The following is a 54,398-nucleotide window of genomic DNA, read 5'->3' on the forward strand; positions in this document are numbered from 1 at the left end:
CGCTGCGCGGCGAGGACGGCTTTCCGCTCACCGGCGACTTCGTGCAGATCTCGCTCGACGATACGGGCTCGGGCATGGCGCCCGACGTGCTCGCGCGCGCGTTCGAGCCGCTGTTCACGACGAAGGCGCAGGGGATGGGAACGGGGCTCGGGCTGCCGCAGGTGTTCGCGTTCTGCGAGCGCTCGGGCGGCCTTGCGACGATCGACAGCGCGGTCGGCGCCGGCACGTCGGTGCGCCTCTACCTGCCGCGCGCCCGCGTCGAGGACATCGTCGCGCGGCCGCAGGCCGCCGCGCACGACACGGGCGCGCTCGCGGGCCTGCACGTGCTGCTGGTCGAAGACAACAGCGAAGTTGCGGCCGGCACCGAAGCGCTGATCACGCTGCTCGGCCACCGCGTCACCTATGCGCCCACCGCCGACGACGCGCTGCGCCTGATCGAGGGTGCGGCCGCGAACGACGCATTCGACCTGGTGATCTCGGATATCCACATGCCGGGCCGCCTGAACGGCATCGATCTCGCCGAAGCGATCGACAAGCGGCCGGGAAAGCTGCCCGTGATCCTGGTCACGGGTTACGCGGAGGAACTCGACCGCACGCGTACCGTCAACGTGCGCGTGCTGTCGAAGCCGTTCGACATCGCGCTGCTCGACGAGATCCTGCTCGGCATCCGCGAAGCGCGCGATGCGCGGCATGCCGGCGCCTGATCCGCGGCACGCGGGCCGGTGCCGGCAGCGGGAAGGGTGCGGCGATCAGGCCGACTTCAGCTCGCGCACCCAGTCGACGTAGCGGTCGACGAAGCCCTGCAGGAACTTGCGCGTGTCCTCGCTGACGATCTGGCCCTGGTCGTCGATGCGCGCCGGGTCATGCTTGATGAACATCTCCGGCTGTCCGAGCATCTTCACGTCGAGATACGCGAGCACGTTGCGCAGGTGCTGCTGCGCGAGCGCGGTGCCGACCGCGCCGGGCGACGTGCCGAGCACCGCGCCCGGCTTGCCGGACCACGAGTTGTGCCCCCACGGACGCGAGCCCCAGTCGAGTGCATTCTTCAGCACACCCGGAATCGAGCGGTTGTACTCGGGCGTGACGAACAGCAGCGCGTCGGCGGCTTCGATCGACTGCTTGAAGCGCTTCGCGACGTCCGGAAATTCCGCGTCGTAGTCCTGGCTGTAAAGCGGCAGTTCGCCGATCTCGACGAATTCGAACGAGAAATCGGCGGGGGCGAGCGAGATCACGGCGTGCGCGAGCGCGCGATTCCAGGAACCGCGACGCAGGCTGCCGACGACGACTGCAACACGATAGGACATGGCATTCTCCTTCCGGTGAGTGAAGAATCGGATCGATTGATTCGGGAAAGGCGATAAAGGTCTGTTTATAGGCAAGCCAGCCCGCGGACCGTCCCACGGGGCCGACCGGCCGACTTTCCACAAGGTTTTCCACAGAAATTGTGGATAACTTGACCGTTAAGGTCTGATGTTACAGATCGCCCGCATCGCGAGTTCGCGGCGCGCGACACAGGGTTCCGGCAAGCATAGCGCAGCGCGCCGGCCGGCTTGATGAATTCGTGACGGAACATGCGTTGCAGCGCGGCGTCGCGCCCAGTAAGCTGCTCGCACCGCGACGCGCGCGCCCGGTGACACACGCGATCGCTTTCATTTCGTAAGGCTCCTGACCCGCCATGCCGTCCGCGTACGACGACCCCGCCTATCTCGCACAACTGCGGCACGACCTGCTGCGCTTCGCGCGGCTCCAGTTGCGCGATGCCGATGCGGCCGAGGATGCCGTGCAGGAAGCGCTGACCGCCGCGTGGTCGCATGCGGGCGAGTTCGCGGGACGGTCCGCACACAAGACCTGGGTGTTCGGGATCCTGCGCAACAAGCTGATCGACATCCTGCGCGTGCGACAGCGGACCGTGAGCCTGTCCGCGCTCGACGCGGAGCTCGATGGCGAATCCGCACTCGACCGCGAGCTGTTCAAGGAAAACGGGCACTGGGACGCGCATACCAAGCCGCGGCCGTGGCCGCGCCCCGAGACGCTATTGCAGCAACAGCAGTTCTGGTCCCTGTTCCAGGTCTGCCTTGATCATCTGCCGGAACACATCGGCCGCGTGTTCATGATGCGCGAATTCCTCGATGTCGAGATCGCCGATATCTGCAGCGAACTGACGTTGACGACGAACCATTGCAGCGTGCTGCTGTATCGGGCGCGCACGCGCCTGCGCACCTGCCTCAGCGAAAAAGGACTGACGACCGAAGATGCTGCCGGGGAAATGTAGGGACGTGACGCGACTGCTGTCGGATGCGCTCGACCGGTCCTTGACGCTGTATGAACGCATGCAGGTGCGCGTGCATCTGCCGGCTTGCAGTGGGTGCAGGGCGTATCGCGGGCAGATTGCGCTGCTGCGGACGGCTGCGCATGCGGCGGCGGGGCGGGGTGCGGCGGATGGGGCGGACAGCGAACGGGATGCGTCGTCGGGAGACGGTCAGGGCTGAGTTGGCGGTGTCGTTCGAGGTCGCGTGTGGCGAGGGCTGCGGGCGCGGTCGTTGTCGACGTCGATGAGTTGCCGCTGGAAGTGACTCGCGACTCGCGGTCATTGAATGCAGTGCTGGTGGCAGCGTCGCGACGAAGATCGATCGGCGGCGGCGGATGGATTCGGCGGATGGATTCGGCGGATGGATTCGGCGGATGGATTCGGCGGATGGATTCGGCGGGGGGATTCGGCGGGGGGATTCGGCGGGTGGATTCGGCGGGTGGATTCGGCGGGTGGATTCGGCGGATGGATTCGGCGGATGGATTCGGCGGATGGATTCGGCGGATGGATTCGGCGGATGGATTCGGCGGATGGATTCGGCGGATGGATTCGGCGGATGGATTCGGCGGATGGATTCGGCGGATGGATTCGGCGGATGGATTCGGCGGATGGATTCGGCGGATGGATTCGGCGGATGGATTCGGCGGATGGATTCGGCGGATGGATTCGGCGGATGGATTCGGCGGATGGATTCGGCGGATGGATTCGGCGGATGGATTCGGCGGATGGATTCGGCGGATGGATTCGGCGGATGGATTCGGCGGATGGATTCGGCGGATGGATTCGGCGGATGGATTCGGCAGATGGATTCGGCAGATGGATTCGGCAGATGGATTCGGCAGATGGATTCGGCAGATGGATTCGGCAGATGGATTCGGCAGATGGATTCGGCAGATGGATTCGGCAGATGGATTCGGCAGATGGATTCGGCACGCTCGACGGTTGGGCGCTGCGGCGGGTGAGGGTCATCACGGTCAGCGACTGCTGCCAGTACGGCCAGGATGATCGGTTGCAGCACGTGAACAAGGCCCGTCGATCCGACGCCCTGATCGCCGCGGCGAGCGGTTGAGGCCATCCTGTTCCGTGACTGCCGGCAGCGCGGTCACCGTGATCGATTTGCAGTACGCGGATTCATTCGGTCGATCCGACACGCTTGTGCCGGATCGATGCGATAAGAAAAATACGCCGAACATCAATTATTCAAAGAGTGCGCGCACCAATTCGGGCGGCCGACCGATGGCTGCCTTGCCTCGATACACGACGATCGGACGCTGCAGCAGAATCGGATGGGCAGCAATCGCTTCGTAGGCCTCCGCATCGGTCAGACTCACGCGGGCAAGATCCAGCACCTTGTACGGCTCCTCTCCATCGCGAAGCATATCGCGCACGGATCGCCCAAGCTGACGACGCAGCGTTTCCAGTTCCTCGACCGTCGGCGGCGTCTTCAGATACTCGACGACATTCACCGGCGTGCCGGTGGTGTTCAGCGTCTCGACCAGTGCGAGCGTCTCACGGGACTTCGAGCAGCGGGGGTTGTGGTAGATCGTGATCATCGTTCAGGCCAGGATGGAAGAGGCCCGTATTGTAGCCAGTCTGGTTGCGCGCGTTTCGGTGGGGTATGGGGGGCGTGCGAAGGGGAAGTTGAAGACTTGGACGACGCGTGGGATGAACCAGTAGTACTGGTAAGTGCACAGCGTGCTGCTGCGTTTATGCGCATAAAGTGCATTGCGCGGGCGATTACCGGGACCGTCTTGGTTGGGAATAGCGCAGGTGCATCACGACGCACCTCTATGGCGGATTGCAGAAAATCAACAGGCCGCCGCCTTGTTTATCCGTCGTTAGGTTTATGCGCATAAAGCCGTCGCTTCCCGAGCGGGAGGGCCACTGATATCACGGTCGATCCGTGCACGACGGGGCCTCGAATATCGGCGGGGCGATACGCCACGGCGCCCGGGTCATCGCTGCAAGGTCGACTGTACGTCGGTCGATGTACGGCCGCTCATGGCTGGCCACCGATTCTCTCTCGGTGGTTTATGCGCATAAACACTGGTGGAACGGCCCGCTCTTCGTCGCAGCACACGACGATATCAGGTCGACCCGAGCGGGGCAGAATGCGTCATCCGGGCGCGGGCGCGAGCGAAGACCCTGCACCGTAAACGCTCGCCGGCGCGGCGGAAGTTTATGCGCACAAACTCCACCGTCACCGAGACAGCGCCCTCGCTCAACAAGCGATAGGGGAGGTCCTGATACATCGCAACGAGCGGCATCTCGAACACGATCCCAAACGGCTGTCGGCGCGAAGCCCCTCCGCTCGTCATCCATGCCTGCGCCTCCATCCTTTCCACCGATCCGACATCCCCAATCCGTTTATGCGCATAAACCCATAGCCTGAATGGCCAATGCGTAGTTGATGAACGACAATTTCATTGAAATATAAATATCGTCCTGTAGAATTCCAACGACCAAAAACAGGAGTGAAAATTGGCCGCGGAAATCATTGCAGTCACTCAACAAAAAGGCGGCGTCGGCAAAAGCACGATTGCCATGCACCTCGGCGCGGCGTTCCATGAAAAAGGGAAGCGCGTCCTCGTCATCGATGCCGACGGTCAAAACACACTGATTCACTGGTCGAGCGCATCCGGTGACAGCGACGCCGGCATCCCTTTCCCTGTCGTCAACCTCGCCGAAGCTGGCGGCCAAATCCATCGCGAGATCAAGAAGTTCATCAACGACTACGACATCATCGTCGTCGATTGTCCGCCGTCGATCACCGAGAAGGTTTCCGGCGTCGTGCTGCTGGCCGCATCGATCGCCGTGATCCCGACTTCGTCGTCACCGGCCGACTACTGGTCGAGCGTCGGGCTGGTCAAACTGATCCAGCAGGCGCAGGTGATGAACGAAGACCTCCGTGCCGTCTTCCTGCTGAACAAGACCGAAGAGAAGCGCATGCTGACCCGCGAACTCAAGCGCGCGCTCGAGGAACTCGGCTTCCCATTATTGAAGACGCAAATCCCGACCCGGGAAGCGTACAAGCAGGCGATGGCGCTCGGTCAGACCGTGCTGCAGATGAACGACCGTGGCGCCAAGCTGGCCGCCGCGGAAATCCGCGCATGTGCCGACGAAATCGTCGCCATGCTGCCCTGACTTTATGCGCATAAAGGAGTCACATGAAACCCTCCCAATTTGCAAAAGGATTCCAAGCGCGCCCGGATATCACGACGAGCGAAAAGCGCACGGCGCTTGACCGGCTGAATGCCATCGACGGTATCGTCAAGTCCGAGACGGCCACGCCGGCCCCGACGAAGTCCGCCAAGAAGGACATCACGCCGCCGTCAGCTCCGGAAGTCCTGCTCGATCCGTCGACCGACGAGTCGCCGCAATATCGCGCGTGGCGCCTCGAGAATCGCTATGCGCCCGGCCAGGTGATCGAACTGCCGCTGAAAGCGATCAAGCATAGTCCGTTCAACCCGCGGCACTTCTATCTGAAATCGTCGATCGCCGAACTCGCGGTCAACCTTGCGAAGCAGGGGCAGCAGCAGGCGATCCACGTGATTCCGGACTACGACAATCCGGGTACGTACTTCGTCAGCGACGGTGGGCGCCGCGTGCGCGCGCTGAAGGAAGCGAACAAGGAGTCGGTGAAGGCGATCGTGATCGACGTGCCGATCGGGATCCAGAGCTACAAGCTCGGCTACGACCTGAACGTGCAACGCGATTCGCAGACGGTGTTCGACAACGCCGTCGTGTGGCGCCGCTTCCTCGACGACAAGCACTTCCAGAGTCAGAAGGAACTGTCCGAACATCTCGGCCTTGACGAGTCGACGGTCGCGGTTGCGCTGTCGATCGGCAAACTGCCGGAAACCGTGATGCAGGAAATGGTTGCGCGCCCCGATCGCTTCGGTTCGAACATGGCGTATCAGGTCGGCCGTTATCACAATGCGCGCGGCACCGAGGCGACACTGCGGCTGATCAACAAGATCGTGTCCGACGATCTCAGCACGCGTCAGGTCTCGGACATCGTCAAAGGCCGCGTCGCAGCGCAGGAGACGCCGAAGCCGGCGGGCCGCCAACGCTATGCGCAGCGTCTCGAGATCAAGCTCGGCGGCAAGTCGGTCGGCGACCTGAAGTCGTATGGCGAAGACCGCATCGAACTGCGCCTGCGCGGCCTCCCGAAGGACAAGCGCGACGCGATCCTCGAGCAGCTCGAGCGGATGCTGTTGTCGGAGTGATGGAGACGGCCGGCAGGACCTGGCGATGCACCGGGCCCGCCGGTTGGGCGGGCGGCCGGCGACGGCCCGTCAGAGGGGCCTGAACGGGCCTCAGGCGGCCCGCGATTGATTCAGGGTGAACGACAGCAGGTCGCCGTCGGTCGGCTCGCCCCAGGTCTTCTGGGCCAGCCAGTCGAAAAACGCCGTCTCGGCCAGCTTCGAATCGAGACCGCGCTTGCGCCAGTCGTCGCGCAGGTGCGAGCCCATCGTCGGCAACACTTCCGACTCGAACGACTCGCGCGCCACTTCGCGCTCCGCGTCGCCCTGCTCCTCGTACAGCACCTTCGCTTCCTTGCGGCGGAACGCCGCGAATTCGCTCAACAGGCGTGCCTTCAGATCGTCGGGCTGAGCCGCGACGACCTTCGCGGCAGGCGTGCCGGAAGGCAACGCGTCGACGGACTCGACCGGCGGCGCATAACCCTTCTTCAGCGCATCCTTGAACAACGCGGGCGCGCTGCGCACCGGCGGCAGCGTCGTGCTGCGCATCCGCTGTTCGGTCATCTGCAGCGCGGCGCGAATCCGGTTTTCCTCGCTGTCCGCGTAAAGCGTCTGCGCTTCCTTGAGCGGAATCCCGAGCTTCACCATCCGGTCGACCAGCGTACTGTCGAACACGTTCGGATGCTCGTCGAGCGCGAGCATCGGCTGCTTGCGCTCGGTCACGCGGAACTGGATCTCCGCGACCCGTCGCCCTTCACGATGCTCGATCAGCTCGACGAAGATGTTGGTGACCGCATTGACCTCGGCGATCGCCGGACGCAGATAATCGCGCTTGAAGTACTTGTACTCACGCTTCGCCTCGTCGCCGGCTTCCGTATCGGGCGTGCCCGACAGGATCGGCCGCCACCATTCCCACGGCTCGCGCATCGTCAGGTGGCTCGGGTTCGTCAGGTAGCGCACGCAGATTTCGTAGAGCGCGAGACCGGCGCTGCTGCGCAGCTGGCTCTGAAACTGCAGGCTGAGGCGCGCGTACTGGACCGGGTCGAGCAGCTTCTTCTTGATCTTCGGTGCGAACGAGAATTCGACCCACACGCGGCGGGTAGCCGGATCCTCGAGAATTTCGGCATCGGCGATCAGCGTCGAGATCCCCCACTTGCGGCCTGGCTTCTGGCTCGACGTTCCCGTGCTCCATTCGACCTGGACCGACACCATGCGGCGCAGGTGTTCCTTCACCAGTGCGGTGTCGTTCGAATCGAAGGCAGAGTTGGCGACGATATCCGACAGCAGCGCGCGGTAGGTATCGCCCGAGTCGTCGGCCTGCTGCGCAACGGCGAGCAGGACGTTGAACAGCTTGCGGGTAAGGAGCGTGATCTTGCCGCTCTTCGGCTGAATTGCGATCGCCTCGACGGCCTTGCGCAATTCGGCTGAGCTGGCACTCACCACATCCACATCGGTTTTCTTGGCGCGCTTCGTGGCCATGCGTCGGGTCGGAGGGAGAAGTTTCACGGAAGGATAGCGCCTGTGGTGATGTGCGTCCAGAACGACATGCTCACCATAGCCGGTGAAGTGCGCGGACAAAACGGCGCTCACCCCAACCTACTCCCGAAAACGCTCACCGGTCCGGATTTACAGCGTTTCGGACGCGTCCAGACGGGTCGCGGGATACGCGGATGCACAGATTTTCGCCTGTGCTCAACACGTGCGGGATTTGCTCCCGTATCGGCTCACCTTTCGATTTGTCGTAATTTTACGACTGCACTTCCGGGCTCCGTCACAGGGGTCGCTACCGGGTGTCGCGACGCGGGGCGAATCGACCCGCACCGGCCTGTATGCATGTACAGGCGCGGTCGACCGGAAGATCGCGTCCCTGTCCGGGATCCGGAAAACCCGCGCCGAAAAGGCGCTCCGTGACGTCGGTCGAAGCCGTTTCACAAGGCCGGGCGCGCATTGTACAGCGCACAGAAACCGTTTGGTCCCGAATATTCTCACCTGACCGGCTCGGATTTCTGTGACCCCGGATACCGACGAATCCCCGACACACGCGGGATCAACCGGCAGGACCTCCCGAAAAACCTCACCTTATAGAAAAAAGCGGCGCTCCAATGGCCGCGGACACCGCTCCCGAAAAACCTCACCGTAACCGCCTCGGTATCAAAAATGTCAATGGCATCCGATACTTATGTGCAGCCGGCGTTCCGCTGTGCCAGGCGATCATCCCCTGAAAAGCCTCACCTTTCCGGCATCCGGGCGTATGCGGCAGTGGTATGTCGACTCCTGAAAAGTCTCACCTGTGCCAAAAAGTGGCACAGCAAAAATCAGATTTCCGCCAGTCCCGGTGGGCTTTTCAGCGAATTCGCGCTGTGACGGGTCCCGAAAATACTCACCTTTGACCAATTTCCGAGCAAATAGCGATCCCGCAAAGGCTCACCTATGAGGCACACGGCGGACTGTGATTGACGCCCTGAAAAAGCTCACCTCAACGTGATCCGGCCAGGAAAACCCGGATTTCACTCCCGAAAAGCCTCACCTTTCGGGCTTCGCAGGGTCCACAGGACGCTTTTGCCGTGCAAAATGGCGGTCGTTTCCCGGAAATCCTCACAGCAAATCGCTGTGGAGTCCCGTGAAACCTCACCTTTCATGAAAACTGCCCAAAAGATGGGCAGAATGAGGGCTCAAAGAAGGTCCCGCAAATTCTCACCTATGTCTGCACAGGCAGAAAACTGTGCGCTCAGGCACCGCGCGGGTTCTGTGGCTGTATAGCCCCGAAAAGCCTCACCTTTGGGAAATCTCGTGTTTCACTGTGATCCCGAATCCGCTCACGACCTTTCCTGCATCGGCTCACGCAGATCCCCGAACCCCATCACTTCAGCTCCCGCAGAACATCACCTTGGTTCCCGTAAAACTTCACCTTGTCGGCCGGAAAGCCTTGCTACATAAGGCTGTGCCGTGGCGTTAACGTTTTTAACTAAGGGTTCAAGGGTGTTTACTTCTAATACTCTCAAGACATCGGTCGTCGAGTTTTCCACAGAGACCCCAAACCCTGAACCCCCACAGGCTGCGATGACGTCCGTCATGTGAAACAAAGGCACTTTTTCGGGGCTTGCTCAAAAATGCTTTTAGTACAATGACTTGGCTCACTTTCTTCGCTTTGTTTCACGGGATTGGCATGCTGCTTCGTCCGGATCGGTCCACAGATCCAATTTCTGTGCACAGCGACGCAAATCCGCCACGCTCGACGAAAACAAGTATCAAAAAATACGTATTTCGTTATGATCGCAACATATCAATGTCTGTGAGTCCGTGCCATGACGCTGGATGAAATGCGTGAAGTCATCCGTGGAGAACTGGAAACGCTGCGCGCGAGCGGCGCACGTCGCCAGGAGTTGTCGCTACATGCCTGCAAGCGTCTGTTCTTCGATCTCGGCATCCGGCCGTCGGCTGCCAATGTCCGCGACCTGACCCAGACCGGCAGTGCCAGTGACATTCCGAAGGACATCGACCATTTCTGGGAGCGGATCCGTTCCGCGTCGAAAGTCCGGCTCGACGGAGCGGCGATTCCGAAAGCGGTCGAGGAAAAGGCCGGTGCATTGCTCGGCGCGCTCTATGAAGAAGCATTGAAGGCGGCCAGGGAAAGCCTCGACATCGACCGCGAACAAGTTCGCGCCGGCGTGACCGACGCGGAACAGCGGTTGCGCGACGCCTCGGTTCGTCAGGAAACGCTCGAAGGCGCGCTGACGCGTAGCGAAACCCGCAACGACCAGCTGCAGGCGCGCGTGACCGAGCTTGAAGTGCAACTGGCCTCGCAATCGACGCACGGTTCGGCAAACGAAGCGACGCTGCTCACCACTGTCGCCCGACTCGAGAAGGAACTGGCCGCGATGGTCAGCCGCGTCGACGCCGAACAGACGCAGAACGCGGCGCTGCGCGACCGCATCGATACGCTGCAAGCCGAATTGCAGCAGCGCACCGAACACTACGCGCAGCAGATCAAGGACGCGGTGGCCGAAGCCGAGCGCCGGGTCAAACCGATGCTGGTCGAACTGGACTCGCTGCGCAGCATGGCGTCAACCTATCAGAGCGGTTTGCGCGACGTGCAGCGCAAGGAATTCGATTTCCTTCAGCAACTGAGTTCGGCCAAGGCCCGCGCGGACCGGCTCGAGGAACAACTGCGCAGCCAGGGCGATGAACTGGAACGCGCGACGCGCGACGTGAATACGCTGCGCGCGAGTCGTGGGATGAATCCGGAGATTGCCGCGCTGATCCGGCGCCTCGCCGATGCGGGTCAACTGGATGCGGACGCGTTTGCCGCGATCGGTACGTCGCTGGACCGCGAAATTCCGCTGCCGAGCCAGTGCCCGCATTGCGACGGCGAACCGGAGCTGTCGCATGGCGACGACGGGTTCGAAGTGTCGTGTCCCGAATGCGAACATGCGTCGGGACCCTGGCCTTCCCGATTCGAAGCGGTCGCGCGTTTTGCACGCGACTGACGCGTCTGCCGGCACAGCGATCGCACAGGTGAGGTGATCCGGGAGGCGTGAGGTGAGGTTTTTCGGGAGCTGTGAAATGGTGAGGCTACGCCGTACAAGGCTGCTCACGGATCATTGTCGCGTGAGCAGCCGGCTCGGCATCAGTGAGTTTCGTCCTGGTCGGACGCGTCACCATTCGCGAGATCATCGCGCCAGTTTTTCCACGCACGGTGCAGGCGGTTCGACGAGATCGGCCGCATGAAGCCGAGCCACTTGCCGACCCGCTCGGGCGGCACGTCGTGTTCGAACAGTTCGGCCGCATAGGTGTTGCGCAGCGTTTGCGGACTCGCGCGCGCGGTGCGTGACGACGTGAGCCCGGCGGATTCGACGATCGCATCGATCGCGCGCAGCATCGTCGCCTTGTGCATCGGCCGTCCGGCGTGCGATGCCGGAAACACGAGTTCGCCGGGAATCTCCTGTCGCTTGCGCTCCACGAGCCACGCTTCGAGCAACGCGATCGCGAACGATGCCAGATGGGTTTCGCGCGCGAAATCGGGATGCGTCGACGGAATCTGCAGCGACGTTCCGCTTGTGTTGATGCAACTAATAGTAAGCGCGCGTGCTTCGCCGGTCTTCACGCCGGCGCCGAGAAACGCAGCGACGAGCGCGCGGTCGCGTCGCTCTTTCCAGTAGGCGGAGCCCGATACGCCGATCGGCGAAAACAGGTAAGCCAGCAATTTCGCGCGTTCGCCCGGCGTCAGGAAACCCGTCGGCTCGTTGTCGCGTGCCTGGCGCCAGTTCGCTTCGCCATCCTGAGCAATGAAGCGGGCGGGGTTGGTGGAGGCGAACTCGGTGCGCCGGATGTGGTCGAGCACGCGCTCGATTAGTCGCAGATAGCGCATTCGCTGCGTTTTCCTGATCGGAAGCTCACCGACGAAGTTCGCGATCGTTGCGGTATCGACCGTGGCCAGGTTTTTCTGGTGTGTACGCAGCCACGCGAGAAAGGCACCCCATTGCGCGCGATAGACGTCGGCTGACGAACGGCGGTAGTCCTGCATGGCAAGCCATGCGTCGAATGCGGTTTCGGGCGAGAGGATCCAGTCGGATGCGCTGCGGTCGAACAGATCCTTTTCTTCCGGGCGTGCCGGGGTGTCGGAGGGCGTAGGAAGGGACATGTTATTTATTCCGTTAGTTGCGTATATGGTAGCCCTTTCCGCAACGTCGCGGGCAGCAGGATGCGGGAGCCGACCGCCGTGTCGGACGGCCCGGGCGTGGCGTCAGTCGCCCCACGCCTTGGACGGACGGTGAACGCGCTCGCGGGGCGCCACTTCCTGCGACCTGGCCGCGGCTTCATACGCGAGGACAGCGAACGAGAACACGGCAGGCAGCGCGTTGGAGCGGCCGAAGTCGATCGGATCGTCTGTTTCGGGAAAGGTCATGTCCGACGGCCGTTCGAACAGTTGACGCATGCCGGCATCGTGCCGGCTGGCAAAGCCGAGATCGGCGAGCGCCTCGGCTTCGATGGCGTGCAGCAGACGCCACGACAGCGGAACGCGCTGACGGATGTAGCGCCCGGCTATATGGCGAACGATCAGCTCGAGGTCGTGCGCGGCAGCCTTGAAGCTAAGCGCGGCCAAATCTTGTTCTTCTGTCATCGCAGGCTCCTGTCGACCGGCGCGGGCGCCTCGGTGCGCTGCCCCGGCCATGCATGGCGGAATGTCCGTATACTGTACAAACATACAGTATTTTCCGCAACTGGCCTTTCGGCCAGCTATCTGCATCGTCAGCGATGAATCACGATCAGTAGTGCGCGTGCCTCGGCCTTGCCGGGGTTGCGGATCGCGTGCGGCGTGTCGGCCGGATAGCGTGCGGTGTCGCCGGCTTTCAGGCGCCGGCTCGCCGCCGCGGCTTCGATTTCCATTGCCCCTTGCAGCACGGTGAGGTGCTCGCGTGTGCCGGGTTCGTGCGCGTTCGACACGAGCGCGCCGCCGCCCGGCAGCGTCAGTTCGTACCACTCGAACTTGCCGGCCAGGTCGATCGGGCCCCATACGCGCAATTGATAGCGACCGTCGTGGCCGGCGAGCGTTGGAATGTCGTGCGGGCCGTCCACGCGGATCGTCTCCGGCGCTTTCGGCTGCGAGAACAGCTCGTCGAGCGTGATGCCGAGCGCATTCGTGAGCCGCCACGCGACCGCGATCGTCGGATTGGCCTTGTCGCGCTCGATCTCGGAGAGCATCGACTTCGATACGCCGGCCGCGCGCGACAGGTCGTCGAGCGTCAGCTTGCGCTCGTTGCGCAGGCGCTGGATCTGCTCGCCGACCCGCGGCGGCGTGACGCCCGGCTGCTGCGGTGCGGCGCCGGCTGGCGTGCGCCGCGACGCGGAGGAACTTGCCATTTGGTTTCCGTTCGCTTAGAGTTGTTCGGTATTTCGAATTCTAGTTCGGAATATCGGATAAATGCGGTCAACCGAACGACCGACTATAACAGTAGCAGGCCGTTGCGCTGTCGCCACGAGTGGCGCGCGGCGGATGGCGAATCCCTGTCAGGAGCTTTGCGATGCGTGATGCCTTTCTCGCCCAGGTGCGCGGGACGCTCGACCAGATCCGCGCGGACGGTTTTTACAAGACCGAGCGCGAGATCGCGAGTCCCCAGGCGGCGGCCGTGCGGCTCGCCGGCGGTGCCGGCGTGCTGAATTTCTGCGCGAACAACTATCTGGGTCTGGCGAACGATCCGCGCCTGATCGCCGCGGCGAAGGCCGGTCTGGACCAGGACGGCTTCGGCATGGCATCGGTGCGCTTCATCTGCGGCACGCAAACCGTGCACAAGCAGCTCGAAAGCGCGCTGGCGTCGTTTCTCGGCACCGAGGACAGCATCCTCTATTCGAGCTGCTTCGATGCGAACGGCGGCCTGTTCGAGACGCTGCTCGACGAGAACGACGCGGTGATCAGCGACGAGCTGAACCACGCGAGCATCATCGACGGCATCCGCCTCTGCAAGGCGAAGCGTTTCCGCTACAAGAACAACGACCTGTCCGATCTCGAGGCGAAGCTGAAGGAAGCCGACGCAGCGGGCGCGCGCCACAAGCTGATCGCGACCGACGGCGTGTTCTCGATGGATGGCATCATCGCCGACCTGAAAGGCATCTGCGACCTCGCCGATCGTTACGGCGCACTCGTGATGGTCGACGACTCGCATGCGGTCGGCTTCATCGGCGCGCATGGCCGCGGCACGCCCGAGCATTGCGGCGTCGATGGTCGCGTCGATATCATCACCGGCACGCTTGGCAAGGCACTGGGCGGCGCATCGGGCGGCTATGTCGCAGCCCGGCGCGAGATCGTCGAATTGCTGCGCCAGCGTTCGCGCCCGTATCTGTTTTCGAACACGCTGACGCCCAGCATCGCCGCGGCATCGCTGAAGGTGCTGGAGCTGCTCGGCAGCGACGAAGGCGCGAAGCTGCGCGAACGCGTGCGCGAGAACGGCGTGCGGTTCCGCGAGCAGATGACCGCCGCGGGCTTTACGCTCGTGCCGGGTGCGCATCCAATCATCCCGGTGATGCTCGGCGACGCGCAGCTCGCGACGAACATGGCCGACAAGTTGCTCGCCGAAGGCGTCTACGTGATCGGCTTCTCGTTCCCCGTCGTGCCGCGCGGTCGCGCGCGCATCCGCACGCAGATGAGTGCCGCGCATACCCCCGAACAGATCGATCAGACGGTCGCCGCGTTCGTGCGCGTCGGCAAGTCGCTCGGTATCGTCTGACGGAGGCGCAACCATGAAAGCACTGGCAAAGCTCGAACGCGGTCCAGGCCTCACGCTCACGCGTGTGAAGCGTCCCGAAGTCGGGCACAACGATGTGCTGATCAAGATCCGCCGCACGGCGATCTGCGGCACCGACATCCATATCTGGAAGTGGGACGACTGGGCGCAGAAGACGATTCCCGTGCCGATGCACGTCGGTCACGAGTACGTCGGCGAGATCGTCGAGATGGGGCAGGAAGTGCGCGGTTTCGCGATCGGCGATCGCGTGTCTGGCGAAGGCCACATCACGTGCGGTTTCTGTCGCAACTGCCGCGCGGGGCGACGGCATCTGTGCCGTAACACCGTCGGCGTCGGCGTGAACCGCGAGGGTGCGTTCGCCGAGTATCTGGCGATTCCCGCGTTCAACGCGTTCAAGATTCCGCCGGAGATTTCCGACGATCTCGCGTCGATCTTCGATCCGTTCGGCAACGCGACGCATACCGCGCTGTCGTTCAATCTCGTCGGCGAGGACGTGCTGATCACCGGCGCGGGCCCGATCGGCGTCATGGCCGTCGCGATCGCCAAGCATGTCGGCGCGCGCAACGTCGTGATCACCGATATCAACGACTACCGGCTCGAACTCGCTCGCAAGATGGGGGCGACGCGTGCGGTCAACGTCGCGCGCGAGTCGTTGCGCGACGTGATGGCCGACCTGCGCATGACGGAAGGCTTCGACGTCGGCCTCGAGATGTCGGGTGTTCCGAGCGCGTTCACGAGCCTGCTCGAGGCGATGAATCACGGCGGCAAGGTCGCGCTGCTCGGCATTCCGCCCGCGCAGACGGCGATCGACTGGAACCAGGTGATCTTCAAGGGGCTCGAGATCAAGGGCATCTACGGCCGCGAGATGTTCGAGACCTGGTACAAGATGGTCGCGATGCTGCAAAGCGGCCTGGATCTATCGCCGATCATCACGCATCGCTTTGCGGCCGACGATTACGAGAAAGGCTTCGCCGCAATGTTGTCCGGTGAAAGCGGCAAGGTGATTCTCGACTGGACGGTCTGAGTGCCGGCGGGGCGGCTCGGCGCGTTTGCCGACTGCTTCGCTCATATCGGCCGGTGCGTGTGTCGGGGCCGATCGGCTTCGACACACGCGTAAGGTGAGGATATTCGGGAGCTGTGCATGCGTGCCGAATGGCGGCCCGATCGCGCTTTCGTGGCGCGCTTGAGCGGGGAATGCAACGGATTACACGCACCTCTCGCTTGCGAAACAAGGGCGATCGCGTTTCGATTTCCCGGAACGCATCGGTGACATGCAATCGCGCATGCACCTCACCTGTCAGGGCGCTCCCACCCCTTCTGTCGCGTTGCCCGGCGTGTGTCTTTCTTCCTGCTCTTCCGTTTTCGCTTGTCGCGTTTAAATAGCAAGCCCTTGCCGCATCATCCGCCCGGCTTTGCTCTGCTTCTGCGGCAGCACACCGCCACGCAGCGCGATTTCAACGTATCTTCGATGCGTGAAGTGATCAATGGCGTGCGAACTCACCCATCGGTCTACCGGTCGACGTCGATAGGTGCGCTGCCTGCTATTTGATCCGCTCACCGTTCAACCGAGCATGCGCAGTTCCGCCCGCGTGCATGCATGCCGCAGGGCAAGCCATGTGCGTCGTTTCATGACGCCGCTCCGGCACGCCGCGCAAATCGGGATCGTGAGCCCGCATCGTGATCGTCGCGACCAGGTGCGCGTTGCCGAGCACGACGCAACACTCGTTGGCGAACACGCATTCGCGCGTCGCCGACGCCGGCTGGTCGCCCCACGGACAGACCGCGGCGCCGAGATGTGCGTACGCGCGATGCAGCAACGCGGTCAGCGATTCATACGAATCGCTGCGCGGATCGAAATGCCGTACGACGAAACGGCCATCGAGCCGTCAGGCATAAGCCGCATGGGTACGCGTGGAGCGTGGGGATTCCGATAGCTGGATGATGTCCTTTCGGCCAGACAGGGTGAGCGAAGTGTAGTGAGTGCCCTGCGTTCGCTTCTAAAAAAATGTCGTCAACGCCACCTGGAATGCGCCGCCCGCTATCTGAGCCGGGCGCTGTTCGGCCCTCCCGTCGACAAGGCCATTTCGCATGGGTGTTGACGAAGGAGAACGATCGTTCTACCGTAAACCCATGAACACACATGATGACCTCTCCGGCGAACCGGCCGTTCGCGACCGGTTGCTCGACGCGGCCGAAGCGCTGATCTACTCGGGCGGCATCCATGCCACGGGTGTCGATGCGATCGTGAAGCGCTCCGGTGCCGCGCGAAAGAGCTTTTATTCGCATTTCGAATCGAAGGAGGCGCTGGTCGTCGCCGCGCTCGAGCGCCGTGACGAACGCTGGATGCGCTGGTTCGTCGATGCAACGCTCGCGTGCGGCAAGTCGCCGCGTGCGCACCTGCTCGGCATGTTCGATGTGCTGCGCGACTGGTTTGCGCAACCCGATTTTCACGGCTGCGCGTTCCTGAACGCATCCGGCGAGATTGCCGACGTCGACGATCCGGTGCGCGTCGTCGCGCGTATGCACAAAGCACGCTTGCTGGCGTTCGTGCGCGAGCGGTTCGACGCGTATGCCGATGACGCCGGGATCGAGCGCCGCGGGCTGGCCCGCCTCGCGCGTCAATGGCTGGTGCTGATCGACGGCGCGATCGGCGTGGCGCTCGTCAGTGGCGATACGATCGCCGCGCGCGATGCGCGCGCAACGGCAGAACTCTTGCTCGATACGATGCCCCGAGCGTCGAAGTAGTACGTCCCCACCGGTTGCGTTCGTGCGCAGCCAGAACCTTGAACAGGAGCATCCCATGTCCGCTTCCCCGGAAGTTCGTCCGCCCGTTCCGCCCTTCACGCTCGACACGGCGCGCCAGAAAGTGCGCGCCGCGGAGGATGCGTGGAACACGCGCGACCCGCGGCGCGTCTCGCTCGCTTATACGCCGCAGAGCCGGTGGCGCAATCGCGCGGAGTTCGTGACGGGCCGTGACGAGATTGTCGGCCTGTTGCAGCGGAAATGGACGCGCGAGCTCGACTACCGGCTGATCAAGGAGCTGTGGGCGTTCGGCGGCAATCGCATCGCGGTGCGATTCGCCTACGAATGGCATGACGACGCCGGCAACTGGTTCCGCTCATACGGAAACGAAAACTGGGAGTTCGACGAAAACGGATTGATGGCGCACCGCCACGCGAGCATCAACGATCTGCCGATTCGCGAAGCGGATCGCCTGTACCACTGGCCGCTCGGCCGCCGTCCGGACGATCATCCCGGCCTGTCCGATCTCGGGCTGTGACGCAGCACAATGACGACACGTGGACGCGCTCGATCGTGCATCGCGCGCGTCGCCTGTGCTCAACGGTGAGGAAATACGGGAGTTGCGTGCTGAGGTGAGTGTTTTCGGGAGAGGGACATTCTGTGCGGGACGGTGTGCTTCTTCACGCCCTGTATCTCACCGATCAATCTTCGCAGGAAACGGCGCGAATGCGCTGACGGACATACCGCATGCATTGGCATGCGCAGGTCTCTCGTCGCTCGCGTGCGAAGCGAACGTGAATCGAACACAACTTCGGCGGCGCATTTGCACGGCCTTGCGTGCCTGTACTGGAGTGGTGAGGTTCAAGCGGTGTGCATCGATGCGGGATGCAACTCACCGTTCGACTTCAACACGATGCCGATCACAGCAATGGATCGACACGTAACCGTGCGTGCCGCCGAACCGTATTGCTCACCGTTCGGAATCGACATTGACATCGAACTCGACACCGACACGCACGCATGCAAGCGTGCGCATCGGCATCAGCAAAGGTGCGTGGCAGTCGGCCGTGTTGCTCACCCTCGAACACGACATCCATCGACCCCCTGACAGCACGCACCCATCACATCGTTCTGTCAGCCGGCGATCCGCGCGGCGATTGCCTCGCCCACTTCCTGCGTCCCCGCTTGGCCACCGAGATCGCGCGTGCGCGGCCCGGTGCGCAGCACGTCCTCGATCGCCGCGACGATCGCGTCGTGCGCTTCGCGTTCGCGGCCTGCGCCGTTACCGAGGAAGTCGAGCATCATCGCCGCCGACCAGATCATTGCAATCGGGTTCGCGATGTACTGGCCCGTGATGTCCGGCGCGGAGCCGTGCACCGGTTCGAACAGCGACGGAAACGTGCGATCCGGGTTGAGGTTTGCCGACGGCGCGATGCCGATCGTGCCCGTGCAGGCCGGACCGAGGTCGGAAAGGATGTCGCCGAACAGGTTCGACGCGACGACGACGTCGAAGCGGTCGGGCTGCAGCACGAAGCGCGCGCACAGGATGTCGATGTGCTGCTTGTCCACGGCGATTTCGGGATAGCGTTCACCCATTTCGGCCGCGCGCGCGTCCCACCACGGCATGCTGATCGCGATGCCGTTGCTCTTCGTCGCGACGGTCAGCCGCTTCGCGCGGCGCTGGGCGAGCTCGAACGCGAACTTCAGCACGCGCTCGGTGCCGTGACGCGTGAAGATCGACTGCTGCATGACCACTTCGCGCTCGGTGCCTTCGAACATCGTGCCGCCGACCGACGAATATTCGCCCTCGGTGTTCTCGCGCACGATCAGGAAGTCGATGTCGCCCGCCTTGCGGCCGGCGAGCGGCGACGGCACGCCGTCGAACAGGCGCGCGGGCCGCAGGTTGATGTACTGGTCGAACTCGCGGCGGAACTTCAGCAGCGAACCCCACAGCGAAATGTGATCGGGCACCGTCGCCGGCCAGCCGACCGCGCCGAACAGGATCGCGTCCATGCCCGACAACTGCGCCTTCCAGTCGTCCGGCATCATCTTGCCGTGCTGCGCGTAGTAGTCGCAGCTCGCCCAGTCGACCTGCTCGAACTGGAAACGGATGCCGAAGCGCGCCGTCACGGCGTCGAGCGCGCGCAGGCCCTCGGGCATCACTTCACGGCCGATGCCGTCACCGGGGATGACGGCAATCTTGTACGTCTTGTCGCTCATGCAAGCCTCCTTGGCTGGTCGAGCCGCCGGCAGCGTGCGCAGCGGAACACGACGCCATTTTATTTATTTCCATTCAGATTAAAATCGTGCGAAAGGTTAATCGACTTTCCACGAATCGTGAACAAATCGCCGAATCTCGACGACCTGCGCGTATTCAGCCTGGTCGTCCGCCTGACGAGCTTCAGCGCGGCCGCCGAGCAGCTCGCGGTCTCGCCCGCGTATGTGAGCAAGCGCATCGCACTGCTCGAGGCGCAGCTCGGCACGCGCCTGCTGCATCGCTCGACGCGCCGCGTGACGGTCACGGAAGCAGGCGAACGCGTGTTCGCGCGTGCGGAGAAGATTCTCGACGACGTCGATCATCTCGTCGAGGACGTGTCGACCACGCGCACGGTGCCGCGCGGCACGCTGCGCATCTCGAGCAGCTTCGGCTTCGGCCGCCATGTCGTTGCGCCGGCGCTGCTCGACTTCTCCGCGCGCTATCCGCAGCTCAACGTGCGGCTCGACCTGTTCGACCGGCTCGTCGACGTTGCCGGCGAAGGCTACGACCTCGACGTGCGCATCGGCGACGAGATCGCCGATCACCTGATCGCGCGCCGCCTGGCCACGAACCATCGCGTGCTGTGCGCGTCGCCGGACTATCTCGCACGGCGCGGCACGCCGCGCACGCTGGCGGATCTCGCGTCGCACGACTGTCTCGCGATCAAGGAGCGCGATCATCCGTTCGGTGTGTGGCGATTGAACCTGCGCGGCGAAACGGTAACGGTGAAAGTCGGCGGCGCGCTGTCGACGAACCACGGCGAGGTGGCCGTGCAATGGGCGCTGGCCGGACGCGGGATCGTGCTGCGTTCGATCTGGGAAGCGGGGCCGCTGATCGAGCGCGGCGAACTCTGTCGCGTGCTGCCGGACGTGACTCAGCCGGCCAACATCTGGGCCGTGTATCCGGAACGCGTCGCGGCTTCGGCGAAGGTGCGCGTGTGCGTCGATTTTCTGGCGGACGCGCTCGCCGGGTTGAATGCCGCGGCAAGCGACGATGCGGGCTGAAATCGGCCAAAGGTGAGCTTTTACGGGGGCATGTGCGGAGCATCGGCAGGCACCCCGTTGACGGCGCGCAACCGCATCGCGAGCGGGCACCGTCCAGCAGGCACCGACGCATCGGCGGGCGCGATACGCCGGGCCGGCCGCCGGCGGTGCCCGCTCGTCGCTTATGCCGCTTACGTCGCCTTCTCCACGCTCACCGCATCGAGCATCAGGTCGAGATTCTGCACGGCCGCGCCGGATGCCCCTTTGCCAAGATTGTCGAGCACGGCGGACAGCAGCACCTGACCGTGATCGGCATTGAAGAACACGCTGAGCTGCAGGTCGTTCGACCCGTTCAGCGCCTGTGGATCGAGATGGGTGATCGCGCGCGCGTCCGCGAGCGGCGTGACCTCGACATGGCGCGCGCCGGCGTAATGGTGCGCGAGACACGCGTGCAGCGACGCACCGGTCACGCCGGCCGGGAGAAGGCGCAGCTCGATCGGCACGGTCAGCACGATGCCCTGCCGATACGCGCCGTAAGCCGGTACGAACAGCGGGCGATGCGCAAGTCCGGCATGGAGCTGGATCTCGGGCACATGCTTGTGCGCGAGCGCGAGGCCGTAGACCTGCAGCGGTTTCGCGCGTGCGGCGCCGTTCGATTCGAAGGCGTCGACGGCCGTGCGCCCGCCGCCCGAGTAACCGGACACCGCATGGATGCTCACCGGGTAATCGCGGGGCAGCAGGCCCGCCTGTAGCAGCGGCCGAAGCAGGCCGATCGCGCCCGTCGGATAGCAGCCCGGATTGGTGACGCGCGGCGCGCGTGCGATTTTCTGCGCATGTCCGTCGACCATCTCGGGAAAACCATAGACCCAGCCCGGTTCGGTGCGATGGGCTGAACTCGCGTCGATCACGCGTACCGCCGGATTCCGGATGAAGCCGACCGCTTCGCGCGCGACGGCATCCGGCAGGCACAGAATCGCGATATCGGCTGCGTTGATCGCATCGGCGCGTCGCGCGGGATCCTTGCGTTCGGTATCCGGGAGCGTGACGAGCCGCAGGTCGGTGCGATCCCGCAGGCGCTCGTGGATCTGCAGTCCGGTCGTACCTTGGTCGCCGTCGATGTAGACAATGGGGAGGCTCATGATGGTCGCGTTCCTCGTTTCGGACTGGGGAAAGCGGTATCGTCCACCGAACGCCTAGAATAGGAAAAGTTGAATTTCCTGATTGCCAGATTCAGTTTTCCTGAACGAGAGGTGGGAATGCGCGAGATCAGCCTGGACCGACTGCGTACGCTGGTCGCGATCGCCGACCAGGGATCCTTCGTGGCCGCCGCGCAACTGCTTCATCTGGCGCCGCCGACCGTCAGTCTTCATGTCGCCGAACTCGAAAGCCGCATCGGCGCGCCGTTGCTGTCGCGCACGCGCGGCAACGTGCAGCCGTCGGCCATCGGGGCCGTGCTGGTGGAGCGGGCGCGCCGTTTGCTGGCTGAAGTCGAGTCGACACTCGACGACGTGGAGCGGCAAGTGCAGGGGCTGACCGGGCGGGTGCGCCTCGGCGCGTCGACCGGGGCGATCGCCCATCTGTTGCCGCAGGCGGTGGCCCGGTTGCGCGAGCGGCATCCGGACATCGATGTCCAGATCGCCGTGCTCACGTCGCACGACACACTGGCGCGCATTGCACAGGGCACGCTCGACGTCGGGCTGGTTGCGTTACCGCAGCCGGCGGTCGCGGGGCTGTCGATCCGCGCGTGGCGGCGCGATCCGGTGCTGGCCTTCCTGCCTGCGGACTGGCAGCTTCCGGCGCGTGTAACGCCGGGCTATCTGGCCGCACGGCCGCTGATTCTCAACGATTCGACCACCCGCCTGTCGCGGCTCACGACGGAATGGTTTGCGCGCGGCGGCCATCGGCCCGAGCCGCGTATCGAACTCAACTACAACGATGCGATCAAGAGTCTGGTCGCCGCGGGTTACGGTGCGACGCTACTGCCGCACGAGGCGGGCGCCTCGCTGCCCGACGCACGCATCGTGATGCGGCCGCTGCGTCCGGCGTTGTGGCGCGAGTTGGGTATTGCCCATCGGGCAGGCCCGGTCGAGCGCTCGACACAGCACGTGCTCGACGCGTTATGGGCGCTCGGCGCGCGATAGGGAACCGTACCGCCGTTCAGAACGCACGCCGCGGCGCCGAATCGACGGGACGCGGCGCAGGCGCCATACCGAATGCTTCGGCATGGCGACCGGTGCGGCCACGTAGGGCATGGCTCATGCCGGCGCGCGGCCGAAGCCCGTTACAGCCGGTTGTCCTTCGCGAGCATCAGCACGCGGGCCCAGCGCTGTGCATCGCGCTTGTCCATCATCGGCAGTTTCCATTCGCCGCGCACGGCGTCGCGCACGCGCACGACCAGATGCCAGCGGCCGTCGATCGGCGCGGCCTCGCAGCCGTCGAGCTGCGACAGCGTATAGCGGCCGTCCGCGCCGTCATGCGACAGCCACAGCAGCCCCTGCGTCGCGGACACGCGCACCTCGCCCCATGCGCGATGGACGATGTGGGTCCAGCCTTGCTCCTTCGTGTTCGGCGCGATGTCGCGGCGGCGTTTGATCCACCACGCGATCAGCGTGATCAGGACCGCGCCGGCGAGTGCGGCGGCCGCGATCGCGACCGGCTGGCCGAACTGCGCGGCGATGACGTGAAACAGGTGAACCGCGCCCCATCCAATGGCGATGAGCGCGAACAGCGCAATGAAAATCGGCATGTCGAATCGGAAAAGAGGACGGGCCGGCGCAGGCAGCGCGCCGGCCCATCGCATACGGCATTACCGGCGGCGGTGAATGTCGTGCGTGACGAAGCCCGCGTCGTTGACGGGCAGCGCGAGGCCGTCCTTGACTGCGAGCGTCTTGCGGATGTCGTCGAGACCCGCGGACCAGTGATCGCGCATCGTCGACAGACCGAACTGATAGTCCTTGTAGTGGTGCTCGTACGCCTTCTGCTGATAGATCAGGTGCTGGATATTGTACTTCTTCCCGCTCGACATCGACTCAGCCTCGACGCACCACGGGTCGTTCTTGCGCTGCTCTTCCGGCACCTGCTCGAGCACGTGGCGCAGCACGTTGCGGTAGCGCTGTTCGCGCTGCAGCGTGTCGGTGACGAAACGCGTGCGGCTCGAGTACTGCACGTCCTTCGTGCGTTCCGCGACGTCGGCCATCGTGCGCGGCAGCGGCCCACGTGCGCTCCACAGATCGACCTGGAACGCGAGCGTGTCGCGGCGCGGACGCGCGCGCAGCACTTCCATCAGCGGCGTGTTCGACACGACGCCGCCGTCCCAGTAGTACTCGCCGTCGATCTCGACGGGCGGGAACGCGGGCGGCAGCGCGCCGGACGCCATGAAGTGCTCGGGCGCGAGGCGGATGCGCGAGTTGTCGAAGTACACGAAGTTGCCGGTGCCGACGTTGACCGCGCCGACCGACACGCGCGTCTCGCCCGAGTTGATCCGGTCGAAATCGCACAGCTTCAGCAGCGTCGCGCGCAGCGCCGACGTGTCGTACCAGCTGATCTTTTCCGGGTGATCGGACACGCCCGGCAGCGGCGGCGGGAAGCGCGGCACGAAGAAGCCCTGTTGGCCCTGCATCATCGCGCTCGCGGCCTGCGATGCGGTGAAGAACGTGCGGATCTGGTCGATGCTGTTGAACAGCGCGAATTCGAACGCGGCCGGCATCGCGGGAAAGAACGCCGGCTGGCAGATCGTTTCCCAGAATTCGCGCAGCCGCTCGACGCGATGTTCGGGTGCATTGCCGGCGATCAGCGCGGTGTTGAGCGCGCCGATCGAGATGCCGGCGATCCAGTCGAGCGGAACGCCCGCTTCGTGCAGCCCTTCGAATACGCCGGCCTGATACGCGCCGAGTGCGCCGCCGCCCTGCAGGACGAGCGCGATCGTTTCGTACGGCAGTGACCGCGCAGCGGCCGGCGCGCCGGCTTCGTGATGCAGGTCCGCCGCATCGACGGCCTGCTTTTCTGTACGCGCGTGCGGTTTCATCAGTTGCTCCGAGAAATCCCGCCGTGGATGGCGGAGACGGATGGCGTGACGTCGACCGACGGTACGCCATCGTGAGTCGTGAGAATAAGGCGGTGGTGCGGGAATCGCCTCCCGTCAGGGAGGCGAAGAAGACATTACTGCATGAACCAGCCGTGGCTGACGATGAACGACTGCCCCGTGAGCGCCGCGCTCGGGAACGCCGACAGGAACAGCACCGTCTGCGCGACGTCCTGCACCGTCGTGAACACGCCATCGACCGTGTTGCCGAGCATCACCTTCTTCACCACTTCCTCTTCGCTGATCCCGAGCTCCTTCGCCTGCTCCGGAATCTGCTTGTCGACCAGCGGCGTGCGCACGAAACCCGGACACACGACGTGCGAGCGCACGTTGTGCTTCGCGCCTTCCTTCGCCAGCACGCGCGCGAGGCCCAGCAACCCGTGCTTGGCCGTCACGTACGCCGACTTCAGCGGCGACGCCTCGTGCGAGTGCACCGAACCCATATAGATCACGACGCCGCCGCGATCGTCCTTGTACATGTGCTTGAGCGCGGCCTTGGTCGTCAGGAACGCGCCGTCGACGTGGATCGCCTGCATCTTCTTCCAGTCGGAGAACGAGTAGTTCTCGATCGGATTGACGATCTGGATGCCTGCGTTCGACACGAGGATGTCGACCGAGCCGAACGTTTCGGCAACCTTGTCGATGCCACTGTTCACGGCTTCCTCGTTCGTCACGTCCATCGCGACGCCGATCGCCTTGCCGCCCGCCTTGTTGATCTCGTCGGCAACCGCATTCGCGCCATCCTGGTTCAGGTCGGCGATCGCGACGGCCGCACCCGCCTTCGCGAGCTCCAGTGCGATTTCCTTGCCGATGCCGCTTGCGGCGCCCGTGACGACTGCGGTCTTGCCATTCAGGTTGCTCATTTCGAATTTCCCGTGGTGAAAGGATTGACAGGAGAAAGGACTGCGGACGTGTTACTGAGCCAGGTAATCGTAGACGACTTCGCCGAGGCCGAGTGTCAAATCCGCGACGATATGGCGGGCTTCGACGATCTCCAGCACCGGCAGGTCGGCTACCGGCGCTAGTGCGTGCGGTGCCAGTTCGAGCGAGGCAGGGCCCGTCCACGCGCCCTTCATCTTGATGTCCTGCATGTAGTAGCGCACCAGTTCGCATACGCGCGCGGTGCCGTCGACGTGCGGGATGATCTTCAGCAGGAAGTTCGGGCCGGCGAGGCGCTTCGTCTGCTCGTCGATGTCGAGTTCCTTGTGCTTGTAGCCCATCGTGCCGGTCGCGACGCGCACCTTGCCGTAGTCGAGCGTGCCCAGGATGTGATCGGTGTTCACGTGCAGCGTGGGCGACGCGAGCTTCTTCGGGAAGCCCCACAGCTCGCGGCCGCCGGCGATCGGCGGGTGATCGTCGAGATACATCGCGAGTGTGTAGCCGCCGGCCTGGCCGTTGTATTCGACGGGGATCACCTGGCCGCTCTCGGTGTAGTCGCCGAAGCCGGTCGAATCGGCCATGCGAATGAATTCGTAATGCACGAGCGGCTCGGTGATCTGCAGCGGCTCGGGGACTATCTCGCGCAGACGGTCCGGATCGGTGCGATACGTGATGATCAGGAACTCACGATCGACGAAACGGTACGGGCCCATCGGGAACGCAGGGCTGGTCAACGGCATCGCAAACGCTTTCGATCGGACATCGCTCGGTTTCATGCGGACTCCTTGTTGTTGATCGCTTCGTGGATGAGTGCTCGTAAGCTCGTAATCCTATGCCTGTGCGTTGCCGTTGTGCGATGCCGCATATGGAATTAATTGTTGCCGATTTCGAATCGTTTGCCGCGTAAATATTGAGGCGACCGGCACAAACGACGTCGACGGCGCCCGGCGGCCCGATGCTCGCACGTGCCGATGACGCCACGATGTGAAAAAGGTGAGCCTTTACAGGACGGGTGGTGAGCTTTTACGGGAGGCAGTCGCGCTGGAATGTGACAATTGTGTGAACTTGTGTTGCAGTGCAGGTTCTAAGTGCGTTCGCGCGCGACGCACGGGGGCGGTTCGGATCACCGTCGCCCCCCGTATTAAGCAACGCTTAAGCGAGTGAGCACTAACATCGTTCGCATCCGACCGGCCTGCCCGGTCCAATCATTAGGCCCCCGGATTCATGCAGAACCTCAATCTCACCCTGTTTTCCGCCATCAATGCCGGCGCTGCACCGCACCCCGGCGTTGCCCACCTCGCGGTCCTCGCCGCCGACTGGCTCGTCTATGCGCTGCCCGTGATGCTGCTGCTGACCTGGATCTTCGGCGAGCGCCCGACGCGGCGACAGGCGATCGAAGCCGGCGTCGGCACGTGCGTGGCGCTCGCGCTCGCGCAGGTGCTCGGGCATTTCTGGTTCTCGCCACGGCCGTTCATGGCCGGCGTCGGCACGCAACTGATCCCGCATGCGCCGGACAGCTCGTTTCCGAGCGATCACATGACGTTCGCGTGGAGTCTCGCGGTCGGCATGATGCTCGCCGGCACCACGCGGCTGACCGGATTCGTGATGGCCGCGATGGCTGTCGCGATTGCCTGGGGTCGTGTGTATGCGGGTGTGCACTGGCCGTTCGACATGGCCGGCGGCGTGCTGGTCGGCACTGCCGGCGCGCTGGCAGTGCACCTGTACGGGCAACGCGTGGTCGAGCTGCTCGAACGGATCGGCGACGTGGTGCACGCGGTGATGATGGGACATGAGCGCACGCCCTGAGCGGGAGAACGACTCGGGTAAAACTTCGGCCGGACGCCGTCAACCAGGCGTCTTGGCCGTTTCGGCCGATCCCGACGTGCCGCCGCCTGCTTCATGCAGTTCAGGCGTTTCGCCTGGGTGCTGGGCGGTGTCGCGTTCGAGAGAACTTTCCTTCAGGATCGCGCACATCGCGACGAACAACGCGAGCGCGACGGCCGCCAGGCCGCAATAGCCGGCGATCTTCAGGTTGCGAAGGAAAGGCGAAGCGTGGCTTTCTTTTGTCATGACCGGGCGCTCCTGGGCGGGCTGCGGTGGCTGTCGTCCGACAGCGGCGTCGCAGACATACATATATACCAGCCACGCCGCCGATGCCAAGCCCGCCGATGCGCGGGCGCCCATTCGCGTCAGTCTTCCAGCGTTTCATGCACGGCCGCCGCGCCGCGCTTCCAGTATGCCGCCGCGCGGATGCGCGATTTGTCCACGCCGCGCTCGCCGGTCAGGTGCAGGCGCACCGCGCGCATCGACTGCGCTTCACCCGCCGCCCAGACGTAGCCGTCGCCGGAGGACGGCAGCGGCAGCTCGCGTACCGCATTGAGCAGCATGTCGCCGTCCGCCGTGTCGGCTTCGGCGCGAAAGCGCCAGATTTCATGCACGTCTGCGCGCGTATCGAATGCGATCTGCGCGGTGCGATCCGCGACTTCCAGCACGACCGCCGCACGCGCGCCGGCCGGCAATTGCCCGAGACGCCGCGCGACCGCCGGCAGCGCCGTATCGTCGCCGATCAGCAGGTGCCAGTCGAAATCGATTGGGACCACGAATGAACCGCGCGGGCCGCCGATGCCGAGCCACTGGCCGACGCGCGCCTGCGCCGCCCACTGCGATGCGGGACCTGGATGGTTCAGCACGAATTCCAGATCGAGTTCGCAGGCGGCGCGGTCGAAGCGACGCGGCGTGAAATCGCGTGCGATCGGCTTCGGTTCGCCTTCGGGAAACTCGGGGCCGTTCGTGCCGAGCGTCGGCATTGCGGGCCGCTCGGTGCCGGGCGGCGGGAAAAACACCTTCACGTGATCGTCGAACGAAGACGATTCGAAATCCGCGAGGTCGGGGCCGCCGAGCGTGACACGCAGCAGATGCGGCGTCACGGCGTGCACGCGCACGACCTGCAGCAGGCGGAACTTGAGGGTATGGCGCACGCGGGTGACGGCGCGTTCGGATGTGTTCTGCATCAATCCGTTCTCCTATGGTTTCGACGGAGCGGCGCGCGTTACGCGCCCGCGCCGCCTTCGATTTCGGCCGTCGCGCGGCGCATGATCGCCGCGATGCGCCGCTGTTCGTCGGCATCGGCGGCGCTCTTGTGGAGCAGCGCCCGCTTCAGCGCGAGGCGGGCTTCGACGAACTCCGGCAGCCAGCCGGGTTGCGCTTCGTCCGGTGCCTCGCTGCCCGCCGATTCGCCGGCGAACGCGCGGCGCATGAATTCCATCTTGCGTGCGAGGTGCGTGAGGCGCGCGAACAAGGTATCGACGCGTTCGCGCTGCGCATCGAGATGCGCGCGGCCGGCGTCGGTCAGCGCATAGCGCTTGCGGTTGCCTTCCGCCTGCGACGCGACGAAGCCGACTTCCTCGAGATACGTGAGCGCCGGGTACACCATGCCGGGGCTCGGGCTGTAGAAACCGCTCGAGCGGGTGTCGAGCGCCTTGATCAGTTCGTAGCCGTGGCTCGGCTGCTCGGCGACCAGCGCAAGCAGCAGCAGCTGGAGATCGTCGGAGCTGAACTGGCGGCCGCGCGGCATGCCGTCGTCGCCGAAATCGCCAAAGCCGCCGCGTCCGCCACGGCCACCGAACGGACCACCGCCGCCAAACGAGTCGTGGCCGCGACGATGGCGGCCGATCGCGTGCCAGAGGCCGGCGAACCAGTCAGGGCCGGCATGCGCACCATGACCGTCGCATCGGGCATGGCCGCGGGAGGGGATGTGTCGCATGATCGTGTCCTGTATGTCGTAAAACATATCTAAAGATATATATCGAAAGATAGGGTGTCAAGGACGATATTTAGGGGAGGATCGTGACGAGCGTAGCCACTCGCCGGCGCAGCTATTGTGAGGAGCGAGGGGCAGCATCTTTGCGAACGCGTCGCAGATCAGGTACAGATGGTTTGCATTCGCCATGGTATTCATCGACGAGATGCAAGACACATCATGGGACCAGGAATCCTTCCTGAACCGCATTTTCGATGGCAAGTCGGTGATGCAGCGGTTCGGAGATATCGACCAGAAAATTCTCCTGGATGGAGGAGAACGCAGACCAACTCACGTTCCCTCGTCAGGGACACGGATGCATCAGCACGAGCAAAAGATTCGGTGACGCAATTGCGCACGCCGTGGGCAGCGTCGGCATGAGTGAGTGGCGAAGCGGTTATCGGGGAAGGTGCGGATGCTTGAAAGCGGGACCGTCGGCATCGGTGACGATCCCCAAAATACGTTCGATATGCAGCGCCGCATCGGCGGCGACACAGGAACGAGTTCGATTGGGGCCCAATCCGCGCTGGCGTTGATGATGGACTACGGCGACGGCAAGACCAGCGCGTTGATCGATCTGCGCGCTCCGTTGCACGCCACGATCGTCATGCTGACGCCGCCGAATGTCGCGTCCCGGCATACGTATCCGCAGACATTCAGTTGGAGCTTCTAGGGAGCGCCAGCAACCACGTTTGAGTCCGGCCGATCGTCCCCCATGTTCCGATGCGCGCCACGATACGCCCCCGGACTACACCCGAACCGCACCTTGAACGCGCGCCCGAAATGCGTGATGTCCGAAAACCCGCACGCGATCGCCAGTTCCAGCAACGTGCGATTGGTGTCGGCCGGATCTTCCAGCGCGCGGCGGCTTGCCTGAAGCCGATATTCCTGAATCAGGCTCTGCGGTGTCCGCTCGGTTGCCGCCAGCGCGCTGTACAGCGTGCGCCGCGACACGTTCAGCGCGCTTGCCAGCTTGTCCGGCGACAAGTCGGGATCGCTGTAGTGGTGCGACAGGTAGATTTCCGCGTTCATGCGCAGGGTAGCGCTGCGCGCATCCGCGCCGGTCAGCGAATCGCTCGCCTCGCGTCGAATCACCGAATCGAGCAGCATCAGCGTCGACTGCTCGAAGCCGAACAGGCTTTCCGGGTCATTCGGCACCTGCCCATCCATCAGGTAATGGATCGATTGAAGGGCCAATTGTGCATTGCCGACGGTCCTGCGCACCTGCACGCCCGCGCGCTCCACGAACCAGCGCCACATCGTGCCGCTTCTCGGCGGCGTCAGTGCGGCGACGAAGCGCGACGCGTTCGTTGATTCGATCATGTACGGCTGCGTCGCATCGTAGATCACCCACTCGCCGGGATTGACGGTCGACGTCGCGTTACGCTGCGTGACGCGGCTTTGTCCGGCGATCTGGAACAGGATCTTGTAGCAATCGCTGTCGGCGCGCGACGCGAGCGAGCGGTCGCGATCGACGCGGATCGCGGTGGTGTCGACCTCCGCCATGCGCAGGCCGCCAACCGTGGCAACGCGCACCGACATCCGGAACTGCGGGCCGGTATCGTGAAAGACCAGCGGCAGGAAGCTGTCCGCGATCAGGTCGCGCAGATTCGCGCTGCTGTTGCTGGCGTCGACGACGAGTTCGTGTGCCATTGCCGGATGAGGGGGAGAGCCGGGGAACGCGTCAAGGTTAATGCAAATGGCCGGGACGCGCGTTCAGACGCAGCCATTGTCGGGAGCCCGGCCCCGCAACGTCAATCGTGGTTTCTCCACGTTCCCCAAGGTCGCCGCCGCGCGGCACCGATCTGCACGCTGAAGCCAAAAGTATGCACGCAACGCCGATCGGCGCTTGCGGCGCGTCCCTAGAATCGAAAGGCGATCGGCAAGCTGTCCTGTCGAATCGGGTGTGCGCTTGCACGCAGCCCGTCGGCGCGTCGAATCGCACGGGCTGGCTCGCGCCATGAAAAACAACCACCGATTTTCAAGGAGACCCCGCCGAAGGCTGGGCGACGAACGCATGCGGCGGCAGCACGCGCCGGCGAACGTCGTGCGGACGACAGCGGGCGCATACCAGGATGTCCGATAGAACATTCGACTACATCGTCATTGGCGCCGGCTCGGCGGGCTGCACGATCGCGACCCATCTCGTCGAGCGCCGCAAGGGCACTGTGCTGCTGCTGGAGGCGGGCGGCCACGACAAGGATCTGTTCATCCACATGCCGGGCGGGCTCGCGAAAGCCATTCCGCGCCACACGTGGCCGTATGCGGCCGAGCCGTCGGACGACGTGAAGGGTCGCTCGATCGCGGTGCCGCAGGGGCGCGTGCTCGGCGGCTCGAGCTCCGTCAACGGGATGCTGTACGTGCGCGGGCACCGCAACGACTACGATCGCTGGGAGACCGAGTTCGGCTGCAAGGGCTGGGGCGCGGACGACATGCTGCGCTACTTCGCGAAGGCGGAGAACAACGAATCGCTGACTGCGCCCTATCACGGCAACAACGGGCATCTGCAGGTCACCGAGATCCGCTATCGCCATCCGCTGTCGCAGGCGTTCGTGCGGGCGGGCCAGCAGATGGGGCTCGACTACCTGGTCGACTACAACGGCGAGCGGCAGGAGGGCGTCGGGTTCTATCAGGCGACGATCTTCAACGGCGAGCGCGGCTCGACGGCGGCGACCTACCTGCGCTCGATCCGCAACCGTCCGGAACTCAGCCTCGAAGTCGATGCGCTGGTCGAGCGCGTGGAAATCGAAGGCGGCCGCGCGACCGGCGTCACGTATCGGCAGGGCAACCGTCGCGTGACCGCGCGCGCCCGGGCGGAAATCATCGTGTCGGCCGGCGCGATCGGCTCGCCGAAGATCCTGCAGTTGTCCGGCATCGGGCCGCAAAAGGTGCTCGAGGACGCCGGCGTGCAGGTCCGGCACGTGCTGCCGGTGGGCGAGAACTTTCACGATCACCTGCACATGTCGGTCAATGCGACGATCCGCACGCCGGTGTCGCTCTATGGCCAGGACAAGGGATGGCGTGCGCTGAAGCATGGCATCCAGTGGAAGTGGTTCCGCTCGGGCATCCTGACCTCGCCGGTGCTCGAAGGGTTCGCGTTCGTCGATACCTGCGGGCAGGGGCAGCCGGACGTCCAGTTCCATTTCCTGCCGACGATCGATTCGTTCGACGATCCGATCGGCGTGACGGCGGGTCGCACGCACGGCATCACGATCAAGACCGGCCATCTGCAACCGTATTCGCGCGGCCGCGTGACGATCCGCTCGTCGAACCCGCAGGCGCTGCCGCGCATCGACGGCGGCTACCTGGCCGATCGCCGCGACGTCGACGGCCAGATCCGGGCCGCGAAGCTCGCGCTGAAGATCCTGCGCCAGCCGGCGCTCGCGGATCACGTCGACGAGATCTTCTCGCCGGACTGTCCGCCCGACGACGACGCGCGGATCGAGGACTGGGTGCGTGGCGCGGCGAAGACGGTCTATCACCCGGTCGGCACCTGCCGGATGGGCACGGATGCGGCGTCGTCCGTCGTCGATCCGCAGCTGCGCGTGCACGGTATCGCGGGGCTGCGCGTGGCCGACAGCTCGACGATGCCGAGCATCCCGAGCGGCAACACGAACGCGCCGACCATCGCACTCGCCGAGAAGGCGTCGGACCTGATCGCCAGCGCGGCCTGAATGGGCCTTTCACGTTCAATTCAATTTCAGGAGGAGTACAGATGGCATTGGTTCGGATGCTGGATGAAGTCAACGCGTTTCTCGCGCGCGAACACGGTCATTACATCGACGGCCGCGCAGTGGCCGGCCGCGGCGAACGGATCGACGTGCGCAATCCGGCGACGCGTGCTGTGATCGGCTCCGTCGCGCAGGCGACCGACGACGACGTCGAGGCCGCGATCGCGTCTTCGCATCGCGCGTTCCGCGGCGCGTGGGCAAACCTCATGCCGGCCGATCGCGAGCGCATCCTGCTGCGCTTCGCAGACCTGATCGAAGCACACGGCGAAGAGATCGCACAGATCGAAACCGCGCAGTCGGGCAAGCTGATCGGGCTGTCGCGCGTGATCGAAGTCGGCTGGTCCGCCCGCTGGTTGCGCTATTACGCGGGCTGGGCCACGAAGATTGCGGGCGAAACGCTCGCCCCGTCGTTTCCGAGCATGAACGGCGAGCGCTACACGTCGTTCACGCTGCGCGAGCCGCTGGGCGTCGTGTTCGGGATCATTCCGTGGAATTTCCCGGTGATGATCCCGGTGTGGAAATTCGGTGCGGCGCTCGCGACCGGCAACACGGTGCTCATCAAGTCGTCGGAGTTCACGCCGCTCACGATGCTGCGCATCGCCGAGCTGGCGACGGAAGCGGGGTTGCCGCCCGGCACGCTCAACGTGATCAACGGCACCGGCCGGGTCGGCTCAAAGGTGATCGGCGATCCGCGTGTGGCGAAGGTGTCGTTCACGGGTTCGGTGCCGACTGGCCGCATCATCGGCGAGGAAGCCGTCAACGCGAACTTCACGCGCTTCACGCTCGAGCTGGGCGGCAAGAATGCGGCGGCGTTCCTGCCGGATACGCCGGTCGACAGGATCCTGGACGGCATCGTCGAGGCCGGGTTCCTGCATAGCGGGCAGGTGTGTGCGTCGGCCGAACGGTTCTTCGTGCATCGTTCGAAGTTCGATGAGGTGGTCGAGAAGCTGAAGGCGCGCCTGGACAGCTTCCAGCCGGCCGATCCGATGGACGACGCCGGGATGATCGGCCCCGTCTGCAACGAGCCGCAATTCCGCAAGTGCGTCGACGCGTTCGACCTTGCGCGCTCGGAAGGCGACACGATCGTCACCGGCGGCGGCGCGTATGCGCGTGACGGCTTCTACGTGAAGCCGACGATCGTGCTGCCGCGCTCGCTGGAATCGGCTTCGTATCGCAAGGAGATCTTCGGGCCGGTCGGCGCGTTCGTGCCGTTCGACGAAGAAGAAGAACTGATCGCGATGATGAACGACACGCCGTTCGGGCTGACCGCGAGCCTGTGGACGAACGATCTCTCGAAGGCGCTGCGCTACGTGCCGCGCATCGAAGCCGGCACCGTGTGGGTGAACATGCATACGCTGGTCGACCCGGCCGTTCCGTTCGGCGGCGCAAAGGGGTCCGGTGTCGGCCGCGAATACGGATCGTCGTTCATCGACGCTTATACCGAGCCGAAATCGGTGACGATTCGGTTCTGAGGACGCAGCACCACACGTACAGCCCGCCCGGCGTGGACCGGGCGGGCGTTACCGTCCGAGGTCCAGGTGCCTCGGAGTCGCGAGCCAGGCGCATTTCAGCCGCGCGACGGGCTCGTCGCAGGGCGTGGTCAATCGATGAAGGACCCGGGCGGGCGAACCACCGACTGCGCGATTTCACCGACCGGCCCGTTGCCGGCGACGTCAGACCGCGCTGGCCTCGTCGATCTTGCGGATATCTTCGTCATCGAGCTTCACTCGGATTGCTTCGCCGAGCAGTGCGAGCTGCGAGAGCGACGTCGCACTCGCGATCGGCGCGGTGATCGTCGGCCGCGCGATTTGCCACGCGAGCGCGATCGCGGCCGGTTGCGTGCCGTGCTTCGCCGACACGTCGTCGAGCGCCGCGAGAATGCGCAGGCCGCGTGCGTCGAGATAGCCGGCGACGCGATCGCCGCGCACGCTCTTCTTCAGGTCGGCCTCGCTACGGTATTTGCCCGACAGGAAGCCGCTCGCGAGCGCGTAGTAGTTGACGACGCCAAGCTTCAGGTCGCGCACGACCGGTTCGAGATCGCGCTCGTATTCGGCGCGATCGATCAGGTTGTATTCCGGCTGGATCACCTGGTACGCGGGCAGGCCGTCGCGCTTGCTGATGTCGGCGGCTTCGCGCAGGCGTGCGCCGCTGTAGTTCGACGCGCCGATGATGCGCACCTTGCCCGCGTCGATCAGCGTCTGGTAGGCGGCGAGCGTTTCTTCGAGCGGGGCCGTGTCGGCGAGATCGCGGTGCGAGAAATACAGATCGATGTAGTCGGTCTGCAGGCGGCGCAGCGAATCGTCGGCGGCCGTCAGGATGTTGTCCTTCGTCAGGCCGGCGCGCGCTTCGAGCAGACCGACTTTGGTCGCGATCACGACCTGGTCGCGCTTGCCGGAACGCTTGAGCCACTTGCCGATGATCGTTTCCGATTCGCCGCCGCTGTTGCCGGGCGCCCAGGCCGAATAGACGTCGGCCGTGTCGATGAAGTTGATGCCGGTGTCGGCGAGCGCGTCGAGCAGCGCAAACGATGCGGTCTCGTCGACGGTCCAGCCGAAGACGTTGCCGCCGAAGGCGAGCGGGGAAACCTGGATGTTCGACGTGCCGAGGGTACGTAGTGCCATGTTGCTCTCCGAAATCTGCGGGGTGAGGGGATCGAACGACGGGACCGGCCGAGTTGAGGGCGACGGGACGGGCAGATGGGTGAAGCGCCTTCGCCGTGGTCGCGGGACGCTCGAATATTCTCGCCGATCGATCGGAATCGTGCAGCGGACACGCGGCTGCCTGGACGGAGGACTTGCAGCGGATGGCGGATGCGTCATCCGCTATATCGATGATCCGTGCGGTTGCGTTCGATCGGGAACTGAATTTTGCTGTGGCAGGGCGCGGCAGGGAACGGGGGAGAGGCGAGTGGAAACCAGGCTTGCTGCGACGCTGCGTCGGAGCGGAACGAAAAACGGGCGGCCAGTCGCCGCCCACGATCGGTCGATGACCAAGCGCGTTACCGCAACTGCACGGCCGCCAGAAACAGCACCATGCTGCCGATCGCGCCGTCCAGCACGCGCCACGCGACGGCTTTGCGGAACCACGGCGCGAGCAGTCTCGCACCGTATCCGAGCCCGAGGAACCACACGACGCTGACCGACATCGCGCCGATCGCGAACGCGACGCGTGCGCCTTCCGGCTCGCGCGCGCCGGCCGTGCCGATCAGCAGGAACGTGTCGAGATACACGTGCGGGTTGAGCCACGTGAATGCGAGCGTCATCAGTACGATCGCGACTGCGCCCTGCGGCGGCGGCGCGACGGCGTCGCCGCGGACGTCGAGCGTTTCGTGTCCCGGCTTGAACGCACGGCGCAGCGCGTTCAAGCCGAACCATGCGAGATAGGCGAGGCCGACGTACAGCACCATGTGGACGAAGGTCGGATAGCGTTCGACGAGCACCGATGCGCCGCCTACACCCGCGCCGATCAGGATCATGTCGGACAGCGCGCACAGCAGCACGATCTTGCCGACATGCGAGCGCATGATGCCTTGCCGGAGCACGAAGGCGTTCTGCGCGCCGATGGTGACGATGAGCGACCCGCACAGGGCGGCGCCGTGGGAAAAAGCGATCCAGTTCATGATGGGAAGAGGGGAAGCAGTAGACGGGTGAATCGGTTGGCGCTAGTCTGCGGTCAGCGGCAACATAAGAGAAGCTAATTAAGCTAATGCAGATTAAGGAAATCTAATGCTCGACTACGCGTTGCTCGACGCCCTCGCGGCGGTGATCCGGCACGGTTCGTTCGAACGGGCAGCCAAGGAGCTGAACGTCACGCCGTCGGCGGTATCGCAGCGCGTGAAGCTGCTGGAGGAGCGCGTCGGCAGCGTGCTCGTCAAGCGCGGGCAGCCGTGCGTCGCAACGACGTCGGGCGCGCTGCTGTGTCGGCATACCGAACGCGTGCAATTGCTCGAGGCCGAGCTGGGCGGCCGGATGCCGGCATTACCGGGCCAGATCGCGAGTGCGTGGCCGACGTTGCGCGTGGCCGTCAACGACGACAGCGTCGCGACCTGGTTCATCGACGCGGTCGGGCCGTTCTGTACCGAGCGCGAGACCTTGCTCGACCTCGTGATCGACGACCAGGACTACACGGCCGCGCGCATTCGCGACGGCAGCGTGCAGGGCGCGGTGACCGCGCAGGCCGAGCCGATCCAAGGGTGCCGGTCGACGCGGCTCGGGCGCATCCGCTATCGCGCGGTGTGCTCGCCGGCGTTTTACGAACGTTATTTCGGCGCGGGTATCACGCGCGATGCGCTGCGCCGCGCGCCGTGCGTGATGTTCAATCCGAAGGACGGTTTGCAGGCGCGCTTCATCCGGCGCGTGACGCGCGCGGATCTCGATCCGCCGCAACACTGGATTCCGCACGTCGCGGGCTACCTGCGCGCGTGCGAAACGGGATTGGGATGGGGAATGTGCCCGGACCGGATGGTCGATCGCCAGCTGGCGGCGGGCGAACTGGTCGACATGTCGCGCGGGCGGACCGTCGATATCGAGCTGTACTGGCAGAGCTGGCGCCTGTCGATCGGCTGGCTCGACGATTTCAGCGCGGCGCTCAAGACACGTGCCGCGCTGTTTCTCGACTGATCGAAGCGGGAGAGGCGAGGGCGGCGCGTATCACACGCGCCGCGTGGGGTCAGACGTGGTGCAGGCCGTCGAAGTCGACGATCTGCACGAGGCGGCCGTGCATTTCGATCAGGCCGCGCTTCTGGAACTTCGACAGCGTGCGGCTGACCGTTTCGAGCGTCATGCCGAGATAGCTGCCGATGTCTTCGCGTGTCATCCGCAGGTTGAATTCCGACGGCGAGTAGCCGCGCTTCAGGTAGCGCGACGACACGTCGAGCAGGAACGCGGCGACGCGCTCTTCGGCGTTCAGCGAACCGAGCAGCATGGTTTGCGACGTTTCGCGCACGATCTGCTCACTCATCAGCTTGTGCATGCGCAGCTGCATCGAGCCGGCTTCCGAGCACAGCGACTTGAGCGCGCTGTACGGAATCACGCAGACCGAGCTGTCTTCCAGCGCGACGGCGGTGCGCGGGTGGGTATCGTCGCAGATGCCGTCGAGGCCGAGCGCTTCGCCCGCGAGGTGCAGGCCGGTGACCTGCTCGCGGCCGTCGTGGCGCGTGGCAACGGTTTTCAGCGAACCCGAGCGCACGGCGTACAGGTTGTCGAACGTGTCGCCTTCGCGGAACAGCGCCTCGCCACGCTTGACCGGGCGCGCCGCGCAGATGACCGACTCTAGGCGGCTGAGCGCTTCGGGTGCGAGGCCCTGCGGCATGCACAGGTGCCGCATTGCGCACGACGAGCAGTGCGGGGCCTGACGGGGCGCCCAGTTGCCTGCATGGGACGGGGCGGCGGGGCGCGTGGCGACGGGCGTCAACATGATCGTTTACTCCGGCATTGAATCGACGGAATCATTGTCCCACCGCAAGTTGCGGCTGTCGGGTGACAAAACGTCGCGACCGCGCGCCCATGCCGCGTGGCGTCGCAACGGCATGCGTGCATGCCGCCGCGTATCCACGGTACGCGCGCTAACGCCGCTCAGCCTTCCTGCTCGTCCGTGTGCGCGGCGGCCGGGATCAGCAGCACGGGCCGTGTCGCATGCCGCACGCATTGTTCGGCGATGCTGCCGAGCACGAGGCGGCGGAACCCGCGGCGGCCGTGCGTGCCGAGCACGAGCAGGTCGGCGTCGAATGCTTTTGCACCATCGAGTATCAGTGTCGACACGTCGTTGAGCGACGACGCCTCGCTCATCACCGTCTCGCCCTTCACGCCGGCCGCCTGCATCAGCTTCGTGAAATTCGCCGCGAGCGCATTGCCCTGCGCGACGAGCTGGTCGCGCAGCACGGACGGATCGTAGCCCGGCACGTTGTAGTAGATCGCGGCGTTCTCGACGACGTAGAACGGTTGCAGCTCGGCACCGTGCTCCTTCGCGAGTGCGAGGGCCGCATCGAACGCGTGGCGGGACGTGTCGCTGCCGTCGATGGCAACCAGAATGCGCTTGTACATAGTGTCTCCGTGTGGCGGGTTGAACGGAAGTCGGCCGAACGGCCGAGCGGGTCGTGCGTTGTTGGGAGGCAGAGTAAACCAACGGCAGGGGCTTTGCAGCGACGTGCCGGTCGTCGCGACCGCGGCGCTTCAGCCGTCGCCGCGGCGCGCAGCGATCGCCGGCCATGCGCGCGCGGCATGCTGCGTCGGGCGATGTGCACGACGGATCGCGACAGTTGCCGCGTAGTGACGATGCGCGAGCGTCGTGCGGATCCCGGATCGTCGCCGATAACGGTTGCGCGGGCATCGTCCGACGGTGCGGCGCACGAGCGCGCTCGAATCGCGCACTCCGCGTCGTCGACGTATGTCGATGACCGCCCCGCAAACCGCGAGCCTCACCGTCCATTGAATCGCATCCGCGTCGCACCGGCGTGACTTCGATCAACGTCTGTGCATCGACGTCGCTCGGGATCCGACACCGGGCGTTGCGAAACCGTGACGAGTGCAGAACCCGAACCGGTGCCGATATCAATACCGGCGCCGATTCGGAAGATCACGCTGTCGACACACCGATCGAGCAACCGATGCGCATCGGCCGTCGGCCCTGCTTCAACCCGGCAATCGAACGACCGATTCAAACGCCGCGCGCGCTATTTCGGCACCGCCGTGATTTCGATCACCCGTTCCGGCCGGCGTCCGTGGCCGGGCCAGTACGCGCTGCCGTACATCCGGTGAACCGGACCGAACCGCGCGTCGGCGGCGTGCGACGGCGCGTCGAACCCCTTCTCGATCACCATGTAGCCGGCACGCAGCGCGAACGCCGGGTGATTGCCGCCGGGCCGGCTGTCGAAGCCGGCGAAGCCGTCGCCGGCCTCGGGCATCGCGTTGACGAGCGACGCGTTGCTGCGCGTGATCTGGTCGGGCGAGAACGCGCCGCCGCTCGCGAGACGCGCGGCCTCGCGATTCTTGCCGTCGGTGTCGACGGTGCTGTCGTGCGTGTCGTCGTTGTCGAGTTCGATGCTGCGTGGATGCGCGGCGTGCGCTTGAGCTGACGTTTCCATCACGGCTCTCCTCGCGGCGAAGCGCTCCGGATCGAAGCAAATCCCGTTCCGGGCAAGACGGGGAAAACGGCGCGCGGGCGATCGCCGCAGTCGCACGGCGCGAACTGATTTGTCATGATTTATTTAAGCTAGAACACCCGTTTTCTACAGAGTATGATTCTTTTCCTGCGAAGCGGCGACAGGGGAAGCAGTCTCGCCGCCTCTGCCCGCGCCGGGGCGCCGCAGCACCCTTAAGACGGGTAGTGAACAACAAATCAAGGGACTAGAGGTGGCGGATTCATGCAAGCGACTACTGCTTTCACGCACCGCGGATATCTGTTGAATTGCGCGCCCGCGCGCGCCAGTGACGGTTCGTTCAAACCCTACGTCGTGATCTCCCGATCGAGCGATGGGGAGCTCGTTGCGAACCGTTTTTTCCCGACCGAGCTCCAGTTCAACGACGAAGGCGATGCGATCGCGCATGCGCGCGACTGGGCCGTGCGCTGGATCGACGCGAGCAGCATCACGATCTGACGCCGTCGCGTGGCGCCAGCATCGGCCGTCCGGCCGATCCTCCGGCGTGCCGCTGCCGGACGAAAACGCGGTAATCTTGCGGAACCCGTCACTTTATTAGCGGCCGTGCGATCGAGCGCGGCTGCCTGCATTTGCATATGTCGACATCACCCGTCCGTCAGTGGGGCCTCGAAGAAATCGTTGCCGGCTTGCGCGAGTCGCGCGAGGAACTCCATCGCACGCGTCATCCGCGCGGCATCCGCGAGTTGCCGTCGCGCGACGCGATCTGCAAGATTGTTACCGGTCTGCGCGCGTCGATGTTTCCGACGCACTACGGCGCGCCGGATCTCACCGACGAAAGCGTCGACTATTACGTTGGCCATACGCTCGAAAGCACGCTGCGGATCCTGTCCGAACAGATTCGCCGTGCGCTGCCGTTCCTGCCCGAGCATGCGGACACGCCGTTCGCCGAGCTCGACGAACGCGCGTTCGAGATCGCGCGCGAGTTCGGCCGGCAGTTGCCGTCGGTTCGCGCGCTGCTGGTCAGCGACATCCAGGCTGCGTATGCGGGCGATCCTGCCGCGCAGCACATCACCGAGATCCTGCTGTGCTATCCGGGCGTGCTGGCGATGATGCACCATCGGCTTGCGCACGCATTGCACCAGCTCGGCGTGCCGCTGCTCGCACGTTTCATCAATGAAATCGCGCACTCGGCCACCGGCATCGACATCCACCCGGGCGCACAGATCGGCCCGAGCTTCTTCATCGACCACGGCACCGGTGTCGTGATCGGCGAGACCGCGATCATCGGCGAGCGCGTGCGCGTCTACCAGGCCGTCACGCTCGGCGCGAAGAGCTTCCCGGCCGATGGCGAAGGCGCGCTGGTCAAGGGCAATGCGCGGCATCCGATCGTCGAGGACGACGTGGTGATCTATGCGGGTGCGACGATTCTCGGCCGCGTGACGATCGGGCGCGGCTCGGTGATCGGCGGCAACGTGTGGCTCACGCACAGCGTGCCGCCCGGCACGAGCGTCGCGCAGGGCAAGGTCCGCGAAGGCGGCAGCGCCGAGAAGCCGTAACGCGGCGTGTGAACGGCGCGGGGCGTCGTTCGCACAACGCAGGCAACGCAGGCAACGCAGGCAACGCAGGCAACGCAGGCAACGCAGGCAACGCAGGCAACGCAGGCGAAGTGGGGCGGCGCGCGGCCGCTCCCGTACAGCCGGCCGTCAGTGCCTGCCGGCCGGCGAGCGATGCTTGTACAGCACGTCCTGGTCGACGCGGATCAGGTTCTGCCCCGCATCGACGACGAAATCCACGCCGTTGTACGCGCTGCCCGTCAGCAGCAGGATCGCGCCTGCGACGTCGTCGGGGCCGGCGATGCGCGCGAGCGGCGTCGATGCGCGGCTCGCGTGTTCGAAGTCGGCTTGCGTCTGGTCGTCGCTTGGCAGCATCAGCCCGGGGAACACCGCATTCACGCGGAGCACCGGCGACGACGACAGCGCGAGCATCTGCGTGAGGTTGCCGAGCGCGGCCTTCGCGACCGTGTAGCTGAAATGGTCGCGGTGGAAGTTTTCCTTGATCTTCTGGTCGACCACGTTGACGACGACGCCCTGCGTGCCGGCCGCGCGGGCCCGTTCGTAGAACGCGCGCGTGAGCAGGATCGGCGCGCGGCAATTGACGGTCCACGCCTGGTCGAACGCCGCGAGGTCGAAGCTCGGGAAATGGTCCTGCCAGAACACCGACGCGTTGTTGACCAGCACGTCGAGGCGGCCGAAGCGCGCATACACCTGGTCGATCAGCGCGGTGATCTGCGCGGCATCCGACAGGTCGGCCTGCAGCGCGGCCGAATCGTGCCCGCGTTCGGCGATCGTACGGGCCGCCGCATGCGCGGCATCGGCGGAGCGATCGTAGTGGACCGCGGTGCGATAGCCGTGCGCGGCGAAATACTCGGCGAACGCGCGTCCGGCCCGGCGCGCGGCGCCGGTCACGAGCACGACCGGTGCGTTCGCCGCTTGCTTCGTGGACTGCATTACGTATTCGTCAGGTTGACTGAGGAAGGATTCGCGACGATCGACAGGAATTCGCGCCGCGTCGATGGATCGGTGCGGAACGTGCCGAGCATGCGCGACGTGACCATTTCGACGCCCGGCTTGTGCACGCCACGTGTCGAGATGCACTGGTGCGCCGCTTCGAGGATCACGCCGACGCCTTTCGGCTGCAGCACGTCGAACAGCGTGTCGGCGATCTGCACGGTCATCTTTTCCTGGATCTGCAGGCGCTTCGCGAACGCATCGACGAGCCGTGCGAGCTTCGAGATGCCGACGACGCGATGGTTCGGCAGATACGCGACGTGCGCGCGGCCGATGATCGGCACCATGTGGTGCTCGCAGTAGCTCTCGAAGCGGATGTCCTTCAGCACGATCATTTCGTCGTAGCCGTCGACTTCGCTGAACGTGCGCGCGAGGATGTCGCGCGGCTCCAGCGCATAGCCGGCGAAGAACTGCTCATAGGCGCGCACGACGCGTGCCGGCGTGTCGATCAGGCCTTCGCGGGCGGGATCGTCGCCGGCCCAGCGCAGCAGCACGCGAACGGCATCCTCGGCTTCTTCCCGGCTAGGCCGGGATGCGGCCGGCTCGGGCCGCGTGTTTTTTTTACCCTTACCCATCTAGTCGCTCCATCGAATGCGCCCGCCCGCGGCGGCGCGGATATCCGGCCATTGTTTCATGCTTTCGCGGGGCGTGCGTGCAGCCCGCCGCTCGCCTGGCTTCACTTCGGCCACTCGTCCTGCTCGTCGTTGAACAGCGACGCGACGACGCCGCGCAGCCATGCCGTGCGCGGATCGTTGTGGAACTTGCGATGCCAATGCTGCTTCAGGTCGAAGCGCGGCAGCGGCAATGGCGGCTCGACCGGCACGATGAACGCGTGCTCGGCCGCATATGCATAGCCGATCGCATGCGGCACCGTCGCGATCAGGTCGGTGCGGCTCAGGATGAACGGCAGGCTCATGAAATGCGGCGTCTCGAGCACCGCGCGCCGGTGCATGCGCTGCTTCGCGAGGTATTTCTCGAGCACTTCCTGGCTGCGTCCTTCGGCGCGCACCACCGCGTGCCCGCAACCGAGAAACTGCTCGACCGTGAACGGCGGCGCCTGTTCGAACGGATGGCCGCGCCGCATCAGGCAGACGAACCGGTGCGTAAACAGCCGCTGCTGGAAGAAGTTGTTACCGTCCAGATCGGGGAAGTAGCCAACCGCCAGATCGATCGAGCCGGCTTCGAGGCCGCGGCCGACTTCGTCGTGCGCGGGCGAGACCGAGCGCAGGTTCGCATGTGGCGCCTGCGTCGCGAACGCCTGCAGCAGCTTCGGCAGGAACACGATCTCGCCGACATCCGACAGCGCGATCGAGAACGTATGCGTGCTCGCCGCCGGATCGAAGTCGTGCGGCGCGACGAGGCCGCGCTCGATCTGCGCGAGCGCGTCGCGCGCGGCCGGCAGCAGCGCGAGCGCACGCGGCGTCGGCTCCATCCCGCGCGACGTGCGCACGAACAGCGGATCGCCGAAATACTCGCGCAGGCGGCCGAGCGCGGTGCTCACGCGCGGCTGGCTCACGCCGAGCAGGTCACCGGCGCGGCTGACGTTGCGCATGTCGTCGAGCGCGACGAGGTAGGGAATGAGGTTCAGATCGAGCGGATCCATCGCCAGGGCGGTATCTTCAAAACGTATACAAGATATCTCCTGAATCGCGTTGCCGCATAGTCGGGAAAGCGCTCAAATGGGTTCCATTACTCGAACCAATTTGCTTTGCATGGGGCCCGAGTAAGCGCTAAAGCGCTAACTCGGGCCGACACAGGAGACGAACAATGCGCACCCAGGTCGCCATCATCGGCGCCGGTCCGTCCGGCCTTTTGCTTTCCCATCTGTTGCGCCTGCAAGGCGTCGATTCCATCCTCGTCGAAGCGCGTTCGCGCGAATACTGCGAGAACCGCATCCGTGCCGGCGTGCTGGAACAGGGCACCGTCGACACGCTGAACGAAGCCGGCCTCGGCGAGCGGATGCGCCGCGAAGGGCTCGAACATCACGGCATCGAGCTGCTGTTCTCCGGCCAGCGCCACCGCATCGACCTGAGCGGGCTCACCGGCGGGCGCGCGATCACCGTCTACAGCCAGCACGAAGTCGTGCGCGACCTGATCGCAGCCGGCGACGCGCATGGCCACCCGATGCACTTCGAAGTCAGCGACGTCGCGCTGCACGACGTCGAAAGCGAGCACCCGTTCGTCACGTTCAAGCACGCCGACGGTCACGAGGACCGCATCGACTGCGACTACATTGCCGGCTGCGACGGCTTCCACGGCATCGCGCGCCAGACGATTCCCGCCGAGCGGCTGAACACGTTCGAGCGCGTCTATCCGTTCGCCTGGCTCGGCATCCTCGCCGACGCGGCGCCGTCGCTCGACGAGCTCGTCTATGCGCATCACGACAACGGCTTCGCGCTGTTCTCGATGCGCTCGCCGACGGTCACACGCCTCTACCTGCAGTGCAAGCCTGACGAAGACCTCGCTGAATGGTCCGACGCGCGGATCTGGGACGAACTGCACACGCGTTTCTCGAACGACACCGGCTGGACGCCGACCGAGGGCCGGATCACGCAGAAGAGCGTGACGCCGATGCGCAGCTTCGTGTCGGAGACGATGCAGCACGGCCGCCTGTTCCTCGCCGGCGACGCCGCGCACATCGTGCCGCCGACCGGCGCGAAGGGAATGAATCTCGCGGTGGCCGACGTCCGCGCGCTGTCCCGCGCGCTCGGCGAGCGCTACCGCAACGGCGACGCGGCGCCGCTCGAGCGCTACTCGGCGACCTGCCTCGAACGCGTGTGGCGCGCCGAGCATTTCTCGTACTTCATGACGAACATGCTGCATGCGTCGCCGGACGACTCGCCGTTCGTCAATCGCCTGAAGTTTGCCGAACTGAAATACGTCACGCGCTCGCGGGCCGCCGCGCAGTCGCTGGCCGAAAACTACGTCGGCCTGCCGTTCGACGACCAGACGACCCCCGAGGCATCCCGCCTTGACAACGCGCTGTGCACGACTCTATGATCGGCCATCGTTCGCTAATCGAATCTAGGTTCGAATAACGAACAAATACCGAAGGTCGACAACGGCCTCCGGCGCGGCACGCGACACGCGCGTGCCCCCTCGACAGGCCGCGCATCGTGCCGCGGGTTCGTATCAGGAAGAGACATGGTCAACAAGATTTTCGAATCGCTTCAATCGGCGGTCGCGGACGTCCACGACGGCGCGACCATCATGATCGGCGGCTTCGGCACGGCAGGCATGCCGTCCGAGCTGATCGACGCGCTGATCGAGCAGGGCGCGCGCGGCCTGACGATCGTCAACAACAACGCGGGCAACGGCGAGACGGGTCTCGCGGCGCTGCTCAAGGCGAAGCGGGTGCGCAAGATCATCTGCTCGTTCCCGCGCCAGAGTGACTCGCAGGTGTTCGACGCGCTGTACCGCGCGGGCGAGATCGAGCTCGAGCTCGTGCCGCAGGGCAACCTCGCGGAGCGGATCCGCGCGGCGGGCGCCGGCATCGGCGGCTTCTTCACGCCGACGGGCTTTGGCACGAAGCTCGCGGAAGGCAAGGAAACGCGCGTGATCGACGGCAAGTCGTATGTGTTCGAGACGCCGATCCACGCCGATTTCGCGCTGGTGAAGGCGTACAAGGGCGACCGCTGGGGCAACCTCGTGTACCGCAAGACCGCGCGCAACTTCGGGCCGATCATGGCCAGCGCCGCGAAGGTCGCGATCGTGCAGGTGTCGGAAGTCGTGCCGCTCGGCGGGCTGAATCCGGAACACATCGTGACGCCGGGCATTTTCGTGCAGCGTGTCGTCGAAGTGCCGCAGGCCGCGCATGCGGCCGAGCTGGCCGCCGAACGTGCAGCGCAAGCCGCCTGACCGCCAGAGGAGACCCGAAATGAAACGATTGACCCGCGATGAAATGGCCAAGCGCGTTGCCCTGGACATCCCCGAAGGCGCGTATGTGAACCTCGGCATCGGCGTGCCGACGCTGGTGGCGAACCACCTCGATCCGAGCAAGGAAATCTTCCTGCACAGCGAGAACGGCCTGCTCGGCATGGGCCCGGCGCCCGCGCCCGGCGAGGAAGACGACGAGCTGATCAACGCCGGCAAGCAGCACGTGACGCTGCTCACTGGCGGCGCGTATTTCCACCACTCGGATTCGTTCGCGATGATGCGCGGTGGCCACCTCGACTACTGCGTGCTCGGCGCGTTCCAGGTGTCGGCGAACGGCGACCTCGCGAACTGGCATACGGGCGCGCCCGATTCGATTCCGGCCGTCGGCGGCGCGATGGACCTCGCGATCGGCGCGAAGCAGGTGTTCGTGATGATGGAGCACCTGACGAAGCAGGGCGAGAGCAAGATCGTCGCGCAGTGCTCGTATCCGGTGACCGGCGTGCAGTGCGTGAGCCGCATCTATACCGATCTCGCCGTGCTCGACGTGACGGCCGACGGTCTCGCGGTAAGCGAGATATTCACCGACCTGTCGTTCGACGAGCTGCAGAAGCTGACCGGCGTGCCGCTGATCGACGCGACGCGCAAGGCCGCGGCCTGAACGGCAAGCGAGCCGGCGAGCGCGATCGAGCGCACGCCGGCTCGCTTGGGTAGACAATAGGCGCACGCCGTTTCCCCAATCTGACGCCATGCTCGAAGACAGCGCCCGCCTGACCTCCCTCATCTGCGGCACCGAGCCGCTCAACCGGATCTGGTCGCCCCGCGCGACGATCCAGCGCATGCTCGACGTCGAAGCCGCGCTTACGCGCGCGCTTGCCGCGCAGCAGGTGATTCCCGCCGCGGCGGTCGCGCCGATCGAACGCGCGTGCGACGCCGGCCGGCTCGACGCCGACGCGCTCGCGCACGGCGCGGCGCTCGGCGGCAATCTCGCGATTCCGCTCGTCAAGCAGCTCACCGCGCAAGTGAAGGCCGACGACCCCGAGGCCGCGAAGTTCGTGCACTGGGGCGCGACGAGCCAGGACATCATCGATACCGCGACCGTGCTGCAGCTGCGCGACACCCTCGACGTGCTCGAACCGCTGCTCGACGAAGCGTGCGCGTCGCTCGCGACGCTCGCGCGCACGCATCGCGCGACCCCGATGATCGGCCGCACGTGGCTGCAGCAGGCGCTGCCGATCACGCTCGGCCTGAAATTCGCGCAGTGGCTCGATGCGCTGCTGCGCCATCGCGCGCGCTTCGCCGAATTGCGCGAGCGTGCGCTGGTGCTGCAGTTCGGCGGCGCCGCCGGCACGCTGGCGAGCCTGCGCGAGCACGCGACCGGCGTGAGCGCCGCGCTCGCGGCCGACCTGAAGCTCGCGTTGCCGGCCGTGCCGTGGCATACGCAGCGCGACCGCATCGCGGAAGCCGCGTCGTGCTTCGGGATGCTGACCGGCACGCTCGGCAAGATCGGGCGTGACGTGTCGCTGCAGATGCAGACCGAAGTCGGCGAGCTCGGCGAACCGGCGGCTGCCGGCAAGGGCGGCTCGTCGACGATGCCGCACAAGCGCAACCCGGTCGGCTGCGCGGCCGTGCTGACCGCCGCGGTGCGCGCGCCGAACCTCGTTGCGACCGTGTTCGCGGGGATGGTGCAGGAGCACGAGCGCGCGCTCGGCGGCTGGCAGGCCGAATGGGACGCGCTGCCCGAGCTCGCGCGCCTGACCGGCGGCGCGCTCGCGCAGATCGCGCAGATCGTCGCGGGCCTCGACGTGAACACCGAACGCCTCGCCGCGAACCTCGACCTGACGCACGGGCTGATCCTCGGCGAAGCCGTGATGCTCGCGCTCGGTGACCGGATCGGCCGGCTCGACGCGCACCATGTCGTCGAGCATGCGTCGAAGGAAGCCGTGCGCACTGGCGCGACGCTGTTCGACGTGCTCGCCGCCGATCCGACCGTATCGGCCCATCTGTCGCGCGACGCGCTCGCGCGGCTGCTCGATCCCGCACATTACGTCGGCGAGGCGCAGGCCTACGTCGACGCCGTGCTCGCGCTGCACGCGAGCGCGCAATAACCAGGAGAACAAGATGCCTTTCGCCACTGTCAACGGCGTGAAACTGCATTACCGGATCGACTGTGCCGCGCGCGACGACGCGCCGTGGCTCGTCTTCTCGAACTCGCTCGGCGCCGACCTGCAGATGTGGGCGCCGCAGATTCGCCCGCTCACGCAGCACTTCAACATCCTGCGCTACGACACGCGTGGCCACGGTCATTCCGACGCGCCGGCCGGCTCGTACACGGTCGATCAGCTCGCGGGCGACGTGATCGGCCTGCTCGACCACGTCGGCATCGAGCGCGCGTACTTCTGCGGGATCTCGATGGGCGGTCTGACCGGCGCCGCGCTCGCCGCGCGCTTCCCGTCGCGCATCGTGCGCGCCGTGCTGGCGAACACCGCCGCGAAAATCGGTTCGCCCGAAGTGTGGGCGCCGCGCGCGCAGAAGGCGCGTGCCGAAGGGATGGCCGCGCTCGCCGACGCGGTGCTGCCGCGCTGGTTCACCGACGCGTTCGTCGAGCGCGAGCCGCGCCTGTTCGACGCGATCCGCGACACCTTCGTGCATACCGACAAGGACGGTTACGCGGCGAACTGCGACGCGCTGAACGCGGCCGACCTGCGCGAGGAAGTGAAGGGCATCGCGCTGCCGGTGCTCGTCGTGACCGGTGCGAAGGACATGTCGACGCCACCCGACCAGGGTCGTGCGCTGGCTGCCGCGATTCCTGGCGCGCGCCACGTCGAATTCGACGCCGCGCACATTTCGAACATCGAGTGCACCGACGGTTTCAACCGCGCGCTGCTCGACTTCCTGACCGCGTGAGGCATCGACGATGGACGACCAGCAACGTTATGAAGCAGGCATGAAGGTGCGTCGCGCGGTGCTCGGCGACGCGCACGTCGATCGGTCGATCGAGAACCGCACCGAGGTGACCGAGGAATTCCAGAACCTGATCACGCGCTATGCGTGGGGCGAGATCTGGACCCGCGACGGCCTGCCGCGCCACACGCGCAGCCTGCTGACCATCGCGATGATGGTCGCGCTGAACCGCGGCGAGGAGCTCGCGCTGCATCTGCGCGCCGCACGCAACAACGGCGTGACGCGCGACGAGATCAAGGAAGTGCTGCTGCAGACCGCGATCTATTGCGGCGTGCCGGCCGCGAACTCCGCGTTCCATCTCGCGGACAAGATCTTCAAGGAACAGGATGGGGCCGGCTGAGCGCCGGCGGTGATCCGATCGCGCGGCCCGCTGATGCTGGCGGGCCGTGGCGATCAACGAGCGCGCCGGCAGCGAATCGGTGCGTGAACGAAGGAAAGGCGCGGCCACGAGGCCGCGCTTGTTGCATATATCAATGTTGGATGGGACCGGAGCAAGCGCTGCAGCGCCAGCCTCGGCCGACAAGGAGACTAGCGATGAATCGCACACCCGTGGTCGATGTCCAGACCTTCATCAACGAGCAGCCGTTCGGCGGCTTTCAATGGCTCGTATTCCTGATGTGTTTCGTGATCGTGCTGCTCGACGGCTTCGATACGGCCGCGATCGGCTTCATCGCACCGTCGCTGCTCGGTGAATGGAACCTCACCAAGCCCGATCTCGCACCCGTACTCAGCGCCGCGCTGTTCGGCCTTGCCTGCGGCGCGCTCGTGTCGGGCCCGCTGTCCGACCGTCTCGGACGCCGTTGGCTGCTGCTCGGCTCGGTGTTCCTGTTCGGCGTCGCGTGTCTCGTTTCCGCATTCTCGACGACCATCGGGCATTTGACGGTGCTGCGTTTCGTCACGGGTGTAGGCCTCGGCGCCGCGATGCCGAACGCGGTCACGATGATGGGCGAGTTCTGCCCGGATAAGCGCCGCGCGACCGTTATCAACCTGATGTTCTGCGGCTTCCCGCTCGGCGCCGCGTTCGGCGGTTTTCTCGCCGCGTGGATGATCCCGCATTTCGGCTGGCGCAGCGTGCTGATGCTCGGCGGCGTGACGCCGCTGCTGCTCGGCGTGCTGTTGCTGCTGAAGATGCCCGAATCGGTGCGTTTCATGGTCGCGCAGGGCCAGAGCGTCGACCGGATCCGCACGACGCTCGCACGGATCTCGCGCGACGCGCTGAACGCAACCTCGTTCGCGATGACCGAAGCCGCGCCGCAGACGGGCAGCAAGGGGCTCGGCGTCGTGCTGTCGCGCTCGTACATCGTCGGCTCGGTGATGCTGTGGATCGCGTACTTCATGGGCCTCGTGATCTTCTACGCGTCGATCAACTGGATGCCGATCCTGCTGAAGGATGCCGGTCTCACGCCGAAGAGCGCGACGCTGATCTCCGCGCTGTTCCCGCTCGGTGGCGTCGGTGCGGTGCTGTGCGGCGTGCTGATGGACCGCTTCAACGCGAACCGCGTGATCGCCGTGTGCTATGCGCTGACCGCGATCAGCGTGTATGCGATCGGGCAGGCGGCGGGGAATGTGGGGCTGCTCGTGCTGGTCGTGTTCATCGCCGGCGTGCTGATGAACACCGCGCAATCGTCGATGCCGGCGCTCGCCGCCGCGTTCTATCCGACCGAAGGGCGCGGCACCGGCGTCGCGTGGATGCTGGGAGTCGGCCGCTTCGGCGGGATCGCCGGGTCGTTCCTCGTGGCGGAGCTGACGCGCCGGCACTTCTCGTTCGCGGGCGTGTTCGCGACGATCGCGGTCGCAGGCTTGCTCGCGTGCCTCGCGTTGCTGATCAAGCAGATGGCGCGGCCGCATGGCGTCGCGCAACCGGCAGGGAAGATCGAGTCGCTCGGGCATTGAGCGCGATCGGGGCCGGGGCGATGCGCCGGCTCTCCGCGTGCAGCGGTTGGCCGCAAGACGGCTGACACGCAACAGCAGATCGGGCCGCTTTGGCGGCCCGTCGCCATTGCGGCCGTCGCGCCGCTACTCCTCCGCGTCGTGTTCCTTCACGAAGTTGCGCAGATACGCGCGCAGCGCGGCCTCCCGGCTGCGATGATCGGCGAGGTTCGCGGCGCCCATGTCCTCTTCTTCGCCGAACATCGTCGGCGGCGCGCAGTAGGTGCCGATCTCGATGTCTTCGCGCAGCACGCGGATGTCGTGGGTGAGTGGGTGATATTCGGCGATCCAGTGCATCCCCTCGATATGCTCGCCCGCTCTCAACATTGGCTTCAGCATCGGTAGTCTCCCGACAGCAGCGGCGCACCCGGCGAAGCGGTCGCGCGCGCCCGGACTTCAAGCCTACGCTTGCAAGGCGTGAATCTCAACGGGCGCGCTGTGAGCGCTCACTGCGGCAACAGGTGCGCGACGAGCGGATACAGGGACAGAATCAGCAGCACGGCCATCGTCACGTTGAAGATGCGTAGCGCGCGGCGGTTCGACAGGAAGCGGCGCAGGCCGAGGCCGAACGCGGCCCACAGGCTGATGCACGGAAAGCCGATCAGGATGAATACGACGGCCATCCATGCGGCGTTCATCCCGTAGTCGGCGGACAGGCGGATCGTCGTCGCGGCGGTCAGCACCATCATCCACGCCTTCGGATTGACCCACTGGAACGCTGCGGCCTCGAGGAACGTCATCGGCCGCGGCTTGGCGCCTTGCGCCTTCACCTCGCCGGACGTGCCGATGCGCCATGCGAGGTACAGCAGGTAGGCGACGCTCGCGATTTCGAGGACCGTGTACAGGACCGGCACGCGGTGGAACGCTTCGCCGAGACCGAAACCGACGCACAGCATCAGGATCGCGACGCCGATGCTGATGCCGAACAGGTGCGGCATCGTGCGACGGAAACCGAAATTGACGCCGGACGCGAGCAGCATCGTATTGTTCGGGCCGGGCGTGATCGACGTGACGAGCGCGAACAGCATGCCGGCGGGCAACGCGCTGAGGGTGAGGAATTCCATCGTGGATTCTCCATTCGTATTCGAGACTGGGATGGAGTCAGTGTAGCGACGGTTTTCGGTACAATACCGGTACAGTTTGTCGGGCGATTGCCGGTACGGGGTTGGTGGCGATCGGCGAGAGGGTTGGCGTTGTTGTTGTCTCTCAGAAAAGATGTCCGCAGTCTCAATAAGTTGTCTTTGAATAATTGGCTACCGCCCATGTGTAAGGGATGCGACCCATATCGACAGGCTGAAAATAATCGGAGAATATTTGGCGATGGTGGTATGCGACGCAATGTTTGATCAATGGTGTCAGATCGACGTTGTCGCATCGGAGGCGCTCATTCGCCATTCCACGTGCGATCTTGCCCAGGCAAAAAGTATCGATCAAGATCGTCAAGCAGCCCTTGGCAGCGAACCGTCACCTGTTCGACCGGTTCGTCACCGGCCAGGTTGTGCCGTACAACCCGGCCGCCGATGAAGGACCCGAGCTACACCACAAAGCAGGGCAAGATGCCGGTGCTCGACGCGACCGAAGCGGGGCGACTGCTCGACAGTGTCGATGTGAGGATGCCGATCGGGCTACGTGACCGCGCGCTGATCGCGTTGATGGTGTTTTCGTTCAAGCAGATCGGCGCAGCGCTCACGATGCGAGTCGACGACGTCTATGTGCAACAGCACTGGCTGTAGGTGCATCTGTACGAAAAACGCGACAAGGCGCTCACGATGCCGTGTCATCACACGCTCGAAGCGTACTTGCATGCATATCTCGAGGGCATCGGCCTGGGTGCTGAGCCGAAGGGGGCATTGCTCCGCACGATCGCGCGTGGCACCCGGCAACTTAGCAGCATGCCGTTACCGCAGGCAAACGCGTATGCGAGGGGTGCACCGGCGCGCGGCGGCGGCTGGCATCGCGACCGCCATCGGCAACCACACGCTTTGCGCGACCGATCCGCTTTTTCAGAATGCACCAAAACAGGCCGATTACTTCGCCGCGTCAATTGGGCGACGCAATGCTGATCGACGAGCTGCGAACTTGGCATCGACTTCGACAGCCGGTACCAAATTTCCAGTATTGGCTGAGGCCCGCGACCGCTCGATCTTGGCTTGCAGCCAAGCGTCGTACTCCGTCGCTTTCTGTTGCCGCATTACGTAGTCCCGCATGAAGCCGCGCAAGAGTTGTGCACCCGTTTGGTCATGAGCCTTGGCCGCAGCCGAGAACGCAGTTTTCAGGGCAGCATCGACCCGAAACGCATAGGTTGCTTTGCTCACAGCGACACCATTTTTGTGTTGAAAGGTAAGTGAATGCATCCCGTTCCAACAAGGCTGATCTGTTTCATGCCTCTACTGTCTCACATGCAGCCGTCACGCGAAGGTTTTGCAGACATTCTTAGGTTGATGACAGCCGCTTGCGCTCACAACCGAGCGCGATCTGTACGTCTCCTGAGATATCGGTTGCAGCCCCGTCCGGAGCGCGTCTCGAAGGTACTTTTGCTCGTTTTCGCCGCCCCAAAGCGGCCCTCTGCCACCACGGGTGGCCGCGCTAACGGCATGGTAGGATTTCGTCTGAAACTCACATTTTTATGTGGGATTATCATAAAATTATGTGCTTGCAGGCGAATCACGGTGCCAGGATGAAATATGAAGATTTTGTTGCCGACATAGGAGGCGCAGGTCTGACCATCCGTGCCTTCGCGGAAC

At 64.9% G+C, this 54,398-nt stretch carries 57 protein-coding genes (2 of these 57 running past the window's edge); 30 read left to right on the top strand and 27 right to left on the bottom strand.

All coding sequences use genetic code 11. The features are described from left to right. Window positions 1–704, top strand: partial view of a hybrid sensor histidine kinase/response regulator gene (locus tag AC1Z3W_RS01535; RefSeq protein ID WP_483506725.1) — the final stretch only. Its footprint begins 1,537 nt before the window's first position; the window shows 704 of its 2,241 coding nt (coding positions 1,538–2,241); the start codon falls outside the window, past its left edge; it ends in the stop codon at window positions 702–704. 45 nt (window positions 705–749) lie between these two features. On the opposite strand, the gene AC1Z3W_RS01540 is transcribed toward AC1Z3W_RS01535, so the two are convergent. Then, window positions 750–1,304 carry an NADPH-dependent FMN reductase gene (locus tag AC1Z3W_RS01540; protein ID WP_057925463.1) on the bottom strand — a complete coding sequence of 185 codons (555 nt, stop codon included), beginning with the start codon at window positions 1,302–1,304 and terminating at the stop codon, window positions 750–752. A gap of 371 nt (window positions 1,305–1,675) precedes the next feature. Between AC1Z3W_RS01540 and AC1Z3W_RS01545 the strand changes: the two genes are divergently transcribed. The 3 genes from AC1Z3W_RS01545 (at window position 1,676) to AC1Z3W_RS01555 (ending at window position 3,377) form a co-directional block, all read left to right on the top strand. Beyond that, window positions 1,676–2,272, top strand: coding sequence for an RNA polymerase factor sigma-70 (locus tag AC1Z3W_RS01545; protein ID WP_483506727.1), 597 nt, complete (start codon window positions 1,676–1,678; stop codon window positions 2,270–2,272). Further along, window positions 2,253–2,489: a zf-HC2 domain-containing protein gene (locus tag AC1Z3W_RS01550; RefSeq protein ID WP_082664634.1), complete on the top strand. Its 237-nt coding sequence runs from the start codon at window positions 2,253–2,255 to the stop codon at window positions 2,487–2,489. The genes AC1Z3W_RS01545 and AC1Z3W_RS01550 overlap by 20 nt, the downstream gene beginning before the upstream one ends. A gap of 297 nt (window positions 2,490–2,786) precedes the next feature. Beyond that, complete coding sequence (locus AC1Z3W_RS01555) at window positions 2,787–3,377, top strand: hypothetical protein (RefSeq protein ID WP_483506729.1); 591 nt, start codon at window positions 2,787–2,789, stop codon at window positions 3,375–3,377. Window positions 3,378–3,504: 127 nt separating this feature from the next. On the opposite strand, the gene arsC is transcribed toward AC1Z3W_RS01555, so the two are convergent. Beyond that, window positions 3,505–3,861: an arsenate reductase (glutaredoxin) gene (gene arsC / locus AC1Z3W_RS01560; RefSeq protein ID WP_483506731.1), complete on the bottom strand. Its 357-nt coding sequence runs from the start codon at window positions 3,859–3,861 to the stop codon at window positions 3,505–3,507. 928 nt (window positions 3,862–4,789) lie between these two features. Here arsC and parA point away from each other — a divergent pair. Together parA and AC1Z3W_RS01570 are read left to right on the top strand one after the other, a co-directional pair. Next, the gene (parA, locus tag AC1Z3W_RS01565) at window positions 4,790–5,452 is read left to right on the top strand and encodes a ParA family partition ATPase (protein ID WP_006751663.1); all 663 of its coding nucleotides are present in this window, start codon (window positions 4,790–4,792) and stop codon (window positions 5,450–5,452) included. A gap of 23 nt (window positions 5,453–5,475) precedes the next feature. Continuing rightward, entirely contained in the window at window positions 5,476–6,537 is a 1,062-nt protein-coding gene (locus tag AC1Z3W_RS01570) for a ParB/RepB/Spo0J family partition protein (RefSeq protein WP_057925459.1), read from the top strand. 90 nt (window positions 6,538–6,627) lie between these two features. Here AC1Z3W_RS01570 and AC1Z3W_RS01575 read toward each other — a convergent pair whose 3' ends face one another. Continuing rightward, window positions 6,628–7,992 (bottom strand): replication initiation protein, encoded by a 1,365-nt coding sequence (locus AC1Z3W_RS01575; RefSeq protein WP_057925458.1) that lies wholly within the window; start codon window positions 7,990–7,992, stop codon window positions 6,628–6,630. A 1,826-nt stretch (window positions 7,993–9,818) separates the two neighbouring features. Here AC1Z3W_RS01575 and AC1Z3W_RS01580 point away from each other — a divergent pair. Further along, window positions 9,819–11,000 carry a DNA-binding protein gene (locus tag AC1Z3W_RS01580; RefSeq protein WP_057925457.1) on the top strand — a complete coding sequence of 394 codons (1,182 nt, stop codon included), beginning with the start codon at window positions 9,819–9,821 and terminating at the stop codon, window positions 10,998–11,000. A gap of 140 nt (window positions 11,001–11,140) precedes the next feature. On the opposite strand, the gene AC1Z3W_RS01585 is transcribed toward AC1Z3W_RS01580, so the two are convergent. The 3 genes from AC1Z3W_RS01585 to AC1Z3W_RS01595 form a co-directional block, all read right to left on the bottom strand. Then, window positions 11,141–12,154, bottom strand: a complete 1,014-nt coding sequence (locus AC1Z3W_RS01585; protein ID WP_057925456.1) for a tyrosine-type recombinase/integrase — start codon at window positions 12,152–12,154, stop codon at window positions 11,141–11,143. Between the two features lie 102 nt (window positions 12,155–12,256). Further along, window positions 12,257–12,634, bottom strand: coding sequence for a DUF2471 family protein (locus AC1Z3W_RS01590; protein WP_483507821.1), 378 nt, complete (start codon window positions 12,632–12,634; stop codon window positions 12,257–12,259). Between the two features lie 128 nt (window positions 12,635–12,762). Further along, entirely contained in the window at window positions 12,763–13,374 is a 612-nt protein-coding gene (locus AC1Z3W_RS01595; protein ID WP_124832564.1) for a helix-turn-helix domain-containing protein, read from the bottom strand. A gap of 161 nt (window positions 13,375–13,535) precedes the next feature. On the opposite strand from AC1Z3W_RS01595, the gene AC1Z3W_RS01600 reads away from it, so the two are divergent. The 4 genes from AC1Z3W_RS01600 (at window position 13,536) to AC1Z3W_RS01615 (ending at window position 18,033) form a co-directional block, all read left to right on the top strand. Continuing rightward, window positions 13,536–14,735 carry a glycine C-acetyltransferase gene (locus tag AC1Z3W_RS01600; protein WP_057925453.1) on the top strand — a complete coding sequence of 400 codons (1,200 nt, stop codon included), beginning with the start codon at window positions 13,536–13,538 and terminating at the stop codon, window positions 14,733–14,735. Window positions 14,736–14,748: 13 nt separating this feature from the next. After that, the gene (gene tdh / locus AC1Z3W_RS01605) at window positions 14,749–15,777 is read left to right on the top strand and encodes an L-threonine 3-dehydrogenase (protein ID WP_057925452.1); all 1,029 of its coding nucleotides are present in this window, start codon (window positions 14,749–14,751) and stop codon (window positions 15,775–15,777) included. Window positions 15,778–16,883: 1,106 nt separating this feature from the next. Next, entirely contained in the window at window positions 16,884–17,498 is a 615-nt protein-coding gene (locus AC1Z3W_RS01610) for a TetR/AcrR family transcriptional regulator (RefSeq protein WP_057925450.1), read from the top strand. A gap of 55 nt (window positions 17,499–17,553) precedes the next feature. Next, window positions 17,554–18,033, top strand: coding sequence for a nuclear transport factor 2 family protein (locus AC1Z3W_RS01615; RefSeq protein ID WP_124832562.1), 480 nt, complete (start codon window positions 17,554–17,556; stop codon window positions 18,031–18,033). Between the two features lie 596 nt (window positions 18,034–18,629). Here AC1Z3W_RS01615 and AC1Z3W_RS01620 read toward each other — a convergent pair. Then, entirely contained in the window at window positions 18,630–19,715 is a 1,086-nt protein-coding gene (locus AC1Z3W_RS01620; protein ID WP_057925449.1) for a tartrate dehydrogenase, read from the bottom strand. Window positions 19,716–19,832: 117 nt separating this feature from the next. Here AC1Z3W_RS01620 and AC1Z3W_RS01625 point away from each other — a divergent pair, with 117 nt between their 5' ends. Continuing rightward, window positions 19,833–20,756: a LysR substrate-binding domain-containing protein gene (locus AC1Z3W_RS01625; RefSeq protein WP_483506733.1), complete on the top strand. Its 924-nt coding sequence runs from the start codon at window positions 19,833–19,835 to the stop codon at window positions 20,754–20,756. A 170-nt stretch (window positions 20,757–20,926) separates the two neighbouring features. Here AC1Z3W_RS01625 and argC read toward each other — a convergent pair whose 3' ends face one another. Further along, a complete protein-coding gene (gene argC, locus AC1Z3W_RS01630) occupies window positions 20,927–21,874 on the bottom strand; it encodes an N-acetyl-gamma-glutamyl-phosphate reductase (protein ID WP_483506734.1) in 948 nt (315 codons plus the stop codon). Window positions 21,875–21,991: 117 nt separating this feature from the next. Here argC and AC1Z3W_RS01635 point away from each other — a divergent pair, with 117 nt between their 5' ends. After that, the gene (locus AC1Z3W_RS01635; RefSeq protein WP_124832558.1) at window positions 21,992–22,876 is read left to right on the top strand and encodes a LysR family transcriptional regulator; all 885 of its coding nucleotides are present in this window, start codon (window positions 21,992–21,994) and stop codon (window positions 22,874–22,876) included. 140 nt (window positions 22,877–23,016) lie between these two features. Here the strand turns inward: AC1Z3W_RS01635 and AC1Z3W_RS01640 are convergent, their stop codons facing one another. The 4 genes from AC1Z3W_RS01640 to AC1Z3W_RS01655 all read right to left on the bottom strand — a co-directional run bounded on the left by AC1Z3W_RS01640 (window position 23,017) and on the right by AC1Z3W_RS01655 (window position 26,471). Next, window positions 23,017–23,481, bottom strand: a complete 465-nt coding sequence (locus AC1Z3W_RS01640) for a signal peptide protein (RefSeq protein WP_483506736.1) — start codon at window positions 23,479–23,481, stop codon at window positions 23,017–23,019. Window positions 23,482–23,541: 60 nt separating this feature from the next. After that, on the bottom strand, window positions 23,542–24,759 hold the full coding sequence (locus tag AC1Z3W_RS01645) for a patatin-like phospholipase family protein (protein ID WP_057925444.1): 1,218 nt from the start codon (window positions 24,757–24,759) through the stop codon (window positions 23,542–23,544). Window positions 24,760–24,893: 134 nt separating this feature from the next. After that, on the bottom strand, window positions 24,894–25,679 hold the full coding sequence (locus AC1Z3W_RS01650; RefSeq protein WP_059238263.1) for a 3-hydroxybutyrate dehydrogenase: 786 nt from the start codon (window positions 25,677–25,679) through the stop codon (window positions 24,894–24,896). Between the two features lie 51 nt (window positions 25,680–25,730). Beyond that, on the bottom strand, window positions 25,731–26,471 hold the full coding sequence (locus tag AC1Z3W_RS01655; RefSeq protein ID WP_057929476.1) for an acetoacetate decarboxylase: 741 nt from the start codon (window positions 26,469–26,471) through the stop codon (window positions 25,731–25,733). A 448-nt stretch (window positions 26,472–26,919) separates the two neighbouring features. Here AC1Z3W_RS01655 and AC1Z3W_RS01660 point away from each other — a divergent pair, with 448 nt between their 5' ends. Next, window positions 26,920–27,501, top strand: coding sequence for an undecaprenyl-diphosphatase (locus AC1Z3W_RS01660; RefSeq protein ID WP_057929477.1), 582 nt, complete (start codon window positions 26,920–26,922; stop codon window positions 27,499–27,501). A gap of 39 nt (window positions 27,502–27,540) precedes the next feature. On the opposite strand, the gene AC1Z3W_RS01665 is transcribed toward AC1Z3W_RS01660, so the two are convergent. The 3 genes from AC1Z3W_RS01665 to AC1Z3W_RS01675 form a co-directional block, all read right to left on the bottom strand. Further along, window positions 27,541–27,765, bottom strand: coding sequence for a hypothetical protein (locus tag AC1Z3W_RS01665; RefSeq protein ID WP_057929519.1), 225 nt, complete (start codon window positions 27,763–27,765; stop codon window positions 27,541–27,543). A gap of 119 nt (window positions 27,766–27,884) precedes the next feature. Next, a complete protein-coding gene (locus AC1Z3W_RS01670) occupies window positions 27,885–28,706 on the bottom strand; it encodes a siderophore-interacting protein (protein WP_483506739.1) in 822 nt (273 codons plus the stop codon). Window positions 28,707–28,744: 38 nt separating this feature from the next. Further along, window positions 28,745–29,458: a PadR family transcriptional regulator gene (locus AC1Z3W_RS01675; RefSeq protein ID WP_057929520.1), complete on the bottom strand. Its 714-nt coding sequence runs from the start codon at window positions 29,456–29,458 to the stop codon at window positions 28,745–28,747. 184 nt (window positions 29,459–29,642) lie between these two features. On the opposite strand from AC1Z3W_RS01675, the gene AC1Z3W_RS01680 reads away from it, so the two are divergent. Then, window positions 29,643–29,840: a UvrD-helicase domain-containing protein gene (locus AC1Z3W_RS01680; RefSeq protein WP_057929479.1), complete on the top strand. Its 198-nt coding sequence runs from the start codon at window positions 29,643–29,645 to the stop codon at window positions 29,838–29,840. Between the two features lie 69 nt (window positions 29,841–29,909). Further along, window positions 29,910–30,167 carry a hypothetical protein gene (locus AC1Z3W_RS01685; RefSeq protein ID WP_483506742.1) on the top strand — a complete coding sequence of 86 codons (258 nt, stop codon included), beginning with the start codon at window positions 29,910–29,912 and terminating at the stop codon, window positions 30,165–30,167. Here AC1Z3W_RS01685 and AC1Z3W_RS01690 read toward each other — a convergent pair. Beyond that, window positions 30,164–31,147, bottom strand: a complete 984-nt coding sequence (locus tag AC1Z3W_RS01690; protein ID WP_124835548.1) for a helix-turn-helix domain-containing protein — start codon at window positions 31,145–31,147, stop codon at window positions 30,164–30,166. The genes AC1Z3W_RS01685 and AC1Z3W_RS01690 overlap by 4 nt on opposite strands. A 422-nt stretch (window positions 31,148–31,569) precedes the next feature. Between AC1Z3W_RS01690 and AC1Z3W_RS01695 the strand changes: the two genes are divergently transcribed. Both AC1Z3W_RS01695 and AC1Z3W_RS01700 read left to right on the top strand, forming a co-directional pair. Then, window positions 31,570–33,168, top strand: a complete 1,599-nt coding sequence (locus AC1Z3W_RS01695; RefSeq protein ID WP_057929482.1) for a GMC family oxidoreductase — start codon at window positions 31,570–31,572, stop codon at window positions 33,166–33,168. A 41-nt stretch (window positions 33,169–33,209) separates the two neighbouring features. Continuing rightward, window positions 33,210–34,697, top strand: a complete 1,488-nt coding sequence (locus AC1Z3W_RS01700) for an NAD-dependent phenylacetaldehyde dehydrogenase (protein WP_483506744.1) — start codon at window positions 33,210–33,212, stop codon at window positions 34,695–34,697. A 201-nt stretch (window positions 34,698–34,898) separates the two neighbouring features. Here AC1Z3W_RS01700 and AC1Z3W_RS01705 read toward each other — a convergent pair whose 3' ends face one another. Beyond that, window positions 34,899–35,846: an aldo/keto reductase gene (locus tag AC1Z3W_RS01705; protein ID WP_057929484.1), complete on the bottom strand. Its 948-nt coding sequence runs from the start codon at window positions 35,844–35,846 to the stop codon at window positions 34,899–34,901. A gap of 377 nt (window positions 35,847–36,223) precedes the next feature. Further along, window positions 36,224–36,844, bottom strand: coding sequence for a LysE/ArgO family amino acid transporter (locus AC1Z3W_RS01710; protein ID WP_057929485.1), 621 nt, complete (start codon window positions 36,842–36,844; stop codon window positions 36,224–36,226). A 106-nt stretch (window positions 36,845–36,950) separates the two neighbouring features. On the opposite strand from AC1Z3W_RS01710, the gene AC1Z3W_RS01715 reads away from it, so the two are divergent. Beyond that, window positions 36,951–37,844 (top strand): LysR family transcriptional regulator ArgP, encoded by an 894-nt coding sequence (locus AC1Z3W_RS01715; protein ID WP_057929486.1) that lies wholly within the window; start codon window positions 36,951–36,953, stop codon window positions 37,842–37,844. A gap of 49 nt (window positions 37,845–37,893) precedes the next feature. Here the strand turns inward: AC1Z3W_RS01715 and fnr are convergent, their stop codons facing one another. The 3 genes from fnr to AC1Z3W_RS01730 all read right to left on the bottom strand — a co-directional run bounded on the left by fnr (window position 37,894) and on the right by AC1Z3W_RS01730 (window position 40,306). Further along, entirely contained in the window at window positions 37,894–38,640 is a 747-nt protein-coding gene (gene fnr / locus AC1Z3W_RS01720) for a fumarate/nitrate reduction transcriptional regulator Fnr (protein ID WP_057929487.1), read from the bottom strand. Window positions 38,641–38,798: 158 nt separating this feature from the next. Further along, window positions 38,799–39,266: a universal stress protein gene (locus AC1Z3W_RS01725; protein WP_483506747.1), complete on the bottom strand. Its 468-nt coding sequence runs from the start codon at window positions 39,264–39,266 to the stop codon at window positions 38,799–38,801. Between the two features lie 629 nt (window positions 39,267–39,895). Continuing rightward, a complete protein-coding gene (locus AC1Z3W_RS01730; protein WP_057929490.1) occupies window positions 39,896–40,306 on the bottom strand; it encodes a DUF3005 domain-containing protein in 411 nt (136 codons plus the stop codon). 279 nt (window positions 40,307–40,585) lie between these two features. Here AC1Z3W_RS01730 and AC1Z3W_RS01735 point away from each other — a divergent pair, with 279 nt between their 5' ends. Both AC1Z3W_RS01735 and epsC read left to right on the top strand, forming a co-directional pair. Then, window positions 40,586–40,819, top strand: coding sequence for a hypothetical protein (locus tag AC1Z3W_RS01735; RefSeq protein WP_011659947.1), 234 nt, complete (start codon window positions 40,586–40,588; stop codon window positions 40,817–40,819). A gap of 137 nt (window positions 40,820–40,956) precedes the next feature. Further along, entirely contained in the window at window positions 40,957–41,877 is a 921-nt protein-coding gene (gene epsC, locus AC1Z3W_RS01740; protein WP_057929491.1) for a serine O-acetyltransferase EpsC, read from the top strand. A 147-nt stretch (window positions 41,878–42,024) separates the two neighbouring features. Here the strand turns inward: epsC and AC1Z3W_RS01745 are convergent, their stop codons facing one another. The 3 genes from AC1Z3W_RS01745 to AC1Z3W_RS01755 form a co-directional block, all read right to left on the bottom strand. Continuing rightward, complete coding sequence (locus tag AC1Z3W_RS01745) at window positions 42,025–42,828, bottom strand: SDR family oxidoreductase (RefSeq protein ID WP_057929492.1); 804 nt, start codon at window positions 42,826–42,828, stop codon at window positions 42,025–42,027. Next, on the bottom strand, window positions 42,828–43,463 hold the full coding sequence (gene folE / locus AC1Z3W_RS01750) for a GTP cyclohydrolase I FolE (RefSeq protein ID WP_057929493.1): 636 nt from the start codon (window positions 43,461–43,463) through the stop codon (window positions 42,828–42,830). The genes AC1Z3W_RS01745 and folE overlap by 1 nt, the downstream gene beginning before the upstream one ends. A 101-nt stretch (window positions 43,464–43,564) precedes the next feature. Then, window positions 43,565–44,491 carry a LysR family transcriptional regulator gene (locus tag AC1Z3W_RS01755; protein ID WP_124835544.1) on the bottom strand — a complete coding sequence of 309 codons (927 nt, stop codon included), beginning with the start codon at window positions 44,489–44,491 and terminating at the stop codon, window positions 43,565–43,567. Window positions 44,492–44,655: 164 nt separating this feature from the next. Between AC1Z3W_RS01755 and pobA the strand changes: the two genes are divergently transcribed. From pobA to AC1Z3W_RS01790, 7 genes are all read left to right on the top strand, one after another. After that, window positions 44,656–45,888: a 4-hydroxybenzoate 3-monooxygenase gene (pobA, locus tag AC1Z3W_RS01760; protein WP_124835543.1), complete on the top strand. Its 1,233-nt coding sequence runs from the start codon at window positions 44,656–44,658 to the stop codon at window positions 45,886–45,888. A gap of 144 nt (window positions 45,889–46,032) precedes the next feature. Then, window positions 46,033–46,746, top strand: coding sequence for a 3-oxoacid CoA-transferase subunit A (locus AC1Z3W_RS01765; protein ID WP_057929496.1), 714 nt, complete (start codon window positions 46,033–46,035; stop codon window positions 46,744–46,746). Window positions 46,747–46,765: 19 nt separating this feature from the next. Then, window positions 46,766–47,422: a CoA transferase subunit B gene (locus AC1Z3W_RS01770; protein ID WP_483506754.1), complete on the top strand. Its 657-nt coding sequence runs from the start codon at window positions 46,766–46,768 to the stop codon at window positions 47,420–47,422. Window positions 47,423–47,510: 88 nt separating this feature from the next. Beyond that, window positions 47,511–48,869 carry a 3-carboxy-cis,cis-muconate cycloisomerase gene (locus tag AC1Z3W_RS01775; RefSeq protein WP_057929497.1) on the top strand — a complete coding sequence of 453 codons (1,359 nt, stop codon included), beginning with the start codon at window positions 47,511–47,513 and terminating at the stop codon, window positions 48,867–48,869. A 13-nt stretch (window positions 48,870–48,882) separates the two neighbouring features. After that, window positions 48,883–49,668, top strand: a complete 786-nt coding sequence (gene pcaD / locus AC1Z3W_RS01780; protein ID WP_483506756.1) for a 3-oxoadipate enol-lactonase — start codon at window positions 48,883–48,885, stop codon at window positions 49,666–49,668. A 10-nt stretch (window positions 49,669–49,678) separates the two neighbouring features. Continuing rightward, window positions 49,679–50,065: a 4-carboxymuconolactone decarboxylase gene (gene pcaC, locus AC1Z3W_RS01785; RefSeq protein ID WP_057929499.1), complete on the top strand. Its 387-nt coding sequence runs from the start codon at window positions 49,679–49,681 to the stop codon at window positions 50,063–50,065. Between the two features lie 194 nt (window positions 50,066–50,259). After that, on the top strand, window positions 50,260–51,618 hold the full coding sequence (locus AC1Z3W_RS01790; protein ID WP_483506758.1) for an MFS transporter: 1,359 nt from the start codon (window positions 50,260–50,262) through the stop codon (window positions 51,616–51,618). Window positions 51,619–51,741: 123 nt separating this feature from the next. Here the strand turns inward: AC1Z3W_RS01790 and AC1Z3W_RS01795 are convergent, their stop codons facing one another. Together AC1Z3W_RS01795 and AC1Z3W_RS01800 are read right to left on the bottom strand one after the other, a co-directional pair. Next, complete coding sequence (locus AC1Z3W_RS01795) at window positions 51,742–51,990, bottom strand: hypothetical protein (RefSeq protein ID WP_057929522.1); 249 nt, start codon at window positions 51,988–51,990, stop codon at window positions 51,742–51,744. Window positions 51,991–52,100: 110 nt separating this feature from the next. Next, a complete protein-coding gene (locus AC1Z3W_RS01800; RefSeq protein ID WP_057929501.1) occupies window positions 52,101–52,718 on the bottom strand; it encodes a LysE family translocator in 618 nt (205 codons plus the stop codon). Window positions 52,719–53,174: 456 nt separating this feature from the next. Here AC1Z3W_RS01800 and AC1Z3W_RS01805 point away from each other — a divergent pair, with 456 nt between their 5' ends. Further along, entirely contained in the window at window positions 53,175–53,387 is a 213-nt protein-coding gene (locus AC1Z3W_RS01805) for a site-specific integrase (RefSeq protein WP_346275115.1), read from the top strand. A 294-nt stretch (window positions 53,388–53,681) separates the two neighbouring features. On the opposite strand, the gene AC1Z3W_RS01810 is transcribed toward AC1Z3W_RS01805, so the two are convergent. Continuing rightward, complete coding sequence (locus AC1Z3W_RS01810; RefSeq protein ID WP_483506760.1) at window positions 53,682–54,008, bottom strand: CopG family ribbon-helix-helix protein; 327 nt, start codon at window positions 54,006–54,008, stop codon at window positions 53,682–53,684. 323 nt (window positions 54,009–54,331) lie between these two features. On the opposite strand from AC1Z3W_RS01810, the gene AC1Z3W_RS01815 reads away from it, so the two are divergent. Then, window positions 54,332–54,398, top strand: the 5' portion of a protein-coding gene (locus AC1Z3W_RS01815) for a helix-turn-helix domain-containing protein (protein ID WP_082262906.1). Its footprint extends 224 nt past the window's final position; 67 of the gene's 291 nt are visible here — the first part of the coding sequence; its start codon is at window positions 54,332–54,334; its stop codon lies beyond the right edge, outside the window.

The organism is Burkholderia sp. 10_S31 (assembly GCF_056930375.1).

Excerpts from the sequence above, each read along its gene's own strand:
- AC1Z3W_RS01650 (WP_059238263.1), bottom strand. The coding sequence starts at position 25,679 with ATGAGCAACCTGAATGGCAAGACCGCAGTCGTCACGGGCGCCGCAAGC.
- AC1Z3W_RS01675 (WP_057929520.1), bottom strand. The coding sequence starts at position 29,458 with ATGCGACACATCCCCTCCCGCGGCCATGCCCGATGCGACGGTCATGGT.
- AC1Z3W_RS01680 (WP_057929479.1), top strand. The coding sequence starts at position 29,643 with ATGGTATTCATCGACGAGATGCAAGACACATCATGGGACCAGGAATCC.
- AC1Z3W_RS01770 (WP_483506754.1), top strand. The coding sequence starts at position 46,766 with ATGAAACGATTGACCCGCGATGAAATGGCCAAGCGCGTTGCCCTGGAC.
- AC1Z3W_RS01660 (WP_057929477.1), top strand. The coding sequence starts at position 26,920 with ATGCAGAACCTCAATCTCACCCTGTTTTCCGCCATCAATGCCGGCGCT.
- AC1Z3W_RS01805 (WP_346275115.1), top strand. The coding sequence starts at position 53,175 with ATGAAGGACCCGAGCTACACCACAAAGCAGGGCAAGATGCCGGTGCTC.
- AC1Z3W_RS01710 (WP_057929485.1), bottom strand. The coding sequence starts at position 36,844 with ATGAACTGGATCGCTTTTTCCCACGGCGCCGCCCTGTGCGGGTCGCTC.
- AC1Z3W_RS01755 (WP_124835544.1), bottom strand. The coding sequence starts at position 44,491 with ATGGATCCGCTCGATCTGAACCTCATTCCCTACCTCGTCGCGCTCGAC.
- tdh (WP_057925452.1), top strand. The coding sequence starts at position 14,749 with ATGAAAGCACTGGCAAAGCTCGAACGCGGTCCAGGCCTCACGCTCACG.
- arsC (WP_483506731.1), bottom strand. The coding sequence starts at position 3,861 with ATGATCACGATCTACCACAACCCCCGCTGCTCGAAGTCCCGTGAGACG.
- AC1Z3W_RS01685 (WP_483506742.1), top strand. The coding sequence starts at position 29,910 with ATGCTTGAAAGCGGGACCGTCGGCATCGGTGACGATCCCCAAAATACG.
- AC1Z3W_RS01610 (WP_057925450.1), top strand. The coding sequence starts at position 16,884 with ATGAACACACATGATGACCTCTCCGGCGAACCGGCCGTTCGCGACCGG.
- AC1Z3W_RS01670 (WP_483506739.1), bottom strand. The coding sequence starts at position 28,706 with ATGCAGAACACATCCGAACGCGCCGTCACCCGCGTGCGCCATACCCTC.
- AC1Z3W_RS01665 (WP_057929519.1), bottom strand. The coding sequence starts at position 27,765 with ATGACAAAAGAAAGCCACGCTTCGCCTTTCCTTCGCAACCTGAAGATC.
- AC1Z3W_RS01705 (WP_057929484.1), bottom strand. The coding sequence starts at position 35,846 with ATGGCACTACGTACCCTCGGCACGTCGAACATCCAGGTTTCCCCGCTC.
- AC1Z3W_RS01640 (WP_483506736.1), bottom strand. The coding sequence starts at position 23,481 with ATGCCGATTTTCATTGCGCTGTTCGCGCTCATCGCCATTGGATGGGGC.
- AC1Z3W_RS01555 (WP_483506729.1), top strand. The coding sequence starts at position 2,787 with ATGGATTCGGCGGATGGATTCGGCGGATGGATTCGGCGGATGGATTCG.
- AC1Z3W_RS01715 (WP_057929486.1), top strand. The coding sequence starts at position 36,951 with ATGCTCGACTACGCGTTGCTCGACGCCCTCGCGGCGGTGATCCGGCAC.
- AC1Z3W_RS01690 (WP_124835548.1), bottom strand. The coding sequence starts at position 31,147 with ATGGCACACGAACTCGTCGTCGACGCCAGCAACAGCAGCGCGAATCTG.
- AC1Z3W_RS01615 (WP_124832562.1), top strand. The coding sequence starts at position 17,554 with ATGTCCGCTTCCCCGGAAGTTCGTCCGCCCGTTCCGCCCTTCACGCTC.
- AC1Z3W_RS01580 (WP_057925457.1), top strand. The coding sequence starts at position 9,819 with ATGACGCTGGATGAAATGCGTGAAGTCATCCGTGGAGAACTGGAAACG.
- AC1Z3W_RS01775 (WP_057929497.1), top strand. The coding sequence starts at position 47,511 with ATGCTCGAAGACAGCGCCCGCCTGACCTCCCTCATCTGCGGCACCGAG.
- pobA (WP_124835543.1), top strand. The coding sequence starts at position 44,656 with ATGCGCACCCAGGTCGCCATCATCGGCGCCGGTCCGTCCGGCCTTTTG.
- AC1Z3W_RS01590 (WP_483507821.1), bottom strand. The coding sequence starts at position 12,634 with ATGACAGAAGAACAAGATTTGGCCGCGCTTAGCTTCAAGGCTGCCGCG.
- AC1Z3W_RS01570 (WP_057925459.1), top strand. The coding sequence starts at position 5,476 with ATGAAACCCTCCCAATTTGCAAAAGGATTCCAAGCGCGCCCGGATATC.
- AC1Z3W_RS01595 (WP_124832564.1), bottom strand. The coding sequence starts at position 13,374 with ATGGCAAGTTCCTCCGCGTCGCGGCGCACGCCAGCCGGCGCCGCACCG.
- epsC (WP_057929491.1), top strand. The coding sequence starts at position 40,957 with ATGTCGACATCACCCGTCCGTCAGTGGGGCCTCGAAGAAATCGTTGCC.
- AC1Z3W_RS01735 (WP_011659947.1), top strand. The coding sequence starts at position 40,586 with ATGCAAGCGACTACTGCTTTCACGCACCGCGGATATCTGTTGAATTGC.
- AC1Z3W_RS01695 (WP_057929482.1), top strand. The coding sequence starts at position 31,570 with ATGTCCGATAGAACATTCGACTACATCGTCATTGGCGCCGGCTCGGCG.
- AC1Z3W_RS01700 (WP_483506744.1), top strand. The coding sequence starts at position 33,210 with ATGGCATTGGTTCGGATGCTGGATGAAGTCAACGCGTTTCTCGCGCGC.
- pcaC (WP_057929499.1), top strand. The coding sequence starts at position 49,679 with ATGGACGACCAGCAACGTTATGAAGCAGGCATGAAGGTGCGTCGCGCG.
- AC1Z3W_RS01645 (WP_057925444.1), bottom strand. The coding sequence starts at position 24,759 with ATGAAACCGCACGCGCGTACAGAAAAGCAGGCCGTCGATGCGGCGGAC.
- AC1Z3W_RS01540 (WP_057925463.1), bottom strand. The coding sequence starts at position 1,304 with ATGTCCTATCGTGTTGCAGTCGTCGTCGGCAGCCTGCGTCGCGGTTCC.
- AC1Z3W_RS01810 (WP_483506760.1), bottom strand. The coding sequence starts at position 54,008 with ATGCATTCACTTACCTTTCAACACAAAAATGGTGTCGCTGTGAGCAAA.
- folE (WP_057929493.1), bottom strand. The coding sequence starts at position 43,463 with ATGGGTAAGGGTAAAAAAAACACGCGGCCCGAGCCGGCCGCATCCCGG.
- pcaD (WP_483506756.1), top strand. The coding sequence starts at position 48,883 with ATGCCTTTCGCCACTGTCAACGGCGTGAAACTGCATTACCGGATCGAC.
- AC1Z3W_RS01545 (WP_483506727.1), top strand. The coding sequence starts at position 1,676 with ATGCCGTCCGCGTACGACGACCCCGCCTATCTCGCACAACTGCGGCAC.
- AC1Z3W_RS01790 (WP_483506758.1), top strand. The coding sequence starts at position 50,260 with ATGAATCGCACACCCGTGGTCGATGTCCAGACCTTCATCAACGAGCAG.
- AC1Z3W_RS01730 (WP_057929490.1), bottom strand. The coding sequence starts at position 40,306 with ATGGAAACGTCAGCTCAAGCGCACGCCGCGCATCCACGCAGCATCGAA.
- AC1Z3W_RS01575 (WP_057925458.1), bottom strand. The coding sequence starts at position 7,992 with ATGGCCACGAAGCGCGCCAAGAAAACCGATGTGGATGTGGTGAGTGCC.
- argC (WP_483506734.1), bottom strand. The coding sequence starts at position 21,874 with ATGAGCCTCCCCATTGTCTACATCGACGGCGACCAAGGTACGACCGGA.
- AC1Z3W_RS01620 (WP_057925449.1), bottom strand. The coding sequence starts at position 19,715 with ATGAGCGACAAGACGTACAAGATTGCCGTCATCCCCGGTGACGGCATC.
- AC1Z3W_RS01550 (WP_082664634.1), top strand. The coding sequence starts at position 2,253 with ATGCTGCCGGGGAAATGTAGGGACGTGACGCGACTGCTGTCGGATGCG.
- AC1Z3W_RS01585 (WP_057925456.1), bottom strand. The coding sequence starts at position 12,154 with ATGTCCCTTCCTACGCCCTCCGACACCCCGGCACGCCCGGAAGAAAAG.
- AC1Z3W_RS01600 (WP_057925453.1), top strand. The coding sequence starts at position 13,536 with ATGCGTGATGCCTTTCTCGCCCAGGTGCGCGGGACGCTCGACCAGATC.
- fnr (WP_057929487.1), bottom strand. The coding sequence starts at position 38,640 with ATGTTGACGCCCGTCGCCACGCGCCCCGCCGCCCCGTCCCATGCAGGC.
- AC1Z3W_RS01800 (WP_057929501.1), bottom strand. The coding sequence starts at position 52,718 with ATGGAATTCCTCACCCTCAGCGCGTTGCCCGCCGGCATGCTGTTCGCG.
- AC1Z3W_RS01745 (WP_057929492.1), bottom strand. The coding sequence starts at position 42,828 with ATGCAGTCCACGAAGCAAGCGGCGAACGCACCGGTCGTGCTCGTGACC.
- AC1Z3W_RS01765 (WP_057929496.1), top strand. The coding sequence starts at position 46,033 with ATGGTCAACAAGATTTTCGAATCGCTTCAATCGGCGGTCGCGGACGTC.
- AC1Z3W_RS01655 (WP_057929476.1), bottom strand. The coding sequence starts at position 26,471 with ATGAAACCGAGCGATGTCCGATCGAAAGCGTTTGCGATGCCGTTGACC.
- AC1Z3W_RS01725 (WP_483506747.1), bottom strand. The coding sequence starts at position 39,266 with ATGTACAAGCGCATTCTGGTTGCCATCGACGGCAGCGACACGTCCCGC.
- AC1Z3W_RS01635 (WP_124832558.1), top strand. The coding sequence starts at position 21,992 with ATGCGCGAGATCAGCCTGGACCGACTGCGTACGCTGGTCGCGATCGCC.